This is a genomic window from Kitasatospora sp. NPDC058478 (genome assembly GCF_042720345.1).
Lineage (GTDB): Bacteria > Actinomycetota > Actinomycetes > Streptomycetales > Streptomycetaceae > Kitasatospora.
Window position 1 is genome coordinate 1 of the sequence record NZ_JBHXML010000046.1, and the last position, 57,671, is coordinate 57,671.

41 protein-coding genes, 1 pseudogene and 1 riboswitch (1 of these 43 running past the window's edge) are annotated in these 57,671 nt (G+C 72.4%); of the genes and pseudogenes, 12 read left to right on the plus strand and 30 right to left on the minus strand.

The window, feature by feature from the left end:
• The 15 genes and pseudogenes from ACFWPT_RS24815 to ACFWPT_RS24885 form a co-directional block, all read right to left on the minus strand.
• Positions 1-251 (minus strand): thiamine pyrophosphate-binding protein (locus tag ACFWPT_RS24815; protein ID WP_380484350.1); only part of this gene is annotated, 251 nt, incomplete at its 3' end.
• Between the two features lie 333 nt (positions 252-584).
• Positions 585-3,518, minus strand: a complete 2,934-nt coding sequence (locus tag ACFWPT_RS24820; RefSeq protein WP_380484394.1) for a putative bifunctional diguanylate cyclase/phosphodiesterase — start codon at positions 3,516-3,518, stop codon at positions 585-587.
• Positions 3,519-4,051: 533 nt separating this feature from the next.
• Positions 4,052-7,093 carry a helix-turn-helix transcriptional regulator gene (locus tag ACFWPT_RS24825; RefSeq protein WP_380344966.1) on the minus strand — a complete coding sequence of 1,014 codons (3,042 nt, stop codon included), beginning with the start codon at positions 7,091-7,093 and terminating at the stop codon, positions 4,052-4,054.
• Between the two features lie 134 nt (positions 7,094-7,227).
• A complete protein-coding gene (locus tag ACFWPT_RS24830) occupies positions 7,228-7,386 on the minus strand; it encodes a hypothetical protein (protein ID WP_159398431.1) in 159 nt (52 codons plus the stop codon).
• 257 nt (positions 7,387-7,643) lie between these two features.
• A complete protein-coding gene (gatB, locus tag ACFWPT_RS24835; protein ID WP_380484353.1) occupies positions 7,644-9,155 on the minus strand; it encodes an Asp-tRNA(Asn)/Glu-tRNA(Gln) amidotransferase subunit GatB in 1,512 nt (503 codons plus the stop codon).
• Positions 9,156-9,232: 77 nt separating this feature from the next.
• On the minus strand, positions 9,233-9,508 hold the full coding sequence (locus ACFWPT_RS24840; protein ID WP_350884604.1) for a hypothetical protein: 276 nt from the start codon (positions 9,506-9,508) through the stop codon (positions 9,233-9,235).
• Positions 9,505-10,998 carry an Asp-tRNA(Asn)/Glu-tRNA(Gln) amidotransferase subunit GatA gene (gene gatA, locus ACFWPT_RS24845; protein WP_063347731.1) on the minus strand — a complete coding sequence of 498 codons (1,494 nt, stop codon included), beginning with the start codon at positions 10,996-10,998 and terminating at the stop codon, positions 9,505-9,507. Before gatA ends, ACFWPT_RS24840 begins: the two co-directional genes overlap by 4 nt.
• A 5-nt stretch (positions 10,999-11,003) precedes the next feature.
• Positions 11,004-11,300, minus strand: coding sequence for an Asp-tRNA(Asn)/Glu-tRNA(Gln) amidotransferase subunit GatC (gene gatC, locus ACFWPT_RS24850; RefSeq protein WP_030057414.1), 297 nt, complete (start codon positions 11,298-11,300; stop codon positions 11,004-11,006).
• Positions 11,301-11,772: 472 nt separating this feature from the next.
• Positions 11,773-13,260 (minus strand): annotated as a pseudogene (locus ACFWPT_RS24855) (putative bifunctional diguanylate cyclase/phosphodiesterase); the annotation flags it as partial.
• 358 nt (positions 13,261-13,618) lie between these two features.
• Positions 13,619-15,913, minus strand: a complete 2,295-nt coding sequence (gene ligA, locus ACFWPT_RS24860; protein WP_380484396.1) for an NAD-dependent DNA ligase LigA — start codon at positions 15,911-15,913, stop codon at positions 13,619-13,621.
• A gap of 22 nt (positions 15,914-15,935) precedes the next feature.
• A complete protein-coding gene (locus ACFWPT_RS24865; protein WP_380484355.1) occupies positions 15,936-16,946 on the minus strand; it encodes a methionine synthase in 1,011 nt (336 codons plus the stop codon).
• A gap of 35 nt (positions 16,947-16,981) precedes the next feature.
• Positions 16,982-17,671: an SDR family oxidoreductase gene (locus ACFWPT_RS24870; protein WP_380377630.1), complete on the minus strand. Its 690-nt coding sequence runs from the start codon at positions 17,669-17,671 to the stop codon at positions 16,982-16,984.
• Between the two features lie 13 nt (positions 17,672-17,684).
• On the minus strand, positions 17,685-18,209 hold the full coding sequence (locus tag ACFWPT_RS24875; RefSeq protein WP_063347734.1) for a TIGR00730 family Rossman fold protein: 525 nt from the start codon (positions 18,207-18,209) through the stop codon (positions 17,685-17,687).
• 47 nt (positions 18,210-18,256) lie between these two features.
• Positions 18,257-19,393 (minus strand): tRNA 2-thiouridine(34) synthase MnmA, encoded by a 1,137-nt coding sequence (gene mnmA, locus ACFWPT_RS24880; protein WP_063347735.1) that lies wholly within the window; start codon positions 19,391-19,393, stop codon positions 18,257-18,259.
• 51 nt (positions 19,394-19,444) lie between these two features.
• On the minus strand, positions 19,445-20,626 hold the full coding sequence (locus tag ACFWPT_RS24885; RefSeq protein ID WP_380377625.1) for a cysteine desulfurase family protein: 1,182 nt from the start codon (positions 20,624-20,626) through the stop codon (positions 19,445-19,447).
• A 258-nt stretch (positions 20,627-20,884) separates the two neighbouring features.
• Between ACFWPT_RS24885 and ACFWPT_RS24890 the strand changes: the two genes are divergently transcribed.
• Positions 20,885-21,673, plus strand: a complete 789-nt coding sequence (locus ACFWPT_RS24890) for an IclR family transcriptional regulator (RefSeq protein WP_380484358.1) — start codon at positions 20,885-20,887, stop codon at positions 21,671-21,673.
• Here ACFWPT_RS24890 and ACFWPT_RS24895 read toward each other — a convergent pair.
• The gene (locus ACFWPT_RS24895; protein WP_063347738.1) at positions 21,579-22,238 is read right to left on the minus strand and encodes a trimeric intracellular cation channel family protein; all 660 of its coding nucleotides are present in this window, start codon (positions 22,236-22,238) and stop codon (positions 21,579-21,581) included. The two genes, ACFWPT_RS24890 and ACFWPT_RS24895, sit on opposite strands and share 95 nt — an antisense overlap.
• Before the next feature lie 601 nt (positions 22,239-22,839).
• Between ACFWPT_RS24895 and ACFWPT_RS24900 the strand changes: the two genes are divergently transcribed.
• Positions 22,840-24,045 carry a cytochrome P450 gene (locus ACFWPT_RS24900; protein ID WP_363372011.1) on the plus strand — a complete coding sequence of 402 codons (1,206 nt, stop codon included), beginning with the start codon at positions 22,840-22,842 and terminating at the stop codon, positions 24,043-24,045.
• Complete coding sequence (locus tag ACFWPT_RS24905) at positions 24,042-25,313, plus strand: MFS transporter (protein WP_380484360.1); 1,272 nt, start codon at positions 24,042-24,044, stop codon at positions 25,311-25,313. The genes ACFWPT_RS24900 and ACFWPT_RS24905 overlap by 4 nt, the downstream gene beginning before the upstream one ends.
• A 145-nt stretch (positions 25,314-25,458) precedes the next feature.
• Here ACFWPT_RS24905 and ACFWPT_RS24910 read toward each other — a convergent pair whose 3' ends face one another.
• The 7 genes from ACFWPT_RS24910 to ACFWPT_RS24940 form a co-directional block, all read right to left on the minus strand.
• Positions 25,459-26,505 (minus strand): ABC transporter ATP-binding protein, encoded by a 1,047-nt coding sequence (locus tag ACFWPT_RS24910; RefSeq protein WP_380425000.1) that lies wholly within the window; start codon positions 26,503-26,505, stop codon positions 25,459-25,461.
• 34 nt (positions 26,506-26,539) lie between these two features.
• Positions 26,540-27,610, minus strand: coding sequence for an ABC transporter ATP-binding protein (locus ACFWPT_RS24915; protein WP_380377617.1), 1,071 nt, complete (start codon positions 27,608-27,610; stop codon positions 26,540-26,542).
• The gene (locus ACFWPT_RS24920) at positions 27,607-28,617 is read right to left on the minus strand and encodes an ABC transporter permease (RefSeq protein WP_063347742.1); all 1,011 of its coding nucleotides are present in this window, start codon (positions 28,615-28,617) and stop codon (positions 27,607-27,609) included. The genes ACFWPT_RS24915 and ACFWPT_RS24920 overlap by 4 nt, the downstream gene beginning before the upstream one ends.
• A gap of 100 nt (positions 28,618-28,717) precedes the next feature.
• Positions 28,718-30,493, minus strand: coding sequence for an ABC transporter substrate-binding protein (locus ACFWPT_RS24925; RefSeq protein WP_380484363.1), 1,776 nt, complete (start codon positions 30,491-30,493; stop codon positions 28,718-28,720).
• Positions 30,494-30,544: 51 nt separating this feature from the next.
• On the minus strand, positions 30,545-31,534 hold the full coding sequence (locus ACFWPT_RS24930) for an ABC transporter permease (protein ID WP_380377615.1): 990 nt from the start codon (positions 31,532-31,534) through the stop codon (positions 30,545-30,547).
• Between the two features lie 442 nt (positions 31,535-31,976).
• Positions 31,977-32,900, minus strand: a complete 924-nt coding sequence (locus tag ACFWPT_RS24935; protein WP_079135614.1) for an enhanced serine sensitivity protein SseB C-terminal domain-containing protein — start codon at positions 32,898-32,900, stop codon at positions 31,977-31,979.
• A gap of 117 nt (positions 32,901-33,017) precedes the next feature.
• A complete protein-coding gene (locus ACFWPT_RS24940; protein WP_063347745.1) occupies positions 33,018-33,860 on the minus strand; it encodes an enhanced serine sensitivity protein SseB C-terminal domain-containing protein in 843 nt (280 codons plus the stop codon).
• 186 nt (positions 33,861-34,046) lie between these two features.
• A riboswitch (glycine riboswitch) is annotated at positions 34,047-34,152 on the plus strand.
• A gap of 231 nt (positions 34,153-34,383) precedes the next feature.
• Between ACFWPT_RS24940 and gcvT the strand changes: the two genes are divergently transcribed.
• From gcvT to ACFWPT_RS24960, 4 genes are all read left to right on the plus strand, one after another.
• The gene (gene gcvT, locus ACFWPT_RS24945; RefSeq protein WP_380484398.1) at positions 34,384-35,505 is read left to right on the plus strand and encodes a glycine cleavage system aminomethyltransferase GcvT; all 1,122 of its coding nucleotides are present in this window, start codon (positions 34,384-34,386) and stop codon (positions 35,503-35,505) included.
• Positions 35,506-35,716: 211 nt separating this feature from the next.
• Positions 35,717-36,091 carry a glycine cleavage system protein GcvH gene (gene gcvH, locus ACFWPT_RS24950; RefSeq protein ID WP_063347747.1) on the plus strand — a complete coding sequence of 125 codons (375 nt, stop codon included), beginning with the start codon at positions 35,717-35,719 and terminating at the stop codon, positions 36,089-36,091.
• A gap of 93 nt (positions 36,092-36,184) precedes the next feature.
• A complete protein-coding gene (glyA, locus tag ACFWPT_RS24955; protein ID WP_063347748.1) occupies positions 36,185-37,453 on the plus strand; it encodes a serine hydroxymethyltransferase in 1,269 nt (422 codons plus the stop codon).
• A gap of 158 nt (positions 37,454-37,611) precedes the next feature.
• Positions 37,612-38,979: an L-serine ammonia-lyase gene (locus ACFWPT_RS24960; RefSeq protein ID WP_380336663.1), complete on the plus strand. Its 1,368-nt coding sequence runs from the start codon at positions 37,612-37,614 to the stop codon at positions 38,977-38,979.
• A 146-nt stretch (positions 38,980-39,125) separates the two neighbouring features.
• Here the strand turns inward: ACFWPT_RS24960 and ACFWPT_RS24965 are convergent, their stop codons facing one another.
• A complete protein-coding gene (locus ACFWPT_RS24965; protein ID WP_380336666.1) occupies positions 39,126-39,728 on the minus strand; it encodes an NADPH-dependent FMN reductase in 603 nt (200 codons plus the stop codon).
• A 140-nt stretch (positions 39,729-39,868) separates the two neighbouring features.
• On the opposite strand from ACFWPT_RS24965, the gene ACFWPT_RS24970 reads away from it, so the two are divergent.
• On the plus strand, positions 39,869-40,612 hold the full coding sequence (locus ACFWPT_RS24970; RefSeq protein WP_380484367.1) for a TetR/AcrR family transcriptional regulator: 744 nt from the start codon (positions 39,869-39,871) through the stop codon (positions 40,610-40,612).
• Positions 40,613-40,697: 85 nt separating this feature from the next.
• Here the strand turns inward: ACFWPT_RS24970 and ACFWPT_RS24975 are convergent, their stop codons facing one another.
• From ACFWPT_RS24975 to ACFWPT_RS24995, 5 genes are all read right to left on the minus strand, one after another.
• Positions 40,698-41,651 carry a DMT family transporter gene (locus ACFWPT_RS24975; RefSeq protein ID WP_380484369.1) on the minus strand — a complete coding sequence of 318 codons (954 nt, stop codon included), beginning with the start codon at positions 41,649-41,651 and terminating at the stop codon, positions 40,698-40,700.
• A 638-nt stretch (positions 41,652-42,289) separates the two neighbouring features.
• Complete coding sequence (locus ACFWPT_RS24980) at positions 42,290-42,835, minus strand: ATP-binding protein (protein ID WP_079135615.1); 546 nt, start codon at positions 42,833-42,835, stop codon at positions 42,290-42,292.
• A gap of 219 nt (positions 42,836-43,054) precedes the next feature.
• Positions 43,055-44,287, minus strand: a complete 1,233-nt coding sequence (locus ACFWPT_RS24985) for an Ig-like domain-containing protein (RefSeq protein WP_380484371.1) — start codon at positions 44,285-44,287, stop codon at positions 43,055-43,057.
• 295 nt (positions 44,288-44,582) lie between these two features.
• Positions 44,583-45,857 (minus strand): Ig-like domain-containing protein, encoded by a 1,275-nt coding sequence (locus ACFWPT_RS24990; protein WP_380484373.1) that lies wholly within the window; start codon positions 45,855-45,857, stop codon positions 44,583-44,585.
• Between the two features lie 174 nt (positions 45,858-46,031).
• Positions 46,032-47,342, minus strand: a complete 1,311-nt coding sequence (locus ACFWPT_RS24995; protein WP_380379090.1) for an Ig-like domain-containing protein — start codon at positions 47,340-47,342, stop codon at positions 46,032-46,034.
• A gap of 313 nt (positions 47,343-47,655) precedes the next feature.
• Between ACFWPT_RS24995 and glgX the strand changes: the two genes are divergently transcribed.
• From glgX to ACFWPT_RS25010, 3 genes are all read left to right on the plus strand, one after another.
• Entirely contained in the window at positions 47,656-49,863 is a 2,208-nt protein-coding gene (glgX, locus tag ACFWPT_RS25000; protein WP_380484375.1) for a glycogen debranching protein GlgX, read from the plus strand.
• 168 nt (positions 49,864-50,031) lie between these two features.
• The gene (locus ACFWPT_RS25005) at positions 50,032-51,852 is read left to right on the plus strand and encodes an ABC transporter ATP-binding protein (RefSeq protein WP_380484378.1); all 1,821 of its coding nucleotides are present in this window, start codon (positions 50,032-50,034) and stop codon (positions 51,850-51,852) included.
• On the plus strand, positions 51,849-53,705 hold the full coding sequence (locus ACFWPT_RS25010; RefSeq protein WP_380379093.1) for an ABC transporter ATP-binding protein: 1,857 nt from the start codon (positions 51,849-51,851) through the stop codon (positions 53,703-53,705). Before ACFWPT_RS25005 ends, ACFWPT_RS25010 begins: the two co-directional genes overlap by 4 nt.
• Positions 53,706-53,730: 25 nt before the next feature.
• Here the strand turns inward: ACFWPT_RS25010 and glgP are convergent, their stop codons facing one another.
• Positions 53,731-56,412 carry an alpha-glucan family phosphorylase gene (gene glgP / locus ACFWPT_RS25015; protein WP_380484380.1) on the minus strand — a complete coding sequence of 894 codons (2,682 nt, stop codon included), beginning with the start codon at positions 56,410-56,412 and terminating at the stop codon, positions 53,731-53,733.
• 1,008 nt (positions 56,413-57,420) lie between these two features.
• Here glgP and ACFWPT_RS25020 point away from each other — a divergent pair.
• Positions 57,421-57,671: the start of an alpha-1,4-glucan--maltose-1-phosphate maltosyltransferase gene (locus ACFWPT_RS25020; RefSeq protein WP_063351131.1), read on the plus strand. Its footprint extends 1,705 nt past the window's final position; 251 of the gene's 1,956 nt are visible here — the first part of the coding sequence; it begins with the start codon at positions 57,421-57,423; its stop codon lies off the right edge, out of view.

Below are 57,671 nucleotides of genomic sequence, written 5' to 3' on the forward strand. Positions count from 1 at the left end.
CCGGTGGCGGCGTGGCCGGCGCCCTGCTCGTGGCGGACCAGGATGTGGCGCACCTTGGCCGAGTCCATCAGCGGGTCGTACGCGGGAAGGATGGCCCCGCCCGGGATGCCGAAGACGGTGTCGGCGCCCACGGCCTCCAGCGAGCGGATGAGCGACTGGGCGCCGGTCATGGTTTCGACGACGTGCTGGGGAGCGGGAGCGTGGGCGGCCGTGGTGTCCCCGCGGCGGGGGGATGCGGCGTGCTCAGTCATCTGCCTGTCTCTTCTCGGAATGTGCCGGCCCGGTGGTTTCGGGCCCCGGTGGTGCGAGGGTGGGGTCCCGGTTTCGGGCCGATCGCCGGCTCTGCCTCAATCGTCCCGCTTCCTCCCCGCGAATCGGGGCGGATCGGGCGGTCGGGGCCAGGGGTCTTGCGGTGGTGGAACAGCGTCAGTGCAACAAAAAACCCCTCGTGCCAAGGGCATGCGAGGGGTGGCGCGTCGGTCTGTCACAAGCGGGGGGTGTGAACCCGCTCAGCCGACGCGCCCGCCAAGTACGAGAATTCGGGTGCGCATGGCAACGACCCTCCTCCTGTCCGGGGGCACGTGTCAAGCAGGTGGGATGACCGTCTCGCCATGCGGACCTGGCCCTGGACCGGTCACCGCGCGGCGTTCGGGCAGGTCGGGGGCACCGTGGTGATGCACGACACGCCCCCCGCCGCCCTCCCCGCGGCCACCCGTCCGGGCCTCCGCGGCCAGGTACGCGCGCCGGGCCGAGACCGAGCCGAGCGGTCTGGGCAGCGGGTAGCCTCGGCGCACCAGCGCCCGGCGCAGCCGGGTCTCGTCCAGCGGCGGCGCGAAGGCCGAACCCTGGCCCTGCCGGCAGCCCAGCTCCTGGAGCGCGGCGACCTGGCGGGGCAGGTCCACCCCCTCGGCGCCGGTGACCAGGCCGAGGTCGTGGCCGAGCCGCAGGGCGTGCCCGGCGAGCGTGCGGCTGAGCGCGGACTCCCCGAGGTCCTGCACCAGCGTGCGGTCCAGCTTGAGGCCGTCCAGGGGCAGCCGGGCCAGCTCGCCGAGCGAACCGCTGCCGGCGCCGTAGCCGGCCAGCACGGTGGTGACCCCGAGCCGGCGCAACGCGGCCAGCCGGCGGCCGAGTTCGTCGGCGAGCGAGTCCGGGCCCATCCGGGCCACCTCGATCACCAGCTCGCCGGCCGGCAGCCGGCTGTCGCGCAGCGCCGCGGCCACCGTCTCGTACAGGCCGGGCGAGCACAGCCGCTCGGTGGAGAGCCGGACGGCGACCGGGACGGGCGCGGGGCCGCTGCGGCTGCGGCCGGACTGGCCGCGCCGGTTGGCCGCGGCCGTCACCGCCTCCTGGACCAGCCAGCGGGAGAACCGGGTGGCCGCGTCGCCGTGGTCGGCCGAGCGCAGGAACTCGGCCGGGGTGAGCAGCAGGCCGCCCGCCGAACGCCAGCGGGCCTGCGCCTCGACGCCGGTCACCGCGCCGCTGCCGAGGTCCACCACGGGCTGGTGGAGCAGGGTGAAGCCGCCCTCCCGGACGGCGGCCCGCAGCCGCTCCTCCAGTTCGGTGCGGCGCTCCAGATCGGCCCGCATCGCGGGGTTGTAGAGCACCACCCGGCCCTTGCCCTCGGACTTGGCCCGGTACATCGCGAGGTCGGCGTTGCGCATCAGCTCGTCGGTGGCCGCCCTCGGGTCGGCGGCCGGGCCGCGTTCGGGGGTGCCGAAGGCGATGCCGATGCTGGCGGCGACACCGAGTTCGGCGCCGCCGATCCAGTACGGCTCGGAGAGCGCGATCCGCAGCCGCTCGGCGAGCTCCTGGACCTGGAGCCGGCCGAGCGGGCCGCAGACCAGCGCGGCGAACTCGTCGCCGCCGAACCGGGCGACGGTGTCCCCGCAGCGGACGGCCCCCTGGAGCCGGCGGGCCGCCTGCACCAGCAGTTCGTCGCCCACCTGGTGGCCGGCCGTGTCGTTGACCGCCTTGAAGCCGTCCAGGTCGAGGAAGAGCACCGCGACCCCGGCGCCGCCCTCGCCCTGCTGGCCGCGGGCGCCGAGGGCGGCCCGCAGCCGCTGGGCGAACAGCGCCCGGTTGGGCAGGTCGGTGAGCGGGTCGTGGAAGGCGTTGTGCTGCAACTGGGCCTGGAGTATCACGCGTTCGGTCACGTCCCGGCTGTTGAGGATCAGGCCGTCACGGTGCCGGCTGACCGTCGACTCGACGTGCAGCCACTCGCCGCCGCCGGAGCTGATCCGGCACTCCACCCGGGCGGACGGCTCGGCGGTGCCCGGGGAGCGGTGGGCGGTGAGCCGGACCCTCGCCAGGTAGCGGCGGACCTCGGCGAGCACCCGGTCCACGTCCTCCGGGTGGACCAGGTCCAGCAGGTTGCCGCCGACCAGTTCCTCCGGGTCCCGCCCGTAGACGCCGAGTGCGGCCGGGGAGACGTAGGAGAGCACACCGTTGGCGCCGGCGATCATGATGACGTCGCTGGAGCCCTGCACCAGGGAGCGGAAGTGCGCCTCCTTGTGGGCGAGTTCCTGGGCGAGCGAGAGGTTGTCGAGCAGCATCACGCCCTGGCGCAGGATGAGCGCCAGGCCGACGGTGCAGGCCGCCGCGGCCACCACCCGGTCCAATTCCCGCCCGCCGAGGGCGTTGTAGAGGATCCCGGCGGTGCACACCGCGGCGGCCGCGTACGGGGTGAGCGCGCTGAAGGTGGTGGCCACCCGGCGGCGCGGCAGGCCTCCGGCCGAGGGGTGCTCGCGCAGCGGGCGGCGCCAGCGCGGCGACCACGGCGCCCAGGCCAGCAGCAGGCTGCCGGAGAACCATCCGGCGTCCAGCAGTTCGCCCGATCGGTAGCTGCTGCGCAGCTCCGGGGAGGTGAACAGGGCGTCGCACAGGACGGTGACGGCCAGCGCCACCATCGCGGTGTGCACGGCCGCCCGATTGCCGTCCCGGCCGCCGAAGCGCAGCCCGACGACCAGGCTGACCAGCAGGATGTCCAGGACCGGGTAGGCCAGGTTGAGGGCCAGCCGCAGTGGCGAGCCGACCTCGCCGGCGGCGATCCGGCCGAGCGCCAGGCTCCAGCTGAGGGTGAACAGCGAGCCGGCGATCAGCCAGCCGTCGAGCAGCAGGCAGAGCCAGCCGGCGGCCGAGCGCGGGCGCTGGGCGAGCACCAGGACACCGGTGATGGCGAGCGGGGAGAACAGCAGGAAGGCGTACTCGGCGAGCGAGTCCTGCGGCAGCGGGCTGCGGGCGACCAGTTCGTACCAGCCCCAGGTGCCGTTGCCGCAGGCCACCATGAGCGAGGAGAGGCCGAACAGCAGCCAGGCCGGGCGGGCGCGCCCGCCGGCTGTGCAGCCGTACACCAGGCAGGACAGCGCGGCCGCGAGCGCCGCCGCGGCCAGGCCGAAGTCGCCCATGAAGATGGAGAGTTGGAAGGATCCCCAGCCGGTGGCGGCGCCCAGGGCATAGGCCAGGCAGAGCGCGCCGAGGACGAGGCCGGGCAGCGTCCGACTCTCCCGGAGCCGGCTCAGCGGGCCGCGCCGGCCGGGGGCGGGCGGGCCGGCTGCGGCTGCGCCGGGCGCGGACGTGTCGGGCTCGGACGCGTCGGCGGGTGGCACGCCCGGCCGTCCGGCCCCGGGCAGCACCGTATCGGTGGAGCTCACTCGGCCTCTCCCCCTCCGGCCCGGGGCCTGGCGCCCCGGCCACGGGCCACCGGCCGCGCGCCTCTCGGTCGTACGCGGTGGCCTGGCGCCCCGTCAGGACGGAGGCCCAGGGGGTGGGCGGCCTTCCGGTCACCACACCGCACCGATGTTCCCGATCGGGACCCTACACCAAATCCGTCACTCAATGACACATGCACTCAACTTAGAGTAATGGCGAGGGGGTGGGGAAATGCACCCGATTCCGGCGGATCGGCCCGGTTGGCGGCGGCGCGCGACCAGGGGCTCACGCGGCGCGCACGGGAGCACGCGACGGCGCCCGGCCCCGGGCCGCCCGGACCGGAGACGGTCAGGAGGCCCGGCGCCGGGCGCTCGGGTCAGCGGGAGGCCCGGGGGGACAGGGCCTACGCCGGATCGTCCGGGAACAGCCGCAGCCGGTGCGCCAGCGCTGCCGCCTCACCCCGGCCGGTGACCGCGAGCTTGCCCAGGATGTTGGAAACGTGCACGCTCGCGGTCTTCGGAGAGATGTACAGCTCCTCCGCGATCTGCCGGTTGCTCCAGCCGCGCGCCAGCAACCGGAGCACGTCCCGCTCACGGGGGGTGAGGCCGAAGGACTCCCCGGCGGGCGGGGTCGCGGCCGGCCCGGCAGCCGGGCGCGCGGCCGCCACCGGGGTCAGCGTCAGCCCGGCCCGCTCGGCCAGGCCCGCGACCTCCGCCAGCAGCGGACGGTCGCCCCGGACGGTGGCCAGTTCCCGCGCCTCGCGCAGCAGTTCGGCCCCGGCCTCGCGCCGCCCGGCCAGCACCTCGGCCTCGCCGGCCCGCAGCAGGGCGACCGCCAGCGGGTACGGCAGCCCGGTCGGCCGCAGCGCGGCGACCACGGCGGCCCACTGCTCCGGGGTGTCGGCGGCCTCGGCGCGGGCCAGTTCGCCCTCCAGCAGCCGGGCCCAGCCGTGGTGCATCGGCGCCCGCGGCCGCAGCCGGGCCGCCCGCGCGGCGATCGCGGCCAGTGCCTCGGCCCGGCCCGCCGCGGCCTCCGGCAGGCCCCGGCTGTCCGCCTCCACCGTGGCGGCCTCGACCAGCAGCGGGTACACGTCGGACTCGTGGCCGAGCCGCCCCTCCTCCGCCAGCGCGGTGAGCAGTTCCTCCCGGGCCTCCAGCGGCCGACCGGCGAGCGCGGCGATCCGCACCGCCAGCCGGCTGATCGGCACGCTGTGCTGGAGCTGGCCGACCCGGTTGGCCGACCGGGCCTGCGCCAGCATGGTCGCCGCGCCGGCCAGGTCCCCGCGCAGCAGCGCGAGGTCGCCGCGCATCCGGTCCAGGAACTCGGCGTGGGTGCCGGTCAGGCTGGTCAGCTCGCAGGCGTCGAGCACCTCGGCGGCCTCCCGGATCCGCCCCAGGTCGGTCAGCGCCTCGGCCAGGTTGCCGGTCAGGATGGTGCCGATGTTGCGCAGCAGGCCGTTGCCGTCCGCGTAGACCAGGCCCTCGCGGGCCAGCACCACCGCCTCCTCGGCCCGGCCCACCCCGCGCTGCATGCTGGCCAGGTTGTTGACGCCGCGCAGCAGCAGGTCGGGCACGCCCAGCCGGCGGGCCGCCTCGACCGCCCCGGCCAGTTCGGCCAGCCCGCCGTCGGCGTCGCCGTGCACGTCGTAGCGCAGGCCGCCGAGCGTCATCCGGGCGTGCACCTCGACGGAGTGCGCGCCGACCTCCTGGGCGATCCGGATCGCCCGCTCGGCCAGCTCGATGTGCTCGGGGCCGGGCTTCTTGAGCATCGCCACCCCGGCGCCGAGCGCGAACACCTCGGCCTGGACGGCGGACGGCGGCAGGTGGTCGACCAGCCGGTGCGCGTGCAGGATCTCCTCGTCGTCGCCGGAGCGGCGCAGATTGCCCAGCATCCGGGCCCGGTTGATCCGGAACCAGGCCGCGCGCACCGGGTGCACGGCCTCGTCGACCAGCCGCAGCCCCCGCCTGGCGAGGCTCAGGCCGCGCTCGCGGTCGCCGCAGCGCCGGGCCGCGACCACCGCCTCGGCCAGCACGTCGACCAGCTGGATCCGGTCGCAGTCCCCGTCGGCGGTGCTGTGGTCGCAGGAGCCCGGCGGGTAGGTCTCGGCCCAGTCGTACGGGCGCAGGGTGTGCGCCAGCACCTCCTCGGAGACCATGTCCCACAGTTCCAGGGCCCGTTCCAGCATGCCCAGTTGCTCGGCGAAGGCGTTGCGGCGGCGGGCCGCCCGGGCGGCGTCCAGGGCGGTCGGCAGGGCGCGGGCCGGGTCGTGCGCGTGGTACCAGTAGTTGGCCAGCCGGGCGGGCAGGGCGTCGCAGGAGACCAGCTGCGGCTGCGCCTCCACCGCGAGTGCGAACTTGCGGTTGATCCGGTGCCGTTCACCGGGCAGCAGGTCGTCCGAGACCGCCTCGCGGACCAGCGCGTGCCGGAAGCGGTAGCCCTCGCCCTCGCCGTCCGGGCGCAGGATGTTGGCGCCGACGGCCGCCCGCAGCGCCTCGATCAGCGCCTCCTCGTCGTCGTCCAGGACGGCCGCCAGCAGGGCGTGCTCGACGTGCGAGCCGCCCTCGGCGGCGATCCGCACCACCCGCTGGGCCTCCTCGACCAGGCTCTCCACCCGGACCAGCAGGATGTCGCGCAGCGAGTCGGTGAGCCCTGCGCCGCAGCCGTCCTCGAAGGCGGTGGCCAGCTCCTCGACGAAGAACGGGTTCCCCTCGGAGCGGCGGTGGATGCGGTCCACCAGCTTCCGGTCGGGGTCGGCGGTGCCGAGGATGCCGGCCAGCTGGGCGGCGACCTCGCCGCGGCCGAACCGTTCCAGCTCCAGCCGCTGGACGGTGCGCAGCCGTTCGAGCTCGGCCAGGAAGGGGCGCAGCGGGTGGCGGCGGTGCAGGTCGTCGGAGCGGTAGGTGGCGACCAGCAGCACCCGGGACCGGTGCAGGGTGCGGACCAGGAAGGCGAGCAGTTCGCGGGTGGAGCGGTCGGACCAGTGCAGGTCCTCGACGGCGAACACGAGGGTACGCTCCGCGCCGAGCCGCTCGAACAGCCTCGCGGTGTGCTCGAACAGCCGGGCCCGGCCGTACTCGTCGTTGGGTTCGCCGTCGGCCTCGCCGAACTCGGGCAGCAGCCGGGCCAGGTGCCCCTCGCTGCCGACCGCCGCGGCCTCCAGCTCGGCGCCCAGCGAGCGGTGCAGCCGGCGCAGCGCGGCGGCCAGCGGGGCGTACGGCAGGCCCTCGGCGCCGATCTCCAGGCAGCCGCCGAGCGTGGTGACCGCTCCCCCGGCGGCGGCCCGCTCCAGGAACTCCTCCAGCAGCCGGGTCTTGCCGACGCCCGCCTCGCCGCCGATCAGCACGGCCTGCGGGCTGCCGGAGCCGGCCCGGCGCAGCGCGTCGGTCAGTTCGGTGATCTCGCTGCCGCGGCCGACGAAGACGGGACTCACCGATATCTGCTGCATGGAGGCGAGCATGCCATAGCCGGAGGTGGCGGGCCGAGGGGTTATCTCCCCTGGCGAACGCCCGGAGGGGGAGGCGCTCCCCTGCTGCGCCTCCCCCTCCGAAACTCCCTCGGCACCGTCGTGGTGCCGGTCCGTCAGCATTCGCGCTGGCGCGCGGGGCGCCGCTGGAAGCGGGCGGCCACCGGACGCTGCCGCAGGCGGCGCCCCTCCTTGGCCTCCCGGACCAGGCGCTCGTGCTCGGCGCGGACGGCCAGCTCGTGGGCGTGCTGCTGGATGAGCTCGTACTCGATCACTTCGGTTCCCCCTGTGGGTTTCACTGCGTTTCGCTGTCGAGTAAGACTTTCCTCTCCCAGCGGGGGGTGCCGCATCGGAAGCCCTACCGATCTTCCGGGCCCCAGGTGCCTTAGATCGGGGCCCCGGGAACGACAAAGGCCCGGTCTTACCTCGATTTAGAGGTGAGACCGGGCCTTAGGCCTTACTTAGGTGGCCTTAGATGCCTTAGGCGCCTTAGGAAGCTCAGGCGGAGACGCCCAGCTTCCCCGGGCTGCGCCTACTGCCCCTCGACGGCGAGCCGCTCCAGGATCAGGTCCTTGACGCGGGCCGCGTCGGCCTGGCCGCGGGTGGCCTTCATGACCGCACCGACCAGCGCGCCGACCGCGGCGACCTTGCCGTCGCGGATCTTGGCGGCGATCGCCTCGTTCTCGGCGATGGCCTGGTCGACGGCCGCACCGAGCGCGGAGTCGTCCGAGACGACGGCCAGGCCGCGCTTCTCGACGACCTCGTCCGGCTCGCCCTCGCCGGCCAGCACGGCCTCGATGACCTGGCGGGCCAGCTTGTCGTTCAGCTTGCCCTCGGCGACCAGCGCGGTGACCCGGGCGACCTGCGCCGGGGTGATCGGCTGCTCGCTCAGCTCGGTGCCGGTCTCGTTGGCCCGGCGGGCCAGCTCGCCCATCCACCACTTGCGGGCCTGGTCGGCCGGGGCGCCGGCGGCGATGGTCTCCTGGATCGGCTCGACGGCGCCGGCGTTCAGCACCGACTGCATGTCCTTGTCGGACAGGCCCCACTCGGCCTGCAGCCGGGCCCGGCGTACCCGCGGCAGCTCGGGCAGGCCTGCGCGCAGCTCCTCGACCCAGGCGCGGGCGGGGGCGATCGGCACCAGGTCCGGCTCGGGGAAGTAGCGGTAGTCCTCGGCGTTGTCCTTGATCCGGCCCGAGGTGGTGCTGCCGTCCTCCTCGTGGAAGTGCCGGGTCTCCTGGATGATCGTGCCGCCGTCGGTCAGCACGGTGGCGTGCCGCTGGATCTCGAACCGGGCGGCCCGCTCCACGCTGCGCAGCGAGTTGACGTTCTTGGTCTCCGAACGGGTGCCGAAGGTCTCGGTGCCGTTGGGGCGCAGCGACAGGTTGACGTCGCAGCGCATCTGGCCCTTGTCCATCCGCGCCTCGGAGACGCCCAGCGCCTTGATCAGCTCGCGCAGCTCGGCGACGTACGCCTTGGCGACCTCGGGGGCGCGCTCGCCGGCGCCGGTGATCGGCTTGGTGACGATCTCGATCAGCGGGATGCCGGCCCGGTTGTAGTCGAGCAGCGAGTGGGTGGCGCCGTGGATGCGGCCGGTCGCGCCACCGACGTGGCTGGACTTGCCGGTGTCCTCCTCCATGTGGGCGCGCTCGATCTCCACGCGGAAGGTCGAGCCGTCCTCCAGCTGCACGTCGAGGTAGCCGTTGAAGGCGATCGGCTCGTCGTACTGCGAGGTCTGGAAGTTCTTGGGCATGTCCGGGTAGAAGTAGTTCTTCCGCGCGAACCGGCACCACTCGGCGATCTCGCAGTTCAGCGCCAGGCCGATCTTGACGGCCGACTCCACGCCGATCGCGTTGACCACCGGCAGCGAGCCGGGCAGGCCCAGGCAGGTCGGGCAGGTCTGGCTGTTCGGCTCGGCACCCAGCTCGGTCGAGCAACCGCAGAACATCTTGGTCTTGGTGCCCAGCTCGACGTGGACCTCAAGGCCCATCACCGGGTCGTACGACGCGAGAGCGTCCTCGTAGGAGACCAGGTTCATGACGCTCACAGCGTCCCCTTCACTAAAAGACTTGGGAGGTACGGGCCCGGCCGCCGCTCGCGCGGGGCCGGGCCGGGGCGCTCAGCTCAGCCCAGCAGGACGTCGTCGGAGCCGAGCTGGCGCAGCTCGCGCACCAGCAGGGCGGTACCGGTGATCAGCGCGGCGGCGCCGACCAGGGCGTTGACCAGCTTGAGGGTGTCGCTCTCCTCGCGGGCCTTGCGGACGTCCTTGACGACCGAGACCGCGCCGAAGGCGCTGGTGCCGATGGACAGCCAGAGGCCCGGCTTGCTGTGCTTGAAACCCTTCAGGGACGACGGGGCCTTGAGGGACGACGGGGCCTTGGCCTTCTCGATCTTGCTCACAGTGCCGGTGCCTCCTCCAGCAGGGTGTGCCCCCACTTGTCGTTGAGTGCGGCCTCGACGGCGCCGCCCACCCGGTACAGGCGGTCGTCCGCCATCGCGGGTGCGATGATCTGCAGGCCGACCGGGAGATTGTCCTCCGGGGCCAGACCGCAGGGCAGCGACATGGCCGCGTTGCCCGCGAGGTTCGACGGAATCGTGCAGAGGTCGGCCAGGTACATCGCCATCGGGTCGTCGGCGCGCTCGCCGATCGGGAAGGCGGTGGTCGGCGTGGTCGGCGAGACCAGCACGTCCACGCCCGCGAAGGCGGCGTCGAAGTCGCGCGAGATGAGCGTGCGGACCTTCTGGGCCGAGCCGTAGTAGGCGTCGTAGTAGCCCGAGGAGAGGGCGTAGGTGCCGAGGATGATGCGGCGCTTGACCTCGGGGCCGAAGCCGGCCTCGCGGGTCAGGGCGGTGACGTCCTCGGCCGAGCGGGAGCCGTCGTCGCCGACCCGCAGGCCGTAGCGCATCGCGTCGAAGCGGGCCAGGTTGGACGAGGCCTCGCTGGGCGCGATCAGGTAGTACGCCGGCAGCGCCAGGGTGAAGGACGGGCAGGAGACCTCGACGACCTCGGCGCCCAGCTCGCGCAGCAGCTCCACCGACTCGTTGAAGCGCTCCATCACGCCGGCCTGGTAGCCCTCGCCGGCGAACTCCTTGACCACGCCGATCCGCATGCCGCGCACGTCGCGCAGCTTGGCGGCCTCGACCACGGCCGGGACGGGCGCGTCGATCGAGGTGGAGTCCAGCGGGTCGTACCCGGCGATGGCCTCGTGCAGCAGGGCCGCGTCCAGCACGGTGCGGGCGCACGGGCCGCCCTGGTCCAGCGAGGACGAGAAGGCGACCAGGCCGTAGCGGGAGACCGAGCCGTAGGTCGGCTTGACGCCGACGGTGCCGGTGACGGCGCCGGGCTGGCGGATCGAGCCGCCGGTGTCGGTGCCGATCGCCAGCGGGGCCTCGAAGGCGGCCAGCGCGGCGGCCGAGCCACCGCCGGAGCCGCCGGGGATGCGGGAGAGGTCCCACGGGTTGCCGGTCGTGCCGTAGGCGGAGTTCTCGGTGGAGGAGCCCATCGCGAACTCGTCCATGTTGGTCTTGCCGAGGATGACCACGCCGGCGTCCTTGAGACGGGTGGTCAGCGTGGCGTCGTACGGCGGGATCCAGCCTTCGAGGATCTTGGAGCCGCAGGTGGTCGGCACGCCCTTGGTGGTGAAGACGTCCTTCAGCGCGAGCGGGACGCCGGCCAGCGGGCCCAGCTCCTCGCCCTTGGCGCGCTTCTCGTCGACGGCCTTGGCGGCGTTCAGCGCGCCCTCGGTGTCGACGTGCAGGAAGGCGTTGACCTTCTTGTCGACGGCGCCGATGCGGTCCAGGTGCGCCTGCGCCACCTCGACGGCGGACACCTCGCCCTTGGCGATGGCGGAAGCCGTCTCAGCGGCGGTGTACTTGATCAACTCGGTCATCTCGGTCAGTCCTCCCCGAGGATCTGGGGCACGCGGAAACGCTGCTCCTCGGCGGCGGGGGCGCCGGACAGCGCCTGCTCCGGGGTGAGCGACGGCCGCACCTCGTCCGCGCGCATCACGTTGGTCAGCGGGAGCGGGTGGGAGGTCGGCGGGACGTCCTGTCCGGCGACCTCGGAAACGCGGGCGACCGCGCCGATGATCACGTCGAGCTGCTCGGCGAAGTGGTCCAGCTCTTCGGGCTTCAGCTCAAGACGCGACAGCCGGGCGAGGTGGGCGACCTCCTCGCGCGTGATGCCAGGCATGCAGCGATCCTCAGGGTGAGTTCTGGTGAGGCCCGGCGCCGCGCGCAGGCGGTGCCGGGCCCGGGCAGGAGCAACCGGTCCGGTGCTCCGTCCTCGTGGTCTTTGGACCCCATCCTATGGGGCCCGGCCCGGCCACCGGCCAACGAGTAAGCGTGTGCGCCCGTCACTGCGGCCTGGTGCGGGCCCAACTCTGCGTGCCCGGCGCCTTGATCTCGATCTGCGCGGCCGACACGGGCTGGGGTGCGGGCGCGGCCTGGACCGTCTGCACGGCCTGCACGGCCTGCGGGAGCGTCGGGGGCAGCACGGGGGGCAGCACCGGCGCGATGGCCTGCTGGACCACCGGCTGGACGGCCGGCGGCAGCACCGGCTGGACCGGCAGGCCCTGGCCCCCCTGCACCGCGTGGAGCGCCGACGGCAGCCGGCCCGGCGGGGGGACCAGCCGCTCCACCGGCGGGGCGCCGGTACGGTGCACCCGCAGCCAGGCGGTGGCCTGCTCGGCCGGCAGCGCGGCCGACACCAGCCAGCCCTGGACGGCGTCCACGCCCATGCAGTGCAGCCGCTCCCAGGTCTCGTCGTCCTCGACGCCCTCGGCGACCACGGTCAGGCCCAGCGAGTGGGCGAGCTCCACCGAGCAGCGCACCACCGCCGCGTCGTGGTCGTCGATGACCATCCGGGAGACGAAGGAGCGGTCGATCTTCAGCTCGCCGACCGGCAGGCTGCGCAGCCGCACCAGCGAGGAGTGGCCGGTGCCGAAGTCGTCCAGGGACATCCCGACGCCGTAGCCGCGCAGTTCGGCGAGGGTGTCGGCGGCCCGGCGGGAGTCGTCCAGCAGCAGCCGTTCGGTGATCTCCAGCTGGAGCGCGTGGGCCGGCACCTGGTGGCGGACGAGGTGGCCGGCGACGCGCTGGGCGAAGCCGGGGTTGAGCACGTCGCGCGGGGAGACGTTGACCGCGACCTGCACCTGGAGGCCCTGCTCCCGCCAGTAGGCGAGCTGCCCGACGGCGGCCTCCAGCACGTAGTCGGTGAGCCGGGGCATCAGGCCGCTGGACTCGGCGAGCCCGACGAACTCGTCCGGCGAGACCCGGCCCTGGCCGGGGCGCTCCCAGCGCAGCAGCGCCTCCAGGCCGACCACCCGGCCGTCGAAGGCCACCTTGGGCTGGTAGTGCAGCTGCACCTCGCCGGTCTCCAGGGCCCGCCGCAGGTCGCCGAGCAGCCCTATCCGGTACGGCGTGTCGGCGTCCTGGGTCTCGTCGTACTGCGCGACGCCGCTGCAACCGCGCTGGGCGTGGCCCATCGCCACGTCGGCGCGGCGCAGCAGCGCCTCGGCGTCCTGGGCGTGCTGCGGGTAGACGCAGACGCCGGCGCTGGCCTCCAGCACGAGCAGCAGCCCGTCCAGCCGGATCGGCGCGGCGAGTTCGGCGATCAGCGCCTTGGCGACCCGCTCCAGGCTGTCCGGGCAGTTGATGCCGGGCAGCAGCACGGCGAACTCGTCGCCGCCCATCCGGGCCACCATCGGGCGGCCGCGCCGGTAGTTCCGGGGCAGGCCGGCGAAGACGTCGTCGATGGACTCCCGGGTGGCGCTGCCGGCCGGGCCTCCGGAGCGCAGCGCGCGGTGCAGCCGACGGGCGATGTGCACCAGCAGCCGGTCGCCGGCGGTGTGACCGAGGGTGTCGTTGAGCGATCGGAAACGATCGAGATCGAGCAGGATGAGACCGACGCTGTAACCTTCCGCACGCTCCGCGATCGCCTCCTGGGCAGCCATCAACAGGGCCTGACGGTTGGGCAGATCCGTCAGCGGGTCGGTCAGCTGGTCACGGGCGCGGTCGCGGGCGATCCGCCAGGCGGCGACCAGCACCGCCAGCGGCACCGCGAACAGCGGCAGCAGTTCGGGCTCGTACCGGTAGACCAGGACGGCCAGCGGGATGAGCGGCGCGGCACCGGCCAGCAGCACGCCGAGCAGCAGGACCGCACCTGCCACCCCCTGCGGCGGGCGTGTGGGCGCACCGCCGGTCGTACGATCCATAAGCCCTGTCCTCCGTCGGGCCCGCCCCGTCAGGCCGCCTTACGGTGAGGCACCGTGCCGGTACCGACAGCTGCCGGGCATGGAGCGACCCCGCGGAGCACCGGCTCAGCCGGTGCCCCCACCCCTGCTGACACTCTGTTGCGCTCCAGGGTATGCCGGGGTCCACCCGGTGGGCAGACTTTCGGACAACCGGAAACGCGCCACCGCGCCCGGGTGTCGCACAGTGACACAATGCCCGCTTTCACGGTGCGACACCCGGTGACGTTGCATCAGGACGATAACAAGACGGGTTCGGTCACGCTCCGCTCGGGTCGGCCTCCGGGGCGGCCTCGGCGGGGGCCTTCCCGACCTCGGGCAGGCCGAGGTGGGCGCGGGCCGCGGTCGCTCCGTCGGCGAGCAGCACGGCGAAGCCGGCGTCGTCCAGGACCGGCAGCCCGAGCTGAACGGCCTTGTCGTACTTGGACCCCGGGTTGTCACCGGCCACGACAAAATCTGTCTTCTTCGATACCGAACCGGTCACCTTCGCGCCGCGCGAGGTCAGCGCCTCCTTGGCCCCGTCCCGGGTGTGCCCGGCCAGGGTGCCGGTGACCACGACGGTCAGGCCCTCCAGCGGGCGCTCCGCCTCCTCCTCGTCGGCGGGCTCCTCGGTGAAGCGGATGCCGGCCGCGCGCCACTTCTCCAGGATCCCCCGGTGCCACTCCTCCTGGTACCACTCGACGACGGAACGGGCGATGATCGGCCCGACCCCCTCGACGGCGGCCAGGTCCTCCTCGGTGGCCGAGAAGATCCGGTCGAGGTCCCGGAACTCCCGCGCCAGCTCCTGCGCCGCGACCGGCCCGACGTGCCGGATCGAGAGGCCGTTGAGGAACCGCCACAGCGGACGTTCCTTCACCCTCTCCAGATTCTCCAGCAGCACGCCCGCCGTCTTCTTGGGCTCGCCCTTCTGGTTCGCGAAGAAGGTGGCCTTCTTCTCCTTGCCGGTGCGGTCGTCCAGCTTGGGCATGCCCGTCTTCTGGTCGCGGACCAGCACCTCGATCGGCAGCAACTGCTCCATCGTCAGGCCGAAGATGTCGCCCTCGTCCCGCACCGGCGCCTCGGCCGGCTCCAGCGGCTGGGTCAGCGCGGTCGCCGCGACATAGCCCAGGCCCTCGATGTCCAGCGAGGAACGGCCGCCCAGGAAGGCGATCCGCTCGCGGATCTGCGCCGGGCAGAACTGCGCGTTGGGGCAGCGCAGATCGATGTCCCCCTCGGACATCGGGCGCAGCTCGGCCCCGCACTCGTGGCAGTGCGAGGGCATCACGAACTCCTGCTCGGTGCCGTCCCGCAGGCTCTCCACCGGGCCGAGGATCTCCGGGATGACGTCGCCGGCCTTGCGCAGCACGATGGTGTCGCCGAGCAGCACGCCCTTGGCCTTGACGACCTGCTGGTTGTGCAGCGTCGCGTACTGCACCATCGAGCCGGCCACCTTCACCGGCTCGGCCAGCACCGCGTACGGGGTGGCCCGGCCGGTGCGGCCGATGCCGACCTTGATCGCGGCCAGCCTGCCGGTGACCTCCTCCGGCGGGTACTTCCAGGCGATCGCCCAGCGCGGCGACTTGGAGGTGGAACCGAGCCGCCCTTGCAGGGCGATCTCGTCCACCTTGACCACGACGCCGTCGATCTCGTGCTCGACCGAGTGCCGCTGCTCGCCGAAGTGCCCGATGAACGCCCGCACCTCGTCGAGCGTCCCGACCACCTTGTTGTGCCGGGCCGTCGGCAGGCCCCACGCGCGCAGCAGGTCGTAGGCGTGCGACTGGCAGTCGATGTCGAAGCCGACCCGGGCGCCGATGCCGTGCACCACCATGTGCAGCGGACGGGACGCGGTGACCAGCGGGTCCTTCTGGCGCAGCGAACCGGCGGCGGCGTTGCGCGGGTTGGCGAACAGGTGGAGCAGCGCCTGCGGACGCCTGCCCTCCTTGGCGCGCTCCTCGTTCTCCGCCCGGCGGCGCTCGTTCTCCGCCGCCAGCGAGGCGTTCAGTTCCTCGAAGGCCTCGGTGGGCAGGTAGACCTCGCCGCGGATCTCGACCAGCTCGGGCAGGTCGTCGCCGGTGAGCTGCTGCGGGATCTCCTTGATGGTGCGGACGTTGGCGGTGATGTCCTCGCCGACCCGGCCGGTGCCCCGGGTCGCGGCCAGGACCAACTGGCCGCGCTCGTAGGTGAGGTTGACGGCCAGGCCGTCCACCTTGAGCTCGCACAGGTAGTGGTAGTCGATGCCGTCCAGCTCGCGGGCGACCCGGTCCGCCCAGGCCGCCAGCTCCTCGTCGTCCATGGCGTTGTCGAGGCTGAGCAGCCGCTCGCGGTGCTCGACCTTGGTGAAGCCCTCCGCGACGTCGCCGCCGACCTCCTGCGTCGGCGAGTCCGGCGTCACCAGGGCCGGGTGCGCGGCCTCGACCGCCTCCAGCTCGCGCATCAGGACGTCGAACTCGGCGTCGCTGACGACCGGGGCGTCCTGCACGTAGTACCGGGCGCGGTGCTCGGTGATCTCCACGACCAGCTCGGCATGCCGCCTGCGCACCTCCGCAGGGACGTCCTCCCAGCCCTCGACAGCCACCACCGCAAGCCCTCCTACGTTCTCATTCCGGGTTGTCCACCAGGCTCTGCGCCGCCCGCGCCGCAAGCGACAGCGCCTTGCGCGCGTACGCCGGGGACGCCCCGGCCAGCCCGCAGGTCGGCGTCACCAGCACGCGGCGGCCCAGCAGCTCCGGGGCGAACCCGAGCCTGCGCCACAAGGTCCTGACACCCTGGACACTACCGGCCGGGTCGGACACCTCCTGGTCAGTGGAGGGCACGACACCAGCGAGGATCGCCGTGCCCGCCTCGACCGCCTCGCCGAGGTCGTCGTCCTCCCGCTCGGTGAGGAGGGAGAAGTCGAGGGAGACCCCGGCCACCCCGGCCCGGCGCAGCAGCGGGATCGGGACCTGCGGGGCGCAGCAGTGCACCACGACCGGCACGTCCAGGCCGCGGATCGTCTCGCGCAGCACCTCCTCGGCGACCTGCCGGTCCACCGAGCGCAGCCGCTGGAAGCCGCTGGCGGTCTTCACCGAACCGGCCAGCACGGCGGGCAGCGAGGGCTCGTCGAGCTGGAGGACCAGCTGCGCGCCGGGCACCCGCCGGCGGACGTCCGCCAGGTGGCGGCGCAGGCCCTCGGTGAGCGAGCCGGCGATGTCCCGGCAGGCGCCGTGGTCGGAGAGCGCCTTCTCGCCGTGCCTCAGCTCGATGCTCGCCGCCAGCGTCCACGGGCCCACGGCCTGGAGCTTGAGCGCGCCCTGGTAGCCCTGGGTGAACTCCTCCAGCGCGTCCAGGTCCTCGCCCAGCCAGGAGTGCGCGCGCCGGGTGTCCCGGCCGGGGCGGTCGGCGAACCGCCAGCCGGACGGTTCGGTCTGTGCGAACAGCTCGACCAGCAGGCCGGCGCCGCGGCCGATCATGTCGGCGCCCGGCCCCCGGGCGGGGAGTTCGGGCAGGAACGGCAGCTGCTCCAGCGCGCCGGTGGAGGTCCTGGCGGCCTCCCGCGCGTCGGTGCCGGGCAGCGAACCGACGCCGGTGGCGGCGCCGCGCAGGTCGGGGAAGGTGTCTCCGGTGCTCACCCGCCCGAGCCTAGTGCGCCGCCGCCCCGGCGAGGTCAGCGCCCGGGGCGGACGGTGATGTCGGTGAGCTCCGCGTCGCGGGAGGCGTCCAGGGCGGCGAGGATCGCCTTCACCACCGACTCCGGGGCGATGAAGCGGTCCTCGTCGTAGGCCTTGCCCTCCTGCTGGTGCACCTTGGCCTGCATCGCGGTGGCGGTGCGGCCCGGGTAGACCGAGGTGACCCGGACGCCGTTCGCGTGCTCCTCCTGGCGCAGCGCGTCGGCGAGCGCCTTGAGGCCGTGCTTGCTCGCCGCGTAGGCCGACCACTCGGCGGAGGCGCTCAGGCCCGCACCGGAGTTGACGAACACCACGTGCCCCTTGACCAGGCGCAGCGAGGGCAGCAGGAGCCGGGTCAGCTCGGCGGGGGCGACCAGGTTGACGGCCAGGGTGCTCTGCCAGGCCTTGACCGGCAGCTCGCCGACCGCACCCAGCTCCACCATGCCCGCGACGTGCAGGAGGGAGTCGAGCTCGACGGGCAGCGCCTGGTGGCCGAGGGCCCAGGAGAGCTTGGCCGGGTCGCCGAGGTCGCCGACCAGGGTCTGCGCCCCGGGGAAGCGCTCGCGCAGTTCGGCGGCGCGGCGGACGTCGCGGGCGAACAGCCAGAGGTCGTCGCCGCGCTCGGCGAGACGCTCGGCCAGGACGGCGCCGATGCCGGAGCCGGCGCCGGTGATCAGATGTGCAGCCATGGTGCTGATCTAATCAGGCCTTGAGCTGCTCAAACACCTGAGCCGGGGTGTCGGCGAAGCTGATCAGCTCGGCGAGCGGGCGCGGCAGGAAGCCCTCGGTGTCCATCCGCTCCATCTGCGTGCGCAGGCCCGCGTAGAAGCCCTCGGTGTCCAGGACGATCACCGGCTTGTCGAACATGCCGTGCTTCTTGAGCTCCAGCACCTCGGTCACCTCGTCGAGGGTGCCCAGCCCACCGACCAGCACGACGATCGCGTCGGCCCGGGCGGCCAGCTCCGCCTTCCGCTCGGCGAGGTCCTCGGTCATCACCAACTCGTCGGCGCCGACGTACCCCTTGTGCCTCAGCATCTCGACGAGCACCCCGACCAGCCTGCCGCCCGCCGCCTTCACCTCATCGGCCAGCAGCCCCATCAGCCCGGCGTTCGAGCCGCCCCACACCAGGGTGTGCCCGCCCTCGCCGAGGAGCCGCGCGAACTCGGCGGCGGGAGCGGAGTAGCGGTCGTCGAGCGAGTACGCGGAGCAGAAGACGCAGATATTCATAGTGCTACCTGGTCTATCACGCGGGCCGGGCCTCGCTCACCCCGGTTTCAGGCGCGGACGGCCGGGCGCTCGGTGGCGGCGATGGTGGCGGAGCCGACGACGCGGGTGCCGTCGTACAGGACGACGGCCTGGCCGGGGGCGATGCCGCGGACGGGGGTGTCCAACTGCACCCGCAGCTCGCCGTCCACGACCGACGCGCTCACCGGCACCTCCTCGCCGTGGGCGCGCAGTTGGGCGGTGTACCGGCCGTCGGCGAGCGGCTCGGTGCCGCACCAGCGCGGCCGGATCGCGGTGAGCCCGGTGACGTCCAGGCCCTCCAGCGGGCCGACGGTCACGGTGTTGTCGACCGGCGAGATGTCGAGGACGTAGCGGGGCTTGCCGTCCGCGGCGGGCCGGCCGATCCGCAGGCCCTTGCGCTGGCCGATGGTGAAGCCGTACGCGCCGTCGTGCTCGCCGAGCTTGGTGCCGTCGGCGTCGAGGATGTCGCCGGTGGCGGTGCCGAGGTGCTTGGCCAGGAAGCCCTGGGTGTCGCCGTCGGCGATGAAGCAGATGTCGTGGCTGTCCGGCTTCTTGGCGACGGCCAGGCCGCGGCGCTCGGCCTCCTCGCGGATGGCGTCCTTGGTGGTGTCGCCGAGCGGGAAGAGGGAGTGGGCGAGCTGGTCCGCGTCCAGCACACCGAGCACGTAGGACTGGTCCTTGGCGGCGTCGACGGCGCGGTGCAGCTGGCGCTCCCCGGACGGCAGGTCGACGATCCGGGCGTAGTGGCCGGTGCAGACCGCGTCGAAGCCGAGCGCGATCGCCTTGTCGAGCAGCGCGGCGAACTTGATCTTCTCGTTGCAGCGCAGGCAGGGATTGGGGGTGCGGCCGGCCGCGTACTCGGCGACGAAGTCGTCGATGACGTCCTCGCGGAAGCGCTCGGCGAGGTCCCAGACGTAGAACGGGATGCCGATCACGTCGGCCGCGCGCCACGCGTCCCGGGAGTCCTCGATGGTGCAGCAGCCGCGGGCCCCGGTGCGGAAGGACTGCGGGTTGGCGGACAGCGCCAGGTGGACGCCCGTCACCTCGTGCCCCGCCTCGGCGGCGCGGGCGGCGGCGACGGCGGAGTCGACGCCGCCGGACATCGCCGCGAGCACGCGCAGACGGCCGGTGGACGGAGCGGTCGGGGCACCCGGGAAGTCAGTCATGGTGACTACAAGAGTACGGGGCCGCCGTACATGCCCGACCGCCCGGAGGAACTACCGCCGCACCGCCGCCAGACCCGCGTTGCGGGCCCGCTGGACGGCCGGGGCGATGGCCGCGACCAGCGCCGTCACGTCCTCGCGCACCGAGGTGTGCCCGAGCGAGAACCGCAGCGAGGCCCGGGCCAGCGCCGGGTCGACGCCCATCGCGAGCAGCACGTGGCTGGGCTGCGGCACCCCGGCCGAGCAGGCCGAGCCGGTGGAGCACTCGATGCCCTGGGCGTCGAGCAGCATCAGCAGCGCGTCGCCCTCGCAGCCGGGGAAGGAGAAGTGCGCGTTGGCGGGCAGCCGCCCCTCGGCGGCCGGGTCGCCGTTGAGCACCGCGGCGGGGACGGCGGCCAGCACGGCGGCGATCAGCTCGTCGCGCAGCGCGCCGAGCACGACCGCGTGCTCCGGCTGGCGCTCGACCGCGAGGGCCGCGGCGGTGGCGAAGCCGGCGGCGGCGGGCGCGTCCAGGGTGCCGGAGCGGACGTCGCGCTCCTGGCCGCCGCCGTGCAGCAGCGGGACGGGCGCGGCGCCGCGCGAGAGCAGCAGCGCGCCGATGCCGAACGGGCCGCCGATCTTGTGCCCGGTGACGGTGAGCGCGGTGAGCCCCGACTCGGCGAAGGAGACCGGGACCTGCCCGAGCGCCTGCACCGCGTCGGCGTGCATCGGGATGCCGTACTCGGCCGCGACGGCGGCGAGTTCGCGCACCGGCTGGACGGTGCCGACCTCGTTGTTGGCCCACATCACGGTGACCAGCGCGACCGAGTACGGGTCCCGCTCGATCGCCTCGCGCAGCGCCTGCGGGTGCACCCGGCCGAGCGGGTCGACCGGCAGGTACTCGACGTCGGCGCCCTCGTGCTCGGAGAGCCAGTGCACCGCGTCCAGCACCGCGTGGTGCTCGACCGGGCTGCACAGCACCCGGGTGCGGGCCGGGTCGGCGCCCCGGCGGGCCCAGTACAGGCCCTTGACGGCGAGGTTGTCGGACTCGGTGCCCCCGCCGGTGAGCACGATCTCGCTCGGGCGGGCGCCCAGCGAGTCGGCCAGCGACTCGCGGGCCTCCTCGACCACCCGGCGGGCCCGGCGGCCGGCCGCGTGCAGGGACGAGGCGTTGCCGACCACCCCCAGGTGCGCCGACATCGCGGCGATCGCCTCGGGCAGCATCGGCGTGGTCGCCGCATGGTCCAGGTATGGCATAACCATCCGATTGTAGAGGGCGCTCCCCGGGCCCCGTCCCGGTGTGCGCACCGATCCGGCCACCGGACGACTCCCGGACGTTACCCGGAGCGCGCGCCCACCGAACACCGGTGTCCGGCACCCGTTTGACCCGTCGCGCGGCCGAGCGGTTAGCCTGACGGACGCTTCCCGCGGACGGGCCCCGGCCCGGCCCGCGGGCACGGCCCGGGATCACGTCCCACTCTCACTTCCCATCGGCGTGGACAGGAGCGGTGCGCCATGTCGCAGTCGGTCGACCGCGCCCTGACCCTGCTCGGGTCGCTCGGCGACGGGCCGGTCACCCTGGAGCAGGCCGCGACCAGCATCGGGGTGCACAAGTCCACCGCGCTGCGGCTGCTGCGCACCCTGGAGGAGCACGGCTTCGCGCAGCGCCAGCCCGATCTGCGCTACCGCCTCGGCGGCCGGGTGCTCTCCCTGGCCCACCGGGCGCTGGAGGAGATCGACGTCCGGCAGGTCGCCGCGCCGCACCTGGCGGCGCTCAACGCGCGCTGCGGCTACACCGTCCAGCTGGCCGTGCTCCAGGACGGCGAGGTGCTGTACCTGGACGAGGTGGCCGGCAGCTGGGCCGGGCCGGGCACCGCCCGGGCGTCCCGGATCGGTCGGCGGGCGCCGGCCGGCGGGACGGCGATCGGCCGGGTGCTGCTGGCCGGGCTGCCCGAGGACGGCACCCCCGACGAGGAGTTGCCGGCCGAACTGGCGGCGGTGCGGCTGCGGGGCTGGGCGGTGGAGTCGGCCGAGCACCGGGAGCCGGTGACGTGCGTGGCCGCGCCGGTGGCGGGCAGCGGCGGCCGGACGGTCGCGGCCTGCGCGCTGAGCGCCCCGGCGAGCCAGGTGCCGCCGGCCGAACTCGCCCGGATGGTGCCGGAACTGCTCTGCACGGCGGAGGCGATCTCGCTCGCGTACGGCGGCTCGCCTACTCCTCGCTGGTGCGAGAACCGTTGCGGCGCCAGGCCCGCGGGGCGCGCCAGCCGTACTTCAGCGCGAGCATCCGCAGCCCGAAGGCGGTGAGCGCGGCGGCGGTGCCGGTGGCGCCGGTCAGCCGGTCGACGCCGATCAGCACCGCCACCAGGGCGGCGCCGACCAGGGCCGGGACGGCGTAGATCTCCCGGTCCCAGCGCAGCAGCGAGGGGATCTCGCCGGCCAGCACGTCGCGGATCACCCCGCCGCCGGCCGCGGTGACCATGCCGAGGGCGACGGCCGACACCGCGCCGAGCCCGTAGTCGTGCGCCTTGGCGGTGCCGGTGACGCAGAACAGGCCGAGGCCGAGGGCGTCCAGGGTCTGCACCGCCCGGTTGATCCGCTCGACCTCGGGGTGCAGGAAGAACACCACCAGCGCGGCGACCAGCGGGGTGATGAAGTACCCGAGGTTGCTGAACGCCGCGACGGGCGTCGCCCCGATCACCAGGTCCCGGATCACACCGCCGCCGAGCGCGGTGACCTCGGCCAGCACCGCGATGCCGAAGATGTCCATGTTCTTGCGGACGGCGAGCAGCCCTCCGGAGAGGGCGAAGACGAAGATGCCGACGAGGTCCAGCGACTGCTGCACGTCGGAGGGGAAGATCTGCGAGGTCACCGAACAACTATGACCCGTACGGACCCCTCCCCCCCTCCGCGTACGGCCGCGGGCCCGGGCGACAACCACCACCGGTCCGGACACTCTGCGCAGAGTTGACGTGAACACCAAATTTCGACATATTCGCGAAATAATGCAGGTCGTACGGTATGGGGAATACAATTCGCATTTCCCTCCCGAATTCGATGCACGCTTTGCCCGGGTTGGCTGGTTTGGGAAATTGATCCCGGAATTAACTCATGGACGGAGCCGAATGGCGGTGGTAGTTTCATTTCCATCGAGAGAAGCACCAGGGCTTCGAACATGAACAACCGGAGAGGAGACTCCCGTGCGCTACAACGACTGAAATCCCTGATGCCGATTGCACCGGCATCCCCGATGTCCGAACGTCGACAGTCCGCGCCAATGGCCGGGCGATTCAGCTCGGGTAGGTGAATTTCCATGCGTTACAACGACTAATTATATTGCCCGAACCGCGGCAGAGCCCGGTATCGTCGGCGAGAATTGGCGCCGGACCCGGATACGTCCGGGTCCGGCGCACGCTCTTGGCCCAGCGAGAACATGGGCCTCATAGGCCGTTCAAGAATCCTAGGAATTGTCCATGAAACTCCCGGTCCGCTATGACCCCCTCGACAGCTCGACTCTCGCCGATCCCTATGCGGTCTACGCGGAGCTGCGCGCGTCGGAGCCCGTGCACTGGCACGAGAAGATGCAGAGCTGGGTGCTGACCCGGTACCGCGACTGCCAGATGGTCCTGCAGGACCCCGCGGTGTTCGCGACGGACTGGCGGCGGGCCGGCGAGTCGGTCTCCGAACCGTGGCTGAGCCTGCAGACCCTCGACCCGCCGGACCACGGCCCGCTCCGCAGCCTCTTCATGAACGCCCTGCGCGCCCAGGACCTGGAGGCCGTCGGCGAGCAGGGCGAGGCTCTCGTCGGGTCGCTGCTCGACGGACTGGAGGGCAGGGCGGAGTTCGACCTCATGTCGGAGGTCGTCGAACCGCTCGCCCTGGCGACCATCTCGGAGCTCATGGGCATCGAGCAGCCGGACGTCAGGACCTTCGCCGCGATATCGGATGCCATCGTGCGGAGCATGGACGCCGGATTGGCGCCCGAGACCGCCGGGGACGGAATCGAGACCGGTGCGGAACTCAGGAAACTCGGCATCGAGGCGCGCGGCCGACTGAGCGAAATGGTCGAGTCCTGGTTCACGGCCAATCCGCGCCCCGGACTGCTGGCCCATGTCGCCGGCAACCGCGCCGAGGTGGATGTCGCCGACGCCTTTGTCCGGAACACGGTGCGGGTCGTCTTCCAGTCCGGCTACAGCTCGATCGTCGCCGGTGCCGGAAATGCCATGCTGGCCCTGCTGGAGAACCCCGACAAATTCGAGGCGATGCGCGACCCGGCACTGCTGTCGAGTGGTTTCGACGAACTCATGCGCTATGACGCCTCGGTTCAGGGGACCAGCCGCATCGTCACCGAGCCCGTCACCATCGGATCCGTCCAGCTCAAGCGTGGAGACGTCGTCGTGGTGCTTTTCGGCGCCGCAAACCGCGATCCCGAAAAATTCACCAGCCCCGACGAAATCATTCTGGACCGGACACCGAATCAGCACATGGCATTCGGCCGGGGCCCGCACACCTGCGTCGGGAACCTGTTCACCCAGGTCACGCTGCAGGCGCTGATCAAGGCCATTCTGCGGCGCCCCACACGCCTGCGGATGGCCGGGGAGCCGCTGCGCCAGCGCACCGCGACCATGCGCTACCTGGCGACGCTGCCGGTCACCTTCCAGGCGGCTGCCGCCACGTGACGAAAACGGATACGACGGCTCGCCCGACCCGGACGAGCGCTGCCCGGCTGGCGCTCGCCAGGGCGGTCCCGCCGGCCGGGCCGGTGCGCGGACTGACGCTGTCCACGTTCCTGACCACCCTCGGGGACGGGCTGTTCGCCACCGTCAGCGTGCTGTTCTTCACCCGGGTGGTGGGTCTGCGGATGGTGGACGTGGGCATCGGGCTCACGGTTGCCAGCCTGGCCGGCCTGCTGGCGGCCCTGCCGATCGGACACCTCTCCGACCGCATCGGGCCGCGGCGGGTCCTGCTCGTCCTCACCGTCGCCGCGGGGCCGGCGGTGCTGTGCTACCTGGTCGTCGGCTCCTTCTGGCCGTTCGCCGTCACGGCATGCGCGGTGGGCGTCGTGCAGCGGGGCTGCCGCACGGTCCTGCCCGCCCTGGTCTCCCTGATCGCCTCGGCCGAGGAGCGGGTGACCGCACGCGCACACCAGCAGGTCGTGAGCAACATCGGGATCTCACTCGGTGCGGGAGCCGCCGGCCTGGCCCTGTACCTGGACACCCGGGCCGCGTACGAGGCGATGGTGGTCGTCGCGGCGCTGGCCTACGCGGGGTCGGCCCTCGTGCTGAACCGGATGCCCGTGCGGCATCCGCCTCCCGCGCACAGCGAGAAGCAGCCGCTGGGGGCAGCGCTCAAGGACCTCCGGTACCTGCGGTTCACCGGGCTGAACGCCGTGCTGTCGCTGAACGGCGCCCTCATGGAGATCGCCATTCCGCTGTGGCTGGTCACCCACACCAAGGCGCCCGCCTGGCTGTTCAGCGCCCTGATCGTCCTGAACACGATCCTGGTGGTGGTCTTCCAGGTCCAGGTGAGCTCCAAGGGCAACGACACCACCCCGGGGCTGTGGGGGCGGATCTCCCGCCTCGGCGGGTTCTTCCTCGGCTGCGCCTGCCTGCTGTACGGCGCCGCCGGCTGGGGGAACACCCTGGTCGCGACCGCCGTCCTCGGCCTGGGGATGATCGCCCACACGTGGGGCGAGATGTACCAGGTCTCCGGCGAATGGGGGCTCAGCTTCCAGCTCGCGCCCGAGCACGCCACCGGCCAGTACCAGGGCGTCCTGGCCATCGGCCGTGGAGCCGCCAACGTGGCCGCGCCCGTCGCCCTGGTCGCGGTCGTCGGGGCCGGTCAGTACGGGTGGGTGGCACTGGCGGCCGTCTTCCTCGCGGCCGGGCTCGCGATGCCCACGGCGACCCGGCTGCCCGCCGGCAAGGGCCCTGCCTCTGACTCATGATCAGCACAGGGCCACCCCAACCGGGTTGTAAGCCCTGACACCACGATGCGCCGCACCGAACGACCGAGAGGCCGTTCGGTGCGGCGCATCGCTTCGCTGTGAGGAACGCGGCGCCGGCCAGTACCAGCGCGTCCTGAAACACGCCCTAGCCGTTCCCCTCGCCCAGCTCGGGGAAGTGGCACGCCACCTCGTGCCCGGTCTTCAGCGCGGCCAGCGGCGGCTCCTGGGCGGCGCAGACGTCCTGGGCCTTCCAGCAGCGGGTGCGGAAGCGGCAGCCGCTGGGCGGGTTGATCGGCGAGGGGACGTCGCCCTTGAGCAGGATCCGCTCGCGGCCGGCCCGCTGGCGCCGACGCGGGTCGGGCACCGGCACCGCGGACATCAGCGCGTTGGTGTACGGGTGCAGCGGGCTCGCGTAGAGGGAGTCGCGGTCGGCGATCTCGACGATCTTGCCGAGGTACATCACCGCGACCCGGTCCGAGACGTGCCGGACCACCGAGAGGTCGTGCGCGATGATCAGGTAGGTCAGGCCGAGTTCGCGCTGGAGGTCGTCCAGCAGGTTGACCACCTGGGCCTGGATGGAGACGTCCAGGGCGGAGACCGGCTCGTCCGCGATGATCATCTTCGGCCGGAGGGCGAGCGCCCGGGCGATGCCGATGCGCTGGCGCTGGCCGCCGGAGAACTCGTGCGGGTAGCGGTTGTAGTGCTCGGGGCTGAGCCCGCACAGTTCCAGCAGTTCCTGGACGGCCTTCTTGGTGCCGCCCTCGGGCTCCACCTTCTGCAACCGGAACGGCGCGCCGACGATGGTGCCGACGGTGTGCCGCGGGTTGAGCGAGGAGTACGGGTCCTGGAAGATCATCTGGATGTCGCGGCGCAGCGGCCGCATCGCGCCGACGCCCAGGTGGGTGATGTCGGTGCCCTCGAACTCGACCTTCCCGCCGGTCGGTTCGTCGAGCCGGGTGACCAGTCGGCCCATCGTCGACTTGCCGCAGCCGGACTCGCCGACGACCCCGAGCGTCTCGCCGGCGTTGACGGTGAAGTCGATGCCGTCGACGGCCCGCACCGCGCCGGTCTGGCGGCGCAGCAGTCCGCCGCGGATCGGGAAGTGCCGGGTCAGGCCGGTCACCCGGAGCAGCGGCTCGCGGTCGGGGGCCGGCGCGGGCGCGGGGGCCGTGGCTGCCTGAGTGTCCGTCATCGGTTCTCTCCAGAAAGGTGGTACGAGGCCGGGCTCACAGCCGGGGCGCGATCTCTTCGGCGAAGATGCGGTGCCGTTCGGCGGCCGGGAGGTGGCAGGCCGCGTAGTGGCCGGGCGAGGCTTCGGCCAGCACCGGGAGCTCGCTCGTGGAGCGCCCGCCGGTCCGGTCGGCGTACGGGCAGCGCGGGTGGAAGGCGCAGCCGGACGGCACGTTGATCAGGCTGGGCGGGGTGCCCTTGACCGGGACGAGGCGGTCCTGGAGCTCGCGGTCCAGGCGCGGCATGGAGCCCAGCAGGCCCCAGGTGTAGGGGTGTTCGGGCGCGTCGAAGAGGGTCTCGGCGGGGCCGCGCTCGATGCACTTGCCGCCGTACATGACCAGGATGTCGTCGGCCAGTTCGGCGACCACCCCGAGGTCGTGGGTGATGATGATGACGGCCGAGCCGAACTCGCCCTGGAGGTCGCGGATGAGGTCCAGGATCTGCGCCTGGACGGTGACGTCCAGGGCGGTGGTGGGCTCGTCGGCGATCAGCAGCGAGGGGTCGTTGACCAGCGCCATGGCGATCATGGCGCGCTGGCGCATGCCGCCGGAGAACTGGTGCGGGTAGTCGTCCACCCGGCGGTCGGGCTGCGGGATGCCGACCCGGTCGAGCATCTCGACCGCGCGGGCCCGGGCCTGCTTCTTGGACGCCTGGGGGTGGTGCACCCGGTACGCCTCGACGATCTGCGCGCCGACGGTGTAGTAGGGGTGCATCGCGGTCAGCGGGTCCTGGAAGATCATCGCCATCTCGCGGCCGCGCAGTTGGCGCACCCGTTCGGGGCCGGCCGCGATCAGGTCCTCGCCGTCCAGCCGGATCTCGCCGGTGATCCGGGCCCGCTTGGTGCGGTGCAGGCCCATGATGCCGAGCGAGGTGACGGACTTGCCGGAGCCGGACTCGCCGACGATGCCGAGGGTGCGGCCCTTGTGCAGGTCGAAGCTGACCCCGTCCACCGAGCGGACCAGGCCGTCGTCGGTGTCGAAGTGGATCCGCAGGTCGCGGACGGAGAGGAAGGGGTCGCCGGACGGGGCCTGGGCGGCGACCGCCTCGGTCTTCTGGAGCTCGGTCACGAGAGCCTCACCCGGGGGTCGACGAGTGCGTACAGGAGGTCGACCACGAGGTTGCAGGCGACGATGAAGAAGGCGGCGAGCAGGGTGACGCCGAGGATCTTGGGCAGGTCGTTGTCGGCGATCGCCTGGACGGCGAAGGCGCCGACGCCCTGGAGCGAGAAGACCTGCTCGGTGATGAGGGCGCCGCCGAGGAGCAGGCCGAGGTCCATGCCGAAGATGGTGATGACGGGTGTCAGCGCGGCGCGCAGTCCGTGCCGGGCGACGACCTTGCGCTCGACCAGGCCCTTGGCCCGGGCGGTGCGGATGTAGTCCTCGCTCATGGTCTCCAGCATTCCGGCGCGGGTGAGCCGGGCGTAGAGCGCGGAGTAGAGGAAGGCCAGCGAGATCCACGGGAGGATCAGGTTGCGGGCCCACATCAGCGGGTCGTCGGCGAAGTCGACGTACTGGAGGTTGTCCAGGATCGGCCACTCGTAGCTGAACAGCGTGAGCAGCAGCGCGCCGGTGAAGAAGACCGGCAGCGAGACGCCGGCGAGGGAGATGCCCATGGCGATCCGGTCGAAGACCGAGCGCGGCTTGAGCGCGGAGACGACGCCGGTGGCGACGCCCGAGACCAGCCAGAGCACGGCCGCGCCGACGGCGAGCGAGAGGGTGATCGGGACGCGCTTGATCAGCTCGGGCCAGACCTCCAGGTGGTTCTTGAAGGAGTAGCCGAAGCACGGTACGTGGCAGGTGACCGGGTCCGGGCCGAACTTGTACTCGGCGCCGCTGACCAGGGCCTTGAGGAAGTGCCAGTACTGGGTGTACAGCGGCTGGTCGAACCCGAGGTTCTTCTTGACCGCGGCGATCGCCTCGGGGGAGGGGTTCTTCCCGACGTACTGCGTGGCCAGCTGGTCGGCGGTCTCGCCGGCGATGCGCGGGAGCAGGAAGAAGATCGCGAAGGTGACCGCGCTGACCACCAGCAGCAGTACGACGGCCGCGAAGATCCTGCGGATGATGTAGGCAAACACAGTTGGGCGGCTCCGGCGGCCCGCCGCCGTCCGGGATCTTCCGGACGGCGGCGGGCGGCCGCTGCCTTCACCTGCCTTCAGGGATGCGGAGCCAGGCTCTTTACTTGGTGGTGCCGATGTTCAGGTAGTCGTACTCACCCGAGAAGCCCGAGGTGGACACCAGGTTGGTGGCGCTGTCCGGGCGGTACAGGAAGACCTTGAAGTAGGTCAGCGGGACGTAGACCGCCTGGTCCATGATCTTCTTGTCGATCTGGCCGTAGATCTTCTCGCGCGCCGACTGGTCGGTGTTGGTGATGGCGTCGTCGAGCAGCTTGTTGACCTCGGGGTCGTTCAGCTGGGCCAGGTTGCTGTTGCCGGAGGCCTTGATGGCGCGGCCGTCGGAGATCTGCTGCAGGAAGCCGTAGCCGGTCGGCCAGTCGGCGCTCCACTGCATCATCATCAGACCGATGTTGTGGTCCTGGGTGAACTGCGGGACACCGGCGGCGTCCGAGAAGTACTTGCCCTGCGCGTACTTCTGGATCTCGACGTTGATGTTGATCTTCTTCAGCGCGGCCTGGATCGCGGTCGCGGCCTGGATCTCCGGGTCGCGCTCGGTACGGGCGGTGATCACCGTGCTGAAGCCGTCGGCCTTGCCGCAGGCCTTGAGGGCGTCCTTGGCCTTGGCCTCGTCACCCTTGTTGCCGTTGGTCGCCCAGGTGTTGAAGTCCTGGTGGCCCGGGACGTCCGGCGGGATCACCGTGTTGGCGACCTGGCCGCGGATCGGGCCGCCGAGCGTGGTCTGCACGGAGACCTTGTCGATCGCGTACTGGACGGCCTTGCGGCACTCCAGGTTGTCGAACGGCGCGACCTTGGTGTTGATCGCGACGTACGCCAGGCGGCCGCCGTAGGCGTTGTCGGTGTTCGCCTTGAGCTTCTGGTTCTGCAGGATCTGCGCCTGGGTCTGCGGGTCGACGCCGCTGCCGACCAGGTCCACCTGGGCGTTGCCGGCGATCAGGTCCTTGTCGATGGTGGACTGCTCCATGCCCATCCGGACCACGATCTTGTCCGCGAGCTGCTTGCGGATCGGGTCGGTGCTCGGGTCCCAGTTGGTGTTCGGCACCAGGGTGAGCTGCTTGCCGTCCTCGTAGGACTCGAACTTGTAGGCACCGGAGGCGACCACGTGCTTCACGTAGCCGGCGCCGTCGTCCTTGGCCTGCGGGACCGGGACGGTCTGCGGGGAGCCGACCAGGTAGTCGAAGTCCGCGAACGGCTGCTTCAGGTGGAAGACGATGGTCAGGTCGTCCGGCGTCTCGATCGAGTTCAGGCCACCGGTCTTGTCCTTGTACGGGCCCTGGTACGGCGTCTCGTTGTCGACCAGCAACTCCTGGAAGTACGTCGGGCCGTTGGAGTTGACGTCCCGCGCGAAGTTGGAGCGCTCGACGGCGTACTTGACGTCCTTGGAGCTGATCGGGGTGCCGTCGTCGAACTTCAGGCCCGCGCGCAGCTTGTACGTCCAGGTCAGGCCGTCCGCGCTGGCCTTGCCCAGGCTCTCGGCGAGGTCCGGGACCAGCTTCTCGCCGTCCGTGCCGGCGCCCGGGGCGAAGGTGGTCAGCGGACGCCCGTACAGGCGCGAGAAGTTGTAGATGTAGGCGTAGTACGTGTTGCCCGGGTCGAAGGAGTCCGGGGAGCCCTTCATCTCGTAGGTGACCGTCCCGCCCTTCTTGTCCGAGGCGTTGACGATGCCCTTGGTGGCGGCGTCGGCACCGCCGCCACCGGCGCTGCTGCCGCTGGCGGAGGAGGACGAGCCGGAGCCCTTGCTGCCGGAGGTGCAGCCGGTCACGATCAGGACCGCGGCGGCTGCCGCCGCGGTCAGGGCGACGGTACGGGACCTGCGCATGGGTGAGATCAACCCCTTGAGGATGGGAAGGAGGGAGAGCCTGACGTTGCGTCAGTTGCTCTTGGGATCGAGGGCGTCACGCAGCCCGTCGCCGAGCAGGTTGAAGGCGAGCACGGTGAGGAAGATCGCCAGACCGGGAACCACCATGTACTGGGGGTCCACCTGGTAGTACTTGATCGCGTCCTGGAGGATCCCGCCCCAGGAGGCCTGCGGCGGCTGGATACCGACGCCGAGGAAGCTGAGGCCGGCCTCGAAGAGGATGTTGGTCGGGATCAGCAGGGTCGAGTAGACCAGGATCGGACCGACCAGGTTCGGCAGCAGTTCCTTGAACAGGATGAACGGGCCTCGGGCGCCCAGGCTGCGGGCCGCGTGGACGAACTCCCGCTCGCGCAGCGACAGCGTCTGTCCGCGCACGATCCGGCCCATGTAGGGCCAGTTGAAGAAGCCGATCACGAAGATCAGCACCAAGATGTGCAGCGGGAGGCCGTGCAGGCCGAACGCGCCGCCCTGCAGCGAGGTCGAGATCGCGATGGCGAAGAGCAGCAGCGGGAAGGCGAGGAAGACGTCCATGATGCGGCTGATCACGGTGTCCACCCAGCCGCCGTAGTAGCCGGCCATGACGCCGAGCACGGTGCCGATCGTGTTCGACAGCAGGGTCGCGCCGAAGGCGACCAGCAGCGAGACCCAGGAGCCCTCGATCACGCGGGAGAGCAGGTCACGGCCCTGGAGCGGGTCGACGCCGAGCGGGTGGTCCCAGCTCATCCCGCCCCAGTCACCGAGCGGGATGCCGCCCAGGTTGGCGTCGAGCAGGTCCTGGTTCAGGGCGTCCGGGTCGAGGCCGAACAGGGCCTCGATGGGCTTGGCCAGTACGGCCAGCAGGATCAGCAGGATCACCACGACGCCGCCGGCGACGGCGAGTTTGTCGCGCTTGAAGCGGGTCCAGGCGATCTGGCCGAGGGAGCGGCCCTCGATCTTCTTGGCCGGGCTCGCGGGGGCGGGTGCCTCCGGTTCGTTCCCGGTGGTTGTGATGGGTGCGGTCATGGTCAGTTGGTCCCCTCGCCGACGGTGGCCGGCCCACGGGCGCCGGTCACCGGTTCGGCGGTACGGCTGCGGACGTGCGGAGGTGCTTGGAACGGGTGTTCGCGGCAGTACGTCGTGCACGGGTACTGCCCCAACGCGGGATGGGCTTCGCGTGGTTCTGGCGGTCGGCGTGCGCGTTCACCTTCGTGGGGTTCCCAGTACGCGCGGTGCGTTGCGCAGAACTCTCTGCCATCCGAACTCGCTTGCGCCAGCCCTGACAACCGACAGATGCCCAACTGTGATCTGTGCGCATGCACCTCCTACGCCTTCGGCATATCCCTCTTCACACGGCTGTATCAGGCATGTCAAGGTGATCGACGGTAACGGCCGGAAGTTCGTCCGGAAAGCACCGAAGCCGACCTGATGCAAGATCAAGTCGGCTTCTGGAAACAGGTTTTGGTTGTCAGCGCCCCGGGTATCCGGGCCACGGCTGCTGCGGCTGCCCGGTCCAGCCCTGCGCGGGCTGCTGCGTGCCGTAGCCGTAACCCGGCCCCTGCTGCGCAGGGTACGGCGGAGGCGGCACCGGCGGGTACGGGCCGGTCGGCGGGCGTCCCGCCTCCCGGTCGAAGAACGGGCGCGCGTGCGCCCGCATCCACAGCGCCACCGGGTCGTACTCGTCCGCCATCGCCACCGTGGACACCGCCAGCCCCTCCGGGGCCACCGCGATCGCCCGCTGCATCAGCGCCCGCACCGCCTCCACCGCCGGCGGCGAACTCTCGTACAGCTCCAGTCCGATCGCCAGGTACGGCTCCCCCACGGCCGGCTGCACCCAGGCCCGGCGCAGCGCCCGCACCGCGCGCACCTCACCGGCCTGCCGCTCCAGCAGCGCGAAGAACGGCTGGGCGTTCAGCTGCGGCTCACTCAGCTTCAACGGCCCGGCCGGCAGCCGCTCCAGGCCCGCGGCGATCCGCCGCAGGTCCGCCCAGGGCACCCCGACCCCGCCGCCGGGCGCGTGCGGGTTGAGCCACAGCCCCCAGCGGGTCCGGTACAGCGAAGCGGCGATCTCCCGCCCGGAGATGACCTCGTGGGCCCGCGCCCAGCCGGACGACGCCAGCTGCTCGGACGAGGTGACGGCCGGCGCGTAGCCGTGGCCGCTGATCTCCATGTTCCCGTACTGGGCGTCCGCGCTGCCCGGCGTGCCGTGCCACAGCAGCATCCAGACCTGGCCGTCGGCCAGTGCGTGCAGCAGTTGCTCGTACGCCTCGTAGCGCTCCGGCGCGACCTCGCGCAGGGTGCGCTCCAGCGCGCCCGGATCCGCTCCGGGGCGCCCGGCGGGCGCCTGGCCCCAGGGCCCCGGTGCACCGCCCGCTACCGCTCCCGCACTCATGCGCCCACCTCGCCGCGCCTCTTTCCTCAAGCCTGCCGGCCCGTCGGCCGTCTGCACGCACCCTATGGCGCGGCACCGGCCACCGCCACGGCGACGTGCCTCCGATACGAACCCCGCTCAACCCCGCGCGTAGAAAGGGAGTACCCGGGTGAGCAGCCACTCGACCACCGGGTCATCGGCGAGATCGAGCAGTACGAGGTGGACGCCCCCCGGCAGCGGCGCGGTTCCCAACGCGCGGCCGAGCGCCTCGTTCACCGCGCCCGGGTCGGCCGGGGCCGCCTGGTCCAGCTGGACGCCCACGAACATCACGGTCGGCTCGCCCTCGATGCTGGCGAGCGCCCGCCGCGCGGACAACACTCCGGGCAGGGCGGACAGTTCGGCCCGGCAGGCGGCCAGGAAGTGCTCCGGGTCCTCCCCCGGCACCGGCTCGCGCAGCGCCACCCGGCCACCGGTCGGCGCCTCCGGTCCCTGGCCCTGACTCTGGTTCTGCTCCTGGATCCGGCCCTGCTCCTGGTCGGCCAGGCGCTCCTCGCGCGGGCCGCGCCGAAGCTCCGCCACACCCTGCGGCGGCACCGGGATGCCCACCGCCGCCTCCGGGTTGACCGCGATGCCCACGCCCAGCGGCAGCCCGCGGGCGAACTCCCAGACCGGCGCCACCGCGAAGGCCATCCCCGGCGCCTGCCGCAGGAACACCTCCTGCGAGGAGAACACCGGCACGTACGGCTCGCCGGCCAGCTCGATGGTCGGCAGGTCCAGCGCGGGCCCCTGCGGGTCGCCGCCGGCCGGCAGCGGGATCCACACCTGGCTGCGGGCCAGCACCTCGACCACCCGCGGCGTCGCACCCGGGTCGCCCAGCGCGGCGGTCAGCACCTGCTCCAGCTCGTTGGCCGGCCACCCGCCGCCCGGCGGCGCCGACTCCGGCCCGCCCCACCCCTGCTGCTGCTCCACCGGGTACCCCATGCGCGCCTGATCCGCCCTCTGCCGGTCGGCCGCCCTCTGCTGCGCCGACGCGCAGCAGTCTAGGGCTGTGCCCGAGGTGGCGGGGTGTGACCGGGTCCCCTCTCCCGTCGTCGGCGCGGACGTGCCATGATGTGCGCGTTCGACGGCGCGGCGCGCCGGCGGACCGACAACTCCATACCGGCCGCTCGAACCCGCGCGGGAGAGCCCGGAGTGCCCCGTCAGGCGGCACAGCCGGCGCCGAAGGAGCAACTCCTCCCCGGAATCTCTCAGGCCCCCCTACCGCACGGGTTAGGCACATCTGGAAAGTGGCGCACGGCCCTGTCGCGCGCCCACCCACGGTGCAAGCCACCATGCTGTCCTGGATGCTGGAAACAGCTGCGGGCAGGTGGGCGGTGAAGCTCTCAGGTTCGACGACAGATGGGGAGACCCACGCCGCCGCATGCCCGCGCGCAGGGTCGGCCCCCCAGCGGGTCCGGTTCCGGCGCGTGCACCCATGAGTGCCCAGACCGAGGAGTTCCAGGCCATGTCGTCCCTCCGCCTCACCGCGCTCGACGCGCTGCACCGCGCCCTCGGCGCGACCATGACCGACTTCGCCGGCTGGGACATGCCGCTGCGCTACGGCAGCGAGCGCGAGGAACACCTCGCCGTCCGCACCCGGGCCGGGCTGTTCGACCTCTCCCACATGGGCGAGATCACCGTCACCGGCCCGCAGGCCGGCGAGATGCTGGACCACGCGCTGGTCGGCTTCGTCTCCGCGCTGGGCGTGCTGCGCGCCCGCTACACCATGATCTGCGCCGAGGACGGCGGCATCCTGGACGACCTGATCGTCTACCGCCTGCGCGAGGACGCCTTCCTGGTCGTCGCCAACGCCTCCAACGCCCAGCTGGTGCTGGACGAGCTGATCGCCCGCGCCAAGGGCTTCGACGCCGTCGTCACGGACGACCGCGACACCTACGCGCTGATCGCCGTCCAGGGCCCGGAGGCCACCGCGATCCTGGCCGGGACCACCGACGCCGACCTGCCCGGCCTGAAGTACTACGCGATCCTCCCGGCCCAGGTCGCCGGCCGCGACGTGCTGCTCGCCCGGACCGGCTACACCGGCGAGGACGGCTTCGAGATCTTCTGCAACCCGGGCGACGCCGAGGGCGTCTGGCAGGCGCTGACCACCGCCGGCGAGGGCCGCGGCCTGGTCCCGTGCGGCCTGTCCTGCCGCGACACGCTGCGCCTGGAGGCCGGCATGCCGCTGTACGGGCACGAGCTCTCCACCGACCTGACCCCGTTCGACGCGGGCCTGGGCCGGGTCGTGCGCTTCGACAAGACCACCAACGAGGGCACCTTCGTCGGCCGCAAGGCGCTGGAGAGGGCCGCCGCCGAGGCCGAGGCCAACCCGCCGCGGGTGCTGGTCGGCCTGGTCTCCGAGGGCAAGCGCGTCCCGCGCGCCGAGTACACCGTGGTCTCCGCCGACGGCGCCCCGATCGGCCGGATCACCTCGGGCGCCCCGTCGCCGACCCTGGGCCGGCCGATCGCGATCGCCTACGTGGACGCGGCCCACGCCGCCCCCGGCACCGCCGTCGCGGTGGACGTGCGCGGCAAGCACGAGCCGGTCGAGGTCGTGGCGCTGCCGTTCTACAAGCGCGCCCGCTGAGGCCGGGGGCCTCGCTCGCCGAGGCCCCGCCTTCCCCGTAGACCCGGGCCTGAACCACGCCCGACCCAGGCTTGAGCCACGCCTGATCCAGGTCCGACCCAGGTCCGATCCCATGCCTGAACCATGCCTGAACCACGCCTGATCCGCGTCGAAGCCGTCCGTGCGGCGGCCCGCTTCGTCGTACCCGCTTCCCATCCTGGAGAATGACGCCATGAGCAACCCCCAGCACCTGCAGTACACCAAGGAGCACGAGTGGCTGACCGCCATCGAGGGCGGTGTCTCCACGGTCGGCATCACCGCCCACGCGGCCGACGCGCTCGGTGACATCGTCTACGTGCAGCTGCCCGAGGTCGGCGCCGACGTGACCGCGGGCGAGTCCTGTGGCGAGCTGGAGTCGACCAAGTCGGTCAGCGACCTGTTCTCCCCGGTGACCGGGAAGATCGTCGAGATCAACCAGGACGTCCTGGACGACAACAGCCTGGTCAACAGCGCCCCGTTCGAGGGCGGCTGGCTGTTCAAGGTCCAGGTGGAGTCCACCGACGAGCTGCTCAGCGCGGACGAGTACACCGCCTTCATCGGCGGCTGACCCGCTCGTGACGGGGCGGCCGCAGCGCGGCGGCCGCCCTGCCAGGCTCCCCCCTCTCTGCTCCCGTCTCTCTCCTCCCGGGAAGACCACACCATGACGGTTCTGAACCAGTCCCTGCACTCCCTCGACCCGGAGATCGCCGCCGCGGTCGACGCCGAGCTGCACCGCCAGCAGACCACCCTGGAGATGATCGCCTCCGAGAACTTCGCCCCGGTGGCGGTCATGGAGGCCCAGGGCTCGGTACTCACCAACAAGTACGCCGAGGGCTACCCCGGCCGCCGCTACTACGGCGGCTGCGAGCACGTCGACGTGGTCGAGCAGATCGCGATCGACCGCATCAAGGCCCTGTTCGGCGCCGAGCACGCCAACGTCCAGCCGCACTCGGGCGCGCAGGCCAACGCCGCCGCGATGTTCGCGCTGATCAAGCCGGGCGACACCATCCTGGGCCTGAACCTGGCCCACGGCGGTCACCTGACCCACGGCATGAAGATCAACTTCTCCGGCAAGCTCTACAACGTGGTCGCGTACCACGTGGACGAGAAGACCGGCCAGGTCGACATGGCCGAGGTCGAGCGCCTGGCCAAGGAGCACCAGCCGAAGCTGATCATCGCCGGCTGGTCCGCCTACCCGCGCCAGCTGGACTTCGCCGCGTTCCGCCGGGTCGCCGACGAGGTCGGCGCGCTGCTGATGGTGGACATGGCGCACTTCGCCGGCCTGGTCGCCGCCGGCCTGCACCCCAACCCGGTGCCGTACGCGGACGTGGTCACCACCACCACCCACAAGACCCTGGGCGGCCCGCGCGGCGGTGTCATCCTGTCCAAGGCCGAGTACGCCAAGAAGATCAACTCCGCGGTGTTCCCCGGCCAGCAGGGCGGCCCGCTGGAGCACGTGATCGCCGGCAAGGCCGTTGCCTTCAAGGTCGCCGCGTCCGAGGAGTTCAAGGAGCGCCAGCAGCGCACCCTGGAGGGCGCCAAGATCCTCGCCGAGCGCCTGCTCCAGGCCGACGTCGCCGAGGCCGGCGCCTCGGTGCTGTCCGGCGGCACCGACGTGCACCTGGTCCTGGTCGACCTGCGCAACAGCCAGCTCGACGGCCAGCAGGCCGAGGACCGCCTGCACGAGGTCGGCATCACGGTCAACCGCAACGCCGTCCCGAACGACCCTCGGCCGCCGATGGTCACCTCCGGCCTGCGCATCGGCACCCCCGCGCTCGCCACCCGCGGCTTCCAGGCCGAGGACTTCCGCGAGGTCGCCGACATCATCGCCGAGGCGCTCAAGCCCGCCTTCGACGAGGACGCCGCCACCGCGCTCAAGGCCCGCGTCACCGCGCTGGCCGAGAAGTACCCGCTCTACCCGAACCTCTGATCACTGCGGTGATCGTTCGGGCGGGGTGACCGGCCTCACCCCGCCGCGGCACCTGGGATCCCGGGGCACCGCGCACACTGGACAGTGCGCGCGGTGCCCCGACCCGTGTCGTCCCCCGCCCGCCAGTCCTTCCACGAGACCAGACAAGGACGTCCCCCGTGGCCATCAGCGTCTTCGACCTCTTCTCCATCGGCATCGGCCCGTCGAGTTCCCACACCGTCGGCCCGATGCGCGCCGCCCGGATGTTCGCCCGACGCCTGCGGTCCGAGGACCTGCTCGCCCAGGTGGCGAGCGTGCGCGCCGAGCTGTACGGCTCGCTGGGCGCCACCGGCCACGGCCACGGCACCCCGAAGGCCGTCCTGCTCGGCCTGGAGGACAACTCCCCCCGCACGGTCGACGTCGACCAGGCGGACAAGGACGTCGAGCGGATCACCACCGAGAAGCGGCTCAACCTCCTCGGCACCCACCCCATCGACTTCGACCCGGGCACCCAGCTGGTCCTGCACCGCCGCCGCTCGCTGCCGTACCACGCCAACGGCATGACCATCTGGGCGTACGCGGCGGACGGCTCCACGCTGCTGGAGAAGACCTACTACTCGGTCGGCGGCGGCTTCGTCGTCGACGAGGACGCCATCGGCGCGGACCGGGTCAAGCCCGACGACACCTCGCTGCGCTACCCCTTCCGCACCGGCGAGGAGCTGCTGCGGCTCACCCGGGAGACCGGGCTGTCGATCTCCGGCCTGATGCTGGAGAACGAGAAGGCCTGGCGCTCCGAGGAGGAGATCCGGACCGGGCTGCTGGAGATCTGGCAGGTCATGCAGGAGTGCGTGCGGGCCGGCATGTCCCGCGAGGGCATCCTGCCCGGTGGCCTCAAGGTCCGCCGCCGCGCCGCCGCGGCCGCCCGCGCGATGCGCGCCGAGGGCATCGGCCCGGCCAACGCAATGGAGTGGGTGACCCTCTACGCGATGGCGGTCAACGAGGAGAACGCCTCCGGCCGCCGGGTGGTCACCGCTCCGACCAACGGCGCGGCCGGGATCATCCCCGCCGTCCTGCACTACTACCTGAACTTCATCCCGGGCGCCGACGAGGACGGCATCGTCCGCTTCCTCCTCGCGGCCGGCGCCATCGGCATGCTCTTCAAGGAGAACGCCTCCATCTCCGGCGCCGAGGTCGGCTGCCAGGGGGAGGTCGGATCCGCCTGCTCGATGGCCGCCGGCGGCCTCGCCGAGGTCCTCGGCGGCACCCCCGAACAGGTCGAGAACGCCGCCGAGATCGGCATCGAGCACAACCTCGGCCTCACCTGCGACCCGGTCGGCGGGCTCGTCCAGATCCCCTGCATCGAGCGCAACGGCATGGCCTCCGTCAAGGCCGTCACCGCCGCCCGGATGGCCCTGCGCGGCGACGGCCGGCACCACGTCTCGCTCGACAAGGCGATCAAGACGATGAAGGAGACCGGCGCCGATATGAAGATCAAGTACAAGGAGACCTCGCGCGGCGGCCTCGCCGTCAACGTCATCGAGTGCTGATCACACCCGCTGTCACCTGAGCCCCCGGACCCGTCCGGGGGCTCTCGGCGTTCCGGAGCGCCCTGGGCGGCGGGGCCACCGCCGGCCCCACCCCGGCCCCGCTTCCCGGCGCCACCCGACGCGCCCGCTCAGGCCGCTCGGGCCACTCAGGCCGCGAACGGGCGGACTCGCCGGGCGTCGCGCAACGCCTCAGCCCACCAGGCGAGTTGGTCGAGCATGGTCTTGGCGGCGACGTCGGCGGCCGGGTCGAGCGGCTGGCCGTCGGCGCCGAAGCACTGGGCGGCGCCGTGGAAGCTGACCGTGTTGCGAATCGTCATGGCGTTCAACTCGGCCAGCACCACTCGCAGTTGCTCGACAGCGCGCAGACCGCCGGAGAGGCCGCCGTAGGAGACGAAGCCGACCGGCTTGCCGTGCCACTGGCTGTTGTGCCAGTCGATGGCGTTCTTCAGCGGGGCCGGGAAGCTGTGGTTGTACTCGGGCGTGACGACCACGAAGGCGTCGGCGGCCTCCAGGCGGGGCGTGACGGCGGCGAGCAACTCGGCGGCGCCCGGCTCCAGTTCACCACCGAAGGACGGGAAGGTGGTCGGCAGCGGGGTCTCGACCAGATCGATCAGGTCGGCGGTCATGTCGCCGCGCGCGCCGAGGTGGCCGAGCAGCCAGTCGGCGACGACGGGCGCGAACCGGCCGCTCCGGGTGCTGCCGACGACGACCGCGACCTTCAGGCTCTTCTCCGAAACGTCCTTGGCCATGGACATCCCCCTCCGGGACGATGTGTACAACGTATCTGCCGGATACAACGTACACATCGGCGCGTACGCCGTCTACTTCCGATACGTCGTACACTCCGGTGGTACGGTGAGAGGACCCCAGCCGGAAGGAGCCCGCCGTCATGCCCGCCCAGCAGGCCCCCGCCGGGGACGACGACCAGACCAAGCCCCAGGCCTCACTCTGGGAGCGCCTCGCCCGCCCAGCCCCCGCGCCGCGCACCACCCTCACCCCGCAGCGGATCGCCGAGGCCGCGATCGCGATCGCCGACGCCGAAGGCCTCGACGCCGTCACCATGCGCCGGCTCGCCACCACCCTCGGCGTCGCCCCGATGGCCGCCTACCGGTACGTCTCCGGCAAGGACGAACTCATCGACCTGATGGTCGACTTCGTCTACGGCGAACTCCCCCGGGGCACCCCCGCCACCGGCTGGCGCGACACCATGCACACCCTGGCGCTCCACCTGCGCGCCATGAACCTGGCCCACCCGTGGATCGTCCGCGCCGGCGCCGTCCCCCTCACCCCCAACCAGCTCGCCATCCCCGAACGCGCCTTCGCCGCCCTCGCCGACCACGGCCTGGACGCCGACACCACCATGGCGGTCTTCCGCACCGTCACCGGCTACGTCCACGGCTCCGTCGCCGCCGAGCTCGCCCTGCGCACCCTCCAGCGCGAGCACGGCTGGTCCGACGGCGACGAGACCCGCGCCGGCCTCGCCCCCCGAATGTCCTTCCTGATGGACACCGGCCGCTACCCCACCTACCAGCGCTACCTCCACGAGGCCACCCGCAAGGACGACCCCACCTGGCAGTTCGAAACCGGCCTCGACTGCGTCCTCACCGGCATCGCCACCCACCTCGGCATCTGAGCACGACCCGGCCCTCAGGTGGGTGGGGGAAATTATGTAGACCGGCCTACCTCTTCAGCGCTCCCCCACCCACCTCCCGCGCAGGTCAGCGACGGCGGGTGCCCACGGGCACGGTGAGGACGGCGAGGCCCGCGGCCAGGATGGCGAGGCCGCACCAGGAGACGGCGGGGAGGCGTTCGCCGAGGACGGCGACGCCGAGGAGGGCGGCGACGGCTGGTTCGGCGAGGGTGAGGGTGGTGGCGGTCTGGGCGGAGGTGCGGCGCAGGCCGTGGCCGAAGAGGCGGTAGGCGAGGAAGGTGGTGATCACGGCGAGGTGGAGCACCACCGCCGCACCGCGCGGCGAGGCGAGCCACCGCAGGTCGCCGAGGAACAGCACCGGCAGGACGAGCAGCGCGGCCGCGCCGAACATCGCCCCCATCACCCCGGCGGACGGGTGCCCGCGCGAGATGAGCTTCCCGCCGATGAGCGAGTACACGGCGTACGAGAGGCCGGAGAGTGCGGCCAGCGCCACCCCCACGGTGTCCACCGCCGCGCCGCCGCCGGTGAGTTCGGGGCCCAACACCAGGACGGCACAGCCGACGACCGCCGTCACCGTGGCACAGGCCCACCGGCCGCTCGGCCGCCCCTGCCGGGTGAGCCAGCCGAGCAGGCCGGCGAAGACGGGGGCACTGCCCAGTGCGATCACGGTGGCCACCGCCACCCCGGCGCGGGTCACCGCCGGATAGAAGGTGACCGGGTAGCCGACCACCGCGACGGCGCCGACGGCGAGTTGCCACCGCTCCCGGCGGCCGCAGGCCCGGGGCAGCGCGCGGGCGCTGCGGGTGGAGAGGAAGAGGAGGAGGCCGCCGAGGACCAGCGCGGCGGCGCCGATGCCCGCCGAAGGGGCGCCGTCGGGTGCGAGGGAGCTGGCCGTCCCGGTGGTGCCCCACAGCAGTGCGGCGACCAGGATCGGGACCGGCCCGCCGAGCGGGCTGGTGCGGCGGGCGGCGGGGGTGGTGGTGGCCCGGGTGGGCGCGGGCGTGGAGGTGCGGTTCGGCACAGTCGTGAACTTCCGTCGTCGAAGACCGTCAGGGGAGCTGGTTTCGCAACGGGCACACACGGCAGCCTCCTGGCGGCCGGAGAGGGCCGCAGCAGGGAGCGCGGGGGTCAAGCCACCGGCGTGTGTGCCCGATCAGGCGCAGAGCGGTGGCAGCACGACGTGCCAGTACAGGTTCACGGGCCTGATGCTACCCGGCAGTTCCGGCGGGGTGGGGTTCACGGAGGAATTAGCGGCCGGGCGACGAAGCACCGGAGGCTCGACGGCGAGGATGGTGAATATTCACAGGCGACAGCGTGAACCTATGCAAAATCCAAAGGTGAACTAGGTTACAAACCTTTCAATCCAAGCCGCCTGGTTTGCCCACATGCTGAGATCCGTGCGATAGTCGAAGCAGCCCAACGGCGGGCGGCACAGCACGCCGGCCTGGGCGTGGAGACTTCGGCTGGCCCGACCTGGCACGGCCGACGCCCATCGCGCGGCACGCACCCCCTTGGCCGGCGCGATGACTTGCAGGGGCCCCCATCCGCCGGACCACGGCGACTTCGGGGGCCCTGCGCGTTTTCCCGGGAACACCCTGAACACCCGGACGGCCGCAAAAGACCCGGACGGCCGCGAAGGACCCGGGAGACCCGGAAGGGTCAGTGCCGCTCGCGGACCTTCAGTTCGAACCAGACGCCCTTGCCGCGCGGCAGCAGGTCGGCACCCCAGCGGTCGGCCAGGTCGTCGATGACCCGCAGGCCCCGCCCCCGCTCGGTCACCGGCTTCGGCTCCGCGAGGATCATGCAGGGCAGCGCCCGGGAGGAGTCGCGGACCTCGACGCGGAGCCAGCCCGGCTTGCGGATCACCTGGAGCCCGATAGTGCGTCCGGCGGCATGCCGGACGGCGTTGGAGACCAGTTCACTGGTGAGTAACTCACCGGCCTCCAGGTGCTGATGGAGGTCCCAGGACTCCAGGACCGACAGCACCAGTCGGCGGGCCACCGGGCCGGTCTCCGGCCGGGACGGCAGTCGTACCTCGTTCGGCACGGACTGATCGCTCAGCCTGCCGCAATACATCTCCTCCAGTTCCTCCGAGCTGAGCCGCTCCAGCGCCGCCAGCGCGCCCTGGACATCGATCCACGACGCCTCGGCGACCAATCCGGCCCCGGGAACTGATGACTGATCTGTTTCGCCCCAACCCGCCATGCGGTCCATCATTGCGGAACGCAAGCGGCCGCGTACGGACAATGAGCAAACGATCTCCTCCGAGTCGGCATATGCCGCGTGCAAGGAGACCCCGGGGAGAGTGCCAGGCGGGGGCCCGGAGGGAGCCGGAAGAGGGTGGGGAGCAGGCAACCCGGGCCGCGTCCGCGTCAATCCCGGGTTGCCACGGAACCGCCCCGACCAGGGCGGCTACCGGTCGGCCTACCAGGCGCTCCAGGGCACGTTCCAGCCACTCAGGCCGTTCGCCGGGTCGAGGGTCTCCTTCTTGGTGGAGTTCTTCACGACCACCACGTCGCCGACGATCGAGCCGGCGTAGAACTTGCCCATCGAGGTGGATTCGCCGCCGCCCTCGACGTCCTTGAGGGCGACACAGCCGTGGCTGACGTTGTCCTCGCCGATGAGCTTGCTCCAGTAATTGCCGTGCAGGTAGGTGCCGCTGTCGGTGAGCCGCATCGAGTGCGGCACCTGGAGGTCGTACGGGGAGCCGCTCATGCCGGGGAGGGTGCTGGACTGCATCCGCACCACGCCCTCCTTGGACATGACGACCATCGTGCCGTTCCAGGTCGGGTGTTCGGGCGAGCCGGAGGTGATGTCGATGTCCGACGGTTTGCCGTCCAGTTCGACGGTCATCCTGTGCGCGGCGGCGTCAACCGTCGAAATCTGAGACCGCCCGATCGTGAAGGGCTCGTCCCGGTCGGTGCCGTACACCCCAGGGGCGATCTCGACGCTCTTGAGGCGGTAGTGCACCGTCACCTTGGTGCCGGACTTCCAGTACTGCTCGGGGCGGAAGTCCAGTCGGCGGTTGCCGAACCAGTGGCCCTTGACCACGGTGCCGTTGTCGGTCTCGAAGGTGATGCCCTTCGCGACGACGTCCTTGTTCTTGACGTCCTTGCTGAAGTTCACCGAGACGATCATGCCGACGCCGTACGTCGCGTCGTTGTCCACGTTGTCGGCGGCCTTGGCGAGGGCCGTCGGCGTCAGCGTGGTGAAGTTGCTGTCCGCGCTGGCGACCACGCCGTTGGCGTCCGCGGCCAGCGCGCTGACCTGGTAGGCGCTGCCCACGGCGAGGCCGGCCGACGGGGTCCAGCTGGAGCCGTCGGCGGCGATGGTGCCGGGCACCTCCGCGCCCGTCTTGTCGCTGACCTTGACGGTGGTGAGCTTGCCGCCGGTCGCGCCGACCTTGAGCGCGTCGGGCGCGACGTCCACCGTGCCGGGCTTGGGCTCGATGTTCACCACGGCCTGCGACACCTTCGGCGCCGCGCTGCTCGCCGCCGCGGCGCCCGGGGAGGCCGTTCCGGCGGCCGCGCCGGCCCCCAGGTCCGCCTTGGCCGCGCTCCCGCCCCCGCTACCGCCGCTCCCGCCGCCGCACGCGGCCGTCAGCCCCATCGCGCCGCCCACCAGACCGACGGCCACCACTCTGCGTATCGACCTCAACGTCGATCCCTCCCTCAGAAACCCCACGAACCGAACCCCACGAACCGCAACCCGCAACCCGCAACCCGCGAACCGAAGCCCGCGGGCCGAAACCCCACGACCCGAAACCCCGCACAACTCCCGTGCACACGACGGACCCGACCACTACACGCGCCGGCCCCCGGAAAGGTTGCGCCATTCGGGGCCCGGTGCGCTGCGAAAACGCGAACGGCCCGACCCCAACGGGTGAGGATCGGGCCGCTCTTCTGCACCGCGCCGACGAACCGGGACTATCCGGTCAATCAGCGGGCAGGATCTACCAGTTCGCCCAGGCGACGTTCCAGCCGCCCAGCCCGTTGGAGGGCGCGACGGTCTTCTCCTTGCTGTTCACGACCTTGACCACGTCGCCGACCATCGAGTCGTTGAAGAACTTGCCCGCGACGGAGGTGTCGCTGCCGCCCTTCTCGTCCACCATCGCGACGCAGCCGTGGCTGGCGTTGGTCCTGCCGAACGGGTTGGTCGCGTTGGACCAGTAGTTGCCGTGCACGAAGGTGCCGGAGGTGGTCAGCCGCATCGCGTGCGGCACGTCCTGGATGTCGTACTCGCCGCCGAGGCCGACGGTCTGCGAGTTCATCCGGGTGACCTTCTCCTTGGACATGATCACCATGATCCCGCTCCAGGACGGCGTCGCCTCCGCGCCCATGGTGACCGGCACGGTGGTGCTCTTGCCGCCCCGCTCGATCGTCATCTGGTGCGCCTTGGCGTCGGCGGTGGCGATCTGGGAGCGGCCGATGGTGAACGGCTCGTCCTTGTCCACGTCGCCGTAGATGCCCGGGGCGACCTCGACGCTCTTCAGCCGGTACTTGATGGTGACCTTGGTGTCCGGCTTCCAGTACTCGGCCGGGCGGAAGTCCAGCCGGTTGTCGCCGAACCAGTGGCCCTTCACCTCGGTGCCGTTGTTCGTCTCGAAGGTGATGCCCTTGAGGACGGCGTCCTTGTTCTTGACGGTCTTGCTGAAGTTCACCGAGACGATCATGCCGACGCCGTAGGTGGCGCCGTCGCTGATGTTGTCGTTGGTGGAGACCTTCTTGTCCGGCGTCAGCGTGGTGAACGTCGTGGTGGACGCGGCCACCAGGCCGTCGGCGTCCTTGGCCTGCGCGTTCACCTTGTACGCCATGCCGACGGTGAGCGCGGCGGCGGGCTTCCAGCCGATGCCGTCCGGGGTGATCGCCCCGTCGACCGGCTTGCCGTTCTTGTCGGTCACCTCGACCGTGGTGAGCTTGCCGTTCGAGACGGACACCTGCAACGCGTTGCTCGGTGCGACGTCCTGGGCGCCGTCCTTCGGCTCGACGGCCAGCACCGCGGCGGAGGTCTTCGGCTCGGCCGACGCGCCCGCCGGGGCCGCCGTCCCGCCCGCACCCGCCGTCGCCGCGGGCGCCGCGTTGTCACCCCCGCCGCCCGTTCCGCCCTTGTCGTCGCCGCAGGCTGCGGTGAGCAGCAGCACCCCGCCCATGACCAACGCCATCGCACCCCTGCGCCCGTAACGGCTGGTGGTACGTATCGCGGCGTCGGCCGTCTTCCCCGTCTTCACGGTTTCTCCCCTCCCGGTATCCACTCTCTTGACGCGTTGAGTGCCCCCATGAGTTGCACCGGGCGCCGATCTTTCGCGCCGGACCAGGGCGCGCCGGAGCAGGATAGCCGGGCCGTCCGAGCGGCTCCCGGGGGGAGGTGGGTGGATCGGGGGTGAATCGGCGGTGAAGATCGACTACTGCGCGACGGGGCTTGCGGAGGGACCGACGGCGGGACCGGCGGTCGGCCCACCGGCGGGACCGGCCGACGGCCCGGCAACCGGCCCGAGGGCGCTGCCCGCCACCCACTGCTCCCACGGCACGTTCCAGCCGTTGAGGCCGTTCTGCGGCGGCACGAAGTCCCCCGCGGAGGCCTTCACCTCCAGCACGTCCCCCGGGATGGTGTGCTCGAACAGCCAGCCCGCCGGGGAGTCCTTGCTCGCACCGCCCTTGGCGTCGGCCAGGCCGATGCAGCCGTGGCTGGTGTTGGCCGCGCCGAACACCCCGGGGTCCGCCCAGTAGTTGCCGTGCACGAAGGTGCCGGAGTTGGTCAGCCGCATCGCGTGCGGCACGTCCTTGATGTCGTACTCGTCGCCCATCCCGACGGTCTGCGAGTTCATCCGGGTCACCTTGTACTTCTCCGACACCACCATGACGCCCCGGTAGGTGGAGTGGTCACGGCTGCCGCCGGACACCTTGAGCACCCGCACCACCTTGCCGCCCTGCCCGGCCCGGACGGTCAGGGTGTGCGCGTCCAGGTCGACGGTGGAGACCTGGGCCCGGCCGACGGTGAAGTGCAGGTCCTTGGCCTGGGTGCCGAACTCGCCCGGCGCGCCCTGCACGTCCTTCAGCCGCAGCGCCACCGTCACCTTGGTGCCGGCCGCCCAGTACTGCTGCGGGCGGACGTCCAGCCGCTGGTTGCCGAACCAGTGCGCGGCCACCGGGACGGGCGGGTCGGCGCTCACCTGGACGGCCTTCTCCACCGCCGCCCGGTCGGTGATCGGCCGGCTGAAGCGCAGCGACACCGGCATGCCGACGCCGACGGTGGAGCCGTCCTCCGGGGTGAAGAAGGCGACGAAGGTGTGCGCCCGGGCCATCGTGGAGAACGCCGAGTGCTGGGCCGCCCGTTGGCCCTGGTCGTCCTCGGCGACGGCGTCCAGGGTGTACGCGGTGCCCAGCGGCAGCGGGCCGTCGGGTGTCCAGGCGGCGCCGTCCGGGGCGATCGTGCCGGGGACCTCGGTGCCCTTGGCGTCGGCCAGCCGGACGGTGACCAGCCGGCCCTGCGCCGCCGTCACCCGGACCGGGCCCTCCGGCAGCACGTCCTGGGCGCCGTCGGCGGGCAGCGCCGTGACGACCGCCCGGGACGGCGGCGGGGGCGGGGTGTGCGCCCCGGGCCCGGCGGCGTCCTGCGCGGGGGCCGCCGGGGGGCCGCCGCACCCCGTCAGGACGGCGAGGCCCCAGGCCACCGCCGCCGCCCGCCGCGCCCACACCCGTCCTCGGCGCCGCATTCCGGGGCCTCCCACTGTCCACGTCCGGTACCGGGAAGATCCGGTACCGGGAGCCTCCGCTACCGGGGACGCCCGACGCCGGGAACTCCCGATGTCAGGAACTCCCGGTGCCAGGAACGTCCGGTAGCGGGAACGCCCGATACCGGGAACAACGAGGGCAATCGCGGCGGGGACACGCGCAGCCGCGCGAAATCCCCCCATCCATCGGCCGCCATCCGCCGGTAAGCCCCCGTTCAGCCGCTTCCGATCTGCGCAATCCGGGAAAGAGGAAGTGCACGGGGTCCGGGACACCCCGTCCAGGGAGGGTGCGGCCATGGTGTCAGGGCAGGAGCTGGAAGCCGGAGTGCGGCCGCCCGGCGGGGACACCGCCGAGCCACCGTGGCCCGGCAGCTGGCAGCCGCTCGGCGCCCGCTTCCGGACCGACCAACAGGGCCGCCAGGGCACCAACTTCGCGCTCTGGGCGGCCGGCGCCGAGGCGGTCGACCTCTGCCTGTTCGACGAGGACGGCCGGGAGGGCCGGCACCGCCTCACCGAGCAGGACTTCCAGACCTGGCACGGCTTCCTGCCCGGCGTCCGCCCCGGCACCCGGTACGGCTTCCGCGTGCACGGCCGGTGGGACCCGTGGACCGGCGCCCGCTGGAACCCGGCGAAGCTGCTGCTCGACCCGTACGCCCGTGCCGTGGACGGCTGTTACACCAGCCACGACGCGGTCTGCGCCGCCGTCCGCAACTGGCCGGAGGCGGACGTCGCCGACACCGTCCGGGACAACCGCGACTCGGCCCGCTACGTGCCCAGATCCGTGGTCGTCCACGATGACGACGACTGGTACGACGACCACCGCCCGAAGACCCCGTGGGCCGAGACGGTGCTCTACGAACTGCACGTGCGCGGCTTCACCATGCGCCACCCCGACATCCCGCCGGAGCTCCGCGGCACCTACGCGGGCCTGGCCCACCCGGCCGCCGTCGCCCACCTGACCCGCCTCGGCGTGACCGCCGTCGAACTGCTGCCGGTGCACCAGTACGCCAGCGAGGACCACCTCCAGTCACGAGGCCTGGTCAACTACTGGGGCTACAACACGATCGGCTACTTCGCCCCGCACGCCGGCTACTCGGCGGCCGGCTCGCGCGGCGGCCAGGTCGGCGAGTTCAAGCGGATGGTCCGCGCCCTGCACGCCGCCGGGATCGAGGTGATCCTCGACGTGGTGTTCAACCACACCGCGGAGGGCGCCGAACTCGGCCCGATGCTCTCGCTGCGCGGCATCGACAACACCGCCTACTACCGCCCGGCCCCGCACCGCCCGCGCGGTTACGCCGACTTCACCGGCTGCGGCAACACCCTGGACACCCGCCGCCCGCAGGTGGTCCGGCTGGTCACCGACTCGCTGCGGTACTGGGTCACCGAGATGGGCGTGGACGGCTTCCGCTTCGACCTCGCCGCCGCCCTCGCCCGCGGCACCGACGGGGTGGACATGGACCACCCCTTCCTCGCCGCCGTCTCCCAGGATCCGCTGCTCAGCCGGGTGAAGCTGATCGCCGAGCCCTGGGACGTCGGCCCGGGCGGCTACCAGGTCGGCGGCTTCCCGCCGCTGTGGGCCGAGTGGAACGACAAGTACCGGGACACCGTGCGGGACTTCTGGCGCGGCGCCCGCCCGGACGTGCGCGAGCTGGGCTACCGGCTGTCCGGCTCCTCCGACCTCTACCAGCGCGGCGGCCGCCGCCCGTACGCCTCCGTCAACTACGTGACCGCGCACGACGGTTTCACGCTGCGCGACCTGGTCAGCTACGACCGCAAGCACAACGAGGCCAACGGCGAGGCCAACCGGGACGGCACCGACGACAACCGGTCCTGGAACCACGGCGTCGAGGGCGAGACCACCGACCCGGAGGTCAACGCCCTGCGGCTGCGCCAACTGCGCAACCTGCTGGCCACGCTGCTGCTCTCCACCGGCGTCCCGATGCTCACCGCCGGGGACGAGCTGGGCCGCACCCAGGGCGGCAACAACAACGCCTACTGCCAGGACAACGAACTCGGCTGGCTGGACTGGTCGCTCCTGGCGGATCCCCGCTGGCGCGGGCTGTGCGAGCTGACCGCCCGGCTGATCCGGCTGCGCCGGGCCCACCCGGTGCTGCGGCAGCGGGCGTTCTTCTCCGGCCGGGCCGCCGCCCCGGGCGGCCAGCCGGACCTCGCCTGGTTCACGCCGCTGGGCAAGGAGATGACCGAGGCCGACTGGTTCGCCCCGACCGCCTGCCTGGGCATGCTGCTGTCCGGCACCGCGATGTCCGAACGGGACGAGGCCGGGCGGCCGACGCTGGACGACAGCTTCCTGCTGCTGCTCAACGCCGGCCACGAACCGGTGCTGTTCACCCTCCCCGGCGAGCCCTGGGCCGCACCGGAGGAGGCGTACGAGACGGTGGTCGACACCGCCGTCGAGGGCGGCGGCGAGCCCTGTCCGCAGGGCGCGACGCTGCTGGCCGGGCGCTCGCTGCGGCTGCTGCGCGCGCCCGCCGCCACGACCTGAGCGGTGTCGGCCGCACGTGCGGCGCACTCCGGCCCCTGCGGCCGGCCCCACGCGCCCCGCTTTTCACCCGCGCCCCACCCGTACAGGTGGCCGGTTCTCGCCGAAGCGTTCTGTCAGGGGTGAAAAACCTGATGAGAAATGACGCGACCTCGTCCTACCCTCACGACGATGGCCGAGAACCGACAAGACGACGACACCGCGACCGGGCACCGCTCCACGGTCCGCTCCCTCCTGCGCCTGTGGCCCTACGCCCGAGCCGTCCGCCGCCGGTTGGCCACCTCGGTGGCCGCCGCCCTGGTCGCCATGCTGAGCGTCCTCGGCGTCCCGCTGGTCCTCGGCCGGATCGTCGACGGCCCGCTCGCCGAACACGACCTGAGCGGGCTCTGGCCGCTGATCGGCCTGCTGCTGGTCCTCGGACTGGTCGAGGCCGCGCTGTTCTACACCCGCCGGGTGGTCCTGGCCCGCCCGCTGGCCGGGCTGGAGACGGCCATGCGCGGCGACCTCTTCGCCAAGCTCCAGCGGCTGCCGATCTCCTTCCACGAGCGCTGGGGATCCGGCCAGCTGCTCTCCCGGGCCACCGCCGACATGTACACCATGCGGCTGTTTCTGGCCTTCCCGCTGGTCTTCCTGGTCGTCAACTCGGTGATGTTCCTCGCCGGCACGGCGGTGATGTTCACCCAGGACTGGCGGCTCGCCCTGATCATCCTGCTGCCCGCCGTCCCGCTGTTCGTGCTCACCCGGCGGTTCGAGGCGGGCTACTCCGGCGCCTCCCGCCGCGCCCAGGACCAGAACGGCGACCTCGCCACCGTCATCGAGGAGTCCGTCCTCGGCATCCGCATCCTCAAGGCCTTCGGCCGCCACCGCTCGATGGCCGAGCGCTTCCGCGCCCAGGCCCACGACCTGCGCCGCACCGAACTGCGCAAGGCCGGGCTGCTCGCCAACCTCTGGGCGGTCATCGTCGGCCTGCCCGAGATCGCCCTCGGCTGCGCCCTCGCCGCCGGCGCCTACCTGGTCGCCCACGACGAGCTGAGCGCCGGCACCCTGGTCGCCTTCCTCTCCACCGCGCTGGCGCTGCGCTGGCCGGTCGAGTCCCTGGGCTGGCTGCTCGCCTACGCCAACGAGGCCGCCACCGCCGCCGACCGCTTCTTCGAGGTGCTGGACGAGCCCGAGACCGCCGACCCGGGCACCGCCGACGGCCTGGGCGCCACCCCCGACGGCATCCGCTTCACCGGCGTCCGCTTCCGCTACCCCGACGCCCCCGACGACACCCCCGACCTGCTGGCCGGCATCGACCTGCACATCCGCAGCGGCGAGACGATGGCCCTGGTCGGCGCCACCGGCAGCGGCAAGACCACGCTCACCGCACTGCTCCCCCGCCTGTACGAGGCCACGGCCGGCACCATCACCCTGGACGGCCGGGACATCCGCGACCTCCCCCGGGAACGGCTGCGCGAGCTGGTCGCGGTCGCCTTCGAGGAGCCCACCCTGTTCTCCGCCACCGTCCGGGAGAACGTCCTGATGGGCGCCCCGGGCGCGGACGACCGGCAGCTGCGCGCCGCCCTGGCCACCGCCCAGGCCTCCTTCGTGGAGAAGCTCCCGGACGGCGTGGACACCGAGGTCGGCGAGCAGGGCCTGAGCCTGTCCGGCGGCCAGCGCCAGCGCCTCGCCCTGGCCCGTGCGGTGGTCGGCGACCCGGCCTTCCTGGTGCTGGACGACCCGCTCTCCGCCCTCGACGTGCACACCGAGGCCCTGGTCGAACGGGCGCTGCGCCAGGTCCTCGGTGCCACCACCGCCCTGGTGGTCGCCCACCGCCCGAGCACCGTGCTGCTCGCCGACCGGGTCGCGGTGCTCTCCGACGGCCGGATCGAGGCCGTCGGCACCCACCAGGACCTGCTGCGCGACTGCGCGCACTACCGCGAACTGATGTCGGGCGAGTCCGCCCCGATGCCCGAGGCCGCACTGGTCTCCGAGGGGGGCACCACCCGATGACCACCACCATCTCACCCGCCGGCCCCGCCGAACGGGAGACCGCCGAACCGGCCGAGGAACAGCTGCCGCCGCCCCCGGCCGACGAGGAGGACATCCCCGTCCCGCCCGGCGCCCCCCGGGCGCTGCTGCGCTCGCTGCTCGGCCCGCACCGGGCCCGGATCGGCGTCGCGATGCTGGTGATCCTCGTCCAGCAGGCGGCCCTGCAGTCCGGCCCGCTGCTGGTCGCCATCGCGATGGACCGCGGCATCCCGGCACTGCGCGAGAGCGACAGCGGCCCGCTGATCGCGGTGGTCTGCGCCTACCTGGGCTGTGCGCTGCTCAGCCTGCTGCTGCAGTGGGCGTTCATCAAGATCAGCGCCCGGGTCAACCAGGACATCCTGCTGGAGCTGCGCGGCCGGATCTTCCGGCACGCCCAGCGGCTGAGCCTGGACTTCCACGAGCGCTACACCTCGGGCCGGATCATCTCCCGCGCCACCAGCGACGTGGACGCGCTGCGCGAGCTGCTCTCCGAGGGCCTCCAGGAGCTGCTGACCGTCCTCCTGTCGGTCTGCTACATCTCGGTGCTGCTGCTGGTGCTGGACTGGCGGCTCGGCCTGGTCTCGCTGGCGTCGATCCTGCCGCTGGCGCTGATCGCCCGCTCCTTCCGCAGCCGCTCGCGCCGGGTCTACCGCCGCTCCCGCACCTCGGCCGCCTCGCTGATCGTCCGTTTCACCGAGACCATGAACGGCATCCGCCCGGTGCAGGCCTTCCGCCGGGAGAAGGCCAACGACGAGGCCTTCGGCCTGGTCAACCGGCAGTCCGCCACCGCGACGGCGGACGGCCTGCTGGAGATCGCCCGCTACGTCGGCCTCTCCCGCGTCACCGCCAACCTGTGGACCACCGGCGTGGTGCTGCTCGGCGCCTACCTGGTCGCCGACGGCACGGTCGAACTGGGCGTGCTCACCGCCTTCGTGCTCTACCTGCGCCGGCTCTACGACCCGATCGACCAGCTGGCGATGTTCCTGAACAGCTACCAGTCGGCCGCCGCCGCGCTGGAGAAGATCGCCGGCCTGCTCGCCCACGAGCCGACCGTCGCCGAGCCGGCCGCGCCCGCCGAACTGCCGCAGGCCGTCGGCAAGGGGCGCGAGGTCCGCTTCGAGGAGACCCGTTTCGCCTACCGCACCGGCAAGCAGGTGCTGCCGCCGTTCGACCTGGTGATCCCGGCCGGGCAGACGGTGGCGGTGGTCGGCGCGACCGGCGCCGGCAAGTCGACGGTCGCCAAGCTGCTGGCCCGCTTCTACGACCCGACCGACGGCCGGATCCGGCTGGACGGCGTGGACCTGCGCGACCTCGCCACCCCCGAGCTGCGGCGCGGCGTGGTGATGGTGACCCAGGAGTCCTTCCTGTTCTCCGGCACCGTCGCCGAGAACATCGCGATCGGCCGCCCCGGCGCCGGCCGCGAGGAGGTCGAGCAGGCCGCCCGGGACATCGGCGCGTACGAGTTCATCGCCGCGCTCCCGGACGGCTTCGACACCGACGTGCGCAAGCGCGGCGGCCGGATCTCCGCCGGGCAGCGCCAGCTGGTCGCCTTCGCCCGCGCCCTGCTCGCCGACCCGGCGGTGCTGATCCTCGACGAGGCGACCAGCTCGCTGGACGTCCCCGGCGAGCAGGCCGTCCAGCGGGCCATGCGCACGGTGCTGGCCGGCCGGACGGCGGTGATCATCGCGCACCGGCTCTCCACCGTGGAGATCGCCGACCGCGTCCTGGTGATGGACCAGGGCCGGATCGTCGAGGACGGCTCCCCGCAGGAGCTGATCGACGGATCCGGCCGCTTCGCCGCACTCCACCAGGCCTGGCGGGACAGCCTGGTCTAGGGTCGCCGTCCCCCGCGGCAGGGCCTCACCGCAGCACCCCCGCGTCCATCCCCGACGACTCGGCGGGCAGGGCCACCAGCCCCAGCTCCGCCGGGGAGGCCAGCCGGGGGTGGGCCGGCAGCACCCGGACGGTGTAGCCGAACGGGCCGGTCCGGCCCAGCTCCAGCGAACCCTCGTAGCGGGTCCGGCCGTCCAGGTCGGACCCGCCGACCGGCTTGAGGGCGAGCACGCAGCCGTCCGAGATGCCGTCCGTCTCGTCCACCCGGCCGGACACCGCCTGCACCTCGACGTCGCCCGGCTCCAGCGCCCCGAGCGCGACCTGCACCCGCAGCGCCAGCGAGCTGCCCAGTTCCTGCGCCTCGTCCGGACAGTCCGCCTCGACGTGCTCGACCCGGACGGCCGGCCAGGCCTCCCGGACCTTCGCCTTCCAGGCCGCCAGCTCCAGGGCGCCGTGGTGCTCCGCCGCCGCCAGCTCCCGCTGGGCCAGCGCCGCCGGGGTGTACAGCCGTTCGACGTACTCGCGGACCATCCGCCCGGCCAGCACCTTGGGGCCGAGGGTGACGAGGGTGTGCCGGACCATGGCGATCCAGCGGTGCGGCAGCCCGTCCGTGCCCCGGTCGTAGAACCGGCCGGCGACCTGGTCCTCGATCAGGTCGTACAGCGCGGCGGCCTCGATGTCGTCGCGGCGCTCGGCCTCGCTGCTCTCCGGGTCGAGCACGCCGCCGGTCTCGTCGGCGGTGGGGATCGCCCAGCCGTTCTGGCCGTCGTACCACTCGTCCCACCAGCCGTCCAGGACGGACAGGTTGAGGCAGCCGTTGAGCGCGGCCTTCATCCCGGAGGTGCCGCAGGCCTCCAGCGGGCGCAGCGGGTTGTTCAGCCAGACGTCGCAGCCCGGGTAGAGGTGCCGGGCCATCGCCATGTCGTAGTCCGGCAGGAAGACGATCCGGTGCCGGACGGCCGGGTCGTCGGCGAAGGCGACCATCTGCTGGATCAGCCGCTTGCCGCCGTCGTCGGCCGGGTGGGCCTTGCCGGCGACCACGATCTGCACCGGCCGGACGGGGTGCAGCAGCAGGGCGCGCAGCCGGTCCGGGTCGCGCAGCATCAGCGTGAGCCGCTTGTACGAGGGCACCCGGCGGGCGAAGCCGATGGTGAGCACGTCGGGGTCGAGCACCGAGGAGACCCAGCCGAGTTCGGCCTCGCCGGCGCCGCGCTGGCGCCAGGAGTCGCGCAGCCGGCGGCGGGCCTCGTCGACCAGCTGGGCGCGCAGGCTGCGGCGCAGGTCCCAGATCTCGGTGTTGCCGATCCGCTCCAGGCCGGTCCAGCGCTTGGCGTCGCCGGTGGTCATGGCGTCCTCGGCGCGGTCGGCGCCGATCTCGGCGGCGCCGAGCCGCACGACCGCCGGGTCGATCCAGGTGGCGGCGTGGACGCCGTTGGTGACGGAGGTGATCGGCACCTCGGTGGCGTCGAAGCCGGGCCAGAGCCCGTTGAACATGGAGCGGCTGACCTCGCCGTGCAGGGTGGAGACCCCGTTGGCGCGCTGGGCGAGCCGCAGGCCCATGGCGGCCATGTTGAAGAGCTTCGGGTCCCCGCCGGGCCAGGTCTCGGCGCCGAGCGCGAGCACCGGTTCGACCGGGACGCCCGGCAGGGCGGCGTCGCCGCTGAAGTGGCGGGCGACCAGCTCGCGGTCGAAGCGGTCGATGCCGGCCGGGACGGGCGTATGGGTGGTGAACAGGGTGCCGGCCCGGACGGACTCCAGGGCGGCGGCGAAGTCCAGGCCGACGCTGTCGGGGCCGGGTGAGCCGGTGGCGACCAGCTCGCGGATCCGTTCGACGCCGAGGAAGCCCGCGTGGCCCTCGTTGGTGTGGAACACCTCGGGGGCGGGGTGCCCGGTGAGCCGGCAGTAGGCGCGGACGGCGCGGACGCCGCCGACGCCGAGCAGCATCTCCTGGAGCAGCCGGTGCTCGCTGCCGCCGCCGTAGAGCCGGTCGGTGACGTCGCGCTCGGCGGGCGAGTTGGCCTCGATGTCGGAGTCGAGGAGCAGCAGCGGGACCCGTCCGACCTGGGCCTTCCAGATGTGCGCGGCCAGGGTGCGGCCGCCTGGCAGGGCGAGGTCGACCCGGCCGGGGGTGCCGTCGTCCTCCCGGAGCAGGCTGACCGCGAGTTCGTCCGGGTCGAGCAGCGGGTAGCGCTCCTGCTGCCAGCCGTCCCGGTTGAGGGACTGCCGGAAGTAGCCGTGCCGGTAGAACAGGCCGACGCCGATGATCGGGACGCCGAGGTCGCTGGCGGCCTTGAGGTGGTCGCCGGCCAGGATGCCGAGCCCGCCGGAGTACTGCGGCAGCGCGGCGGCGATGCCGTACTCGGGGGAGAAGTAGGCGATGGCGGCGGGCGGCGGGGTGGTGCCGGCCTCCTGCTGGGCCTGGTACCAGCGCGGGCCGCTGAGGTACTCGCGCAGGTCGTCGGCGAGGTCGCCGAGTCTGCGCAGGAACCGCCGGTCGGCGGCGAGGGCGGCGAGCCGGGCGGCCGGGACCTCCCCGAGCAGCCGCACCGGGTCCTCGCCGGTCGCGGCCCAGACCTCCGGGTCCACGGACCGGAAGAGGTCCCTGGTCTCGGGGTGCCAGGACCAGCGCAGGTTGAGGGCCAGCTCGTGCAGCGGCTGGAGTTGTTCGGGCAGGACGGTGCGGACGGTGAATCTGCGGATTGCCTTCACGGCGTGAAGCGTAGCCGCGATGTCCGTCATGACAGTGCGTCAAGTGGGCTATTGGGCATCCGTTCGGCCTATTGATGAGATCGCATTCGGCGCATTGGTCTGCACGGGGGGCGCGCGCGGCGCACATTTCCGGGGTCCTGCGCTACCAATGCATGAACACTGCGGAACAGGTCCATTTCCGATGGCTCATCCGCTCAGGACAAAGCCCGAAACTACTGTCGTACCGCTGCAAAAGTCTTGTCCCCGGTGCGAGGATGACTCAAGGTCGTTGATGCTGCGGGGAGTGCGGCGGCGGGTGGCGTCCGCCTTGAAGCAGCACGTCCGAATCCTTTTCGCGTTGATCGTTCCCCTTCTTCTTAGCCCATTCGGCGCTCACCTCGCACCGACGCGTGTCCTCGTACTCGGCCTGCTCGTTCACGGGTCGACCGGGTCGCCCAGGGGCGTGCCCCTGGAGGCGCGCGCCGGGACGCGCGCGGCTCCAGGGCCTCCCGTCGAGGGCTCGGCGGGCGCCGGGCAGGTTGCCGGGGACGGCGGCGCGGGCAGGCTTCCGGTCGCACGTCCTCCCCACCCAGCAGTCCTCCCGGTACTCCCCTGGCCCATCCCCGGCCCGCGGGAGCTGCCGCCGATCTCGGGCAGGAGTTTGACATGCACGGCGACACGCGGGACCAGTCCACACCGGTGGCCGACAGCCACGACGCAGCGGTCGCGGAATCCGCCGGACGGATGGATTCTGACACTCGGACGGATCCGGCGATGCCGGCGCCGCGGGCCGCCGGGGCGGTCCGCACCGAGCCGGCCGAAGCGGCCCGACAACCCGGGGCCGAGGAGGGCCGGACCGCGGCACCGCTCAGGCGCACCACCACCACGCGCCGCGCCGCCGCCACCGCGAAGGCCACCGCCGACGCCGCCGGGACCGCCGGGACCACCGCCGAGGGCACCTCCGGCGCCGCGCCGCGCAAGGCCTCCGCCCGCAAGCCCGCCGCCCGCAAGACGACAGAGAGCGACACCGTGATCGGCCGCATCCCCGTCCTGGACGTCAGCCCCCTCGTCGACTCCGGCCGCCGCCCGGCCAAGGCCGTCGTCGGCGAGACCTTCCTGGTCACCGCGACCGTGTTCCGCGAGGGCCACGACGCCGTCAACGCCAACGTGGTGCTGCGCGACCCGCGCGGCCGCGGCGGCCCGTGGACGCCGATGCGCGAGCTGGCCGAGGGCACCGACCGCTGGGGCGCGCACGTCACCCCGACCGCGTCCGGCCGCTG

Excerpts from the sequence above, each read along its gene's own strand:
- ACFWPT_RS24825 (WP_380344966.1), bottom strand. The coding sequence starts at position 7,093 with ATGCAGCAGATATCGGTGAGTCCCGTCTTCGTCGGCCGCGGCAGCGAG.
- gatA (WP_063347731.1), bottom strand. The coding sequence starts at position 10,998 with ATGACCGAGTTGATCAAGTACACCGCCGCTGAGACGGCTTCCGCCATC.
- gatC (WP_030057414.1), bottom strand. The coding sequence starts at position 11,300 with ATGCCTGGCATCACGCGCGAGGAGGTCGCCCACCTCGCCCGGCTGTCG.
- ACFWPT_RS24870 (WP_380377630.1), bottom strand. The coding sequence starts at position 17,671 with ATGGCTGCACATCTGATCACCGGCGCCGGCTCCGGCATCGGCGCCGTC.
- ACFWPT_RS24875 (WP_063347734.1), bottom strand. The coding sequence starts at position 18,209 with ATGAATATCTGCGTCTTCTGCTCCGCGTACTCGCTCGACGACCGCTAC.
- mnmA (WP_063347735.1), bottom strand. The coding sequence starts at position 19,393 with ATGACTGACTTCCCGGGTGCCCCGACCGCTCCGTCCACCGGCCGTCTG.
- ACFWPT_RS24885 (WP_380377625.1), bottom strand. The coding sequence starts at position 20,626 with ATGCCATACCTGGACCATGCGGCGACCACGCCGATGCTGCCCGAGGCG.
- ACFWPT_RS24890 (WP_380484358.1), top strand. The coding sequence starts at position 20,885 with ATGTCGCAGTCGGTCGACCGCGCCCTGACCCTGCTCGGGTCGCTCGGC.
- ACFWPT_RS24900 (WP_363372011.1), top strand. The coding sequence starts at position 22,840 with ATGAAACTCCCGGTCCGCTATGACCCCCTCGACAGCTCGACTCTCGCC.
- ACFWPT_RS24910 (WP_380425000.1), bottom strand. The coding sequence starts at position 26,505 with ATGACGGACACTCAGGCAGCCACGGCCCCCGCGCCCGCGCCGGCCCCC.
- ACFWPT_RS24925 (WP_380484363.1), bottom strand. The coding sequence starts at position 30,493 with ATGCGCAGGTCCCGTACCGTCGCCCTGACCGCGGCGGCAGCCGCCGCG.
- ACFWPT_RS24930 (WP_380377615.1), bottom strand. The coding sequence starts at position 31,534 with ATGACCGCACCCATCACAACCACCGGGAACGAACCGGAGGCACCCGCC.
- ACFWPT_RS24935 (WP_079135614.1), bottom strand. The coding sequence starts at position 32,900 with ATGAGTGCGGGAGCGGTAGCGGGCGGTGCACCGGGGCCCTGGGGCCAG.
- ACFWPT_RS24940 (WP_063347745.1), bottom strand. The coding sequence starts at position 33,860 with ATGGGGTACCCGGTGGAGCAGCAGCAGGGGTGGGGCGGGCCGGAGTCG.
- gcvT (WP_380484398.1), top strand. The coding sequence starts at position 34,384 with ATGTCGTCCCTCCGCCTCACCGCGCTCGACGCGCTGCACCGCGCCCTC.
- gcvH (WP_063347747.1), top strand. The coding sequence starts at position 35,717 with ATGAGCAACCCCCAGCACCTGCAGTACACCAAGGAGCACGAGTGGCTG.
- glyA (WP_063347748.1), top strand. The coding sequence starts at position 36,185 with ATGACGGTTCTGAACCAGTCCCTGCACTCCCTCGACCCGGAGATCGCC.
- ACFWPT_RS24965 (WP_380336666.1), bottom strand. The coding sequence starts at position 39,728 with ATGGCCAAGGACGTTTCGGAGAAGAGCCTGAAGGTCGCGGTCGTCGTC.
- ACFWPT_RS24970 (WP_380484367.1), top strand. The coding sequence starts at position 39,869 with ATGCCCGCCCAGCAGGCCCCCGCCGGGGACGACGACCAGACCAAGCCC.
- ACFWPT_RS24980 (WP_079135615.1), bottom strand. The coding sequence starts at position 42,835 with ATGGCGGGTTGGGGCGAAACAGATCAGTCATCAGTTCCCGGGGCCGGA.
- ACFWPT_RS24995 (WP_380379090.1), bottom strand. The coding sequence starts at position 47,342 with ATGCGGCGCCGAGGACGGGTGTGGGCGCGGCGGGCGGCGGCGGTGGCC.
- glgX (WP_380484375.1), top strand. The coding sequence starts at position 47,656 with ATGGTGTCAGGGCAGGAGCTGGAAGCCGGAGTGCGGCCGCCCGGCGGG.
- ACFWPT_RS25005 (WP_380484378.1), top strand. The coding sequence starts at position 50,032 with ATGGCCGAGAACCGACAAGACGACGACACCGCGACCGGGCACCGCTCC.
- ACFWPT_RS25010 (WP_380379093.1), top strand. The coding sequence starts at position 51,849 with ATGACCACCACCATCTCACCCGCCGGCCCCGCCGAACGGGAGACCGCC.